Here is a 55,953-nt window from a genome sequence, read left to right as displayed (position 1 = left end):
CCTGGTTGGTGAAGAGTTCCAGCAGCACGGCGTGCTGCATCTTGCCGTCGATGATCACGACACCCTGCACGCCCTGTTCGAGCGCGTAGATGCAGGTCTCGACCTTCGGGATCATGCCGCCCGAAATCGTGCCGTCGGCGATCAGCTTGCGGGCGTCCTTGATCGACAGATCCGGAATCAGCTTCTTGGACTTGTCGAGCACGCCGGGCACGTCGGTCAGCAGCAGCAGGCGCTTTGCCTTCAGCGCGCCTGCGATCGCGCCGGCAAAGGTGTCGGCATTGACGTTCAGGGTCTGTCCGTCCTGCGAGGTCGCCAGCGGCGCCAGCACCGGGATCAGCTCGTAGCCGATCAGCTGGTTGAGCAAAGTGAGATCGACCTTCTCGGGATCGCCGACGAAGCCGAGGTCGATCGCCTTCTCGATGTTGGAATCCGGGTCGACCATGGTGCGCGTCGTCTTCGACGCCTTCACCATGTTGCCGTCCTTGCCGGAGAGGCCAACGGCCTTGCCGCCGGCCTCGTTGATGTAGCCGACCAGCTGCTTGTTGACCGAGCCCGCCAGCACCATCTCGACGATTTCGATCGTCGCGGCATCGGTGATGCGCAGGCCGGCCGCGAATTCCGACTGGATGCCGAGGCGCTTGAGCATGGTCGCGATCTGCGGCCCGCCGCCGTGCACGACCACCGGATTGATCGCGGTCTGCTCGAGCAGCACGATGTCGCGCGCGAACGCCTTCGCGGTGTCCTCGGCGCCCATGGCGTGGCCGCCATATTTGATGACGATGGTTTCTTCGTCATATTCCTGCATATGCGGCAGCGCCTCGGACAGGATACGGGCCTGATCGAGCGGGCTGATCTGCTGGTCGGTCATGGGGCGGGTCTCGTCATCAGCGGAGGGTCGGGCGGGGTTCTATCTGATTGCCGGGCAGGGCGCAAAGTGGGGCAGCTATACGTTGATATTCGTAGCCCGGATGGAGCGAAGCGCAATCCGGGTATCCTCCCTCGGGCTCTGGCCCCGGATTTCGCTTTCGCTCCATCCGGGCTACGGATCAGCGCCTCGGCCACACCGCAGCGATCGCCAACACGAGCCAGCTCAGGATCAGCAGCGTTCCGCCTGTCGGCGCGGCCATCGGGAACAGGCCATGCCCGGCATATTGGCGCAGGCTGAGATCGCCGGCGAACAATGATGCGGCGACGACAAATCCGACGGCGGCCGCAATGCCGATCCGCGCGTGCACCATGGCGCGGTCCGCGAGCGCAACGGTCGCGAGCACGGCGGTGGCGTGAAACAACAGCATAGAGGAGGCGGCTGACAGCCGCGACGCGTCCGCGAGGTGCGCGGCCGCCGCGGCCAGCATCACGCCGCAGGCGCCCATCAGCGCGGCAAGGCCGATCAGGAGGCGAGAGGGCCCGTTCATCAGCGGCGCTCTTCGATCAGGCGCACCATCGCGGCGCGCAGCTCGGGCATGCCGTCGCCGGTGCGCGACGAGGTGACCAGCACCTCGGGAAACGCCGCCGGGTGCTTTGCGAGCGCGGCCGTGGTGTCGGCGATCATGGTTTTGAGTGCCCCCGGCTTGACCTGATCCGCCTTGGTCAGCACCACCTGGTAGCTGACCGCGGATTTATCCAGCGTCTTCAGCACGTCGAGATCGACATCCTTGATGCCGTGGCGGGCGTCGATCAGCACATAGACCCGCGCCAGCGTGGCGCGGCCGAGCAGGAATTTGTGGATCAGCGTCGTCCACGACGCCACCTTGGCCTTCGGCGCGGAGGCGTAGCCGTAGCCGGGCATGTCGACGAGGCGGACGCCCGCCTTCTCCGGACCTTCGAAGAAGATCAGTTCCTGGGTGCGGCCCGGCGTGTGCGAGGTCCGCGCCAGATTGCCGCGGCCGGTCAGCGCGTTGATGAGGCTCGACTTGCCGACATTGGAGCGGCCGGCAAAGGCGACCTCAAGCCCGGCCATCGGCGGCAGCGTCTCGATCGAGGGCGAGGCCCAGATGAAGCGCCAGTCGCTGGCGAACAGCTTGCGTCCCTGCTCGATCAGCTCCGGATCGGGTTCGGTGTTCATGCGCGGCGGTGTCCCACGTTTTGCGGCTCGCTTGCCAGCCTCCGATACGTTCATGCCCGGCACAAGGCCGGGCATGACGAATGAGAGAGCTTGTCGCCGGAAGCGCTACGTCGCCTTTTTGGCGAACGTCGACTTCAGATTGTCGAACAATTCCACCTTCACGCCGTTGCGGCGCATGATGAAGCTCTGCTGCAGCACCGACAGCAAATTGTTCCAGGCCCAGTAGATCACGAGACCCGCCGGGAAGCCCGCCAGCATGAAGGTGAAGATCAGCGGCATCCAGTCGAAGATGATCTTCTGCGTCGGATCCGGCGGCGTCGGGTTGAGCTTCATCTGGAACCACATCGTGATGCCCATGATGATCGGCCAAACGCCGAGCCAGAGGTAATGACCGAACACCGGGATCGTCGTGGGATCGAACGGGATCACGCCGAACAGGTTGAACAGATTGGTCGGATCGGGCGCCGAGAGGTCCTTGATCCAGCCGAAGAACGGCGCATGCCGCATTTCGATAGTGACGAACAAGACCTTGTAGAGCGAGAAGAACACCGGGATCTGCAGCGCGACCGGAAGACAGCCCGCGATCGGGTTGATCTTCTCCTTCTTGTAGATCTCCATCATCTCCTGCTGCTGCTTCACCCGGTCGTCGGGATAGCGCTCCTTGAGCGCCTGAAGCTGCGGCTGCACCGACTTCATCTTCGCCATCGAGGCGTAGGACTTGTTGGCGAGCGGGAAGAACAGGAGCTTCACGATCACCGTCACGAGCAGGATCGAGACGCCGAAATTGCCGAACAGGCGGTAGAACCAGTCGAGCGCCAGGAACATCGGCTTGGTGATGAAGTAGAACCAGCCCCAGTCGATCAAAAGGTCGAAATGGTTGAGGCCGAGCTGCCGGTTGTAGCCGCCGAAGCCGACCAGCGGGAAGTTGATGCCGACGACGCTGGCTTCCTTGGCGCCGGCGAACAGCCGCGCATTGGCGCTGATCGTGCCGCCGATCGCGAGCGTCTGCGGCTCCTGCAGATAGTCGGTCTGGTAGTTGTGGGTGGTGCCGACCGCGTTCGACTGATAGCGCGCCGCAAGCTTGGCCGTGGTGTCGGGCAACAGCGCGGTCGCCCAATACTTGTCGGTCATGCCGAGCCAGCCATTGGTGACGTTGAAGCTCACCGACTTGGCGTCGTCGATCTTCTTGTAGGCGTATTCCTGCAGGCCCTGGTCGCCGAGATAGCCGATCAGGCCCTCATGCAGGATGTAGTAGCCGGACACCTGCGGGGTGCCGTGGCGCGAGATCAGCGCGAAAGGATAAAGCGTGACCGGCGCGGTACCGACATTGCTGACCTCGTCCTTGATGCTGAAGAGGTAGTGGTCGTCGATCGCGATGGTGCGGCGGAAGGTGAGGCCGTCGCCATTGTCGTATTTCAGCGTCACCGGGGTGGTCGGCGTCAGGCTGCCGGTGCCCTCCTGCTGCCACACCGTGGTCTGGTCGGGGATGCGCGCAGTCGAGCCGGTCGCCGGCACCCAGCCGAATTCGGCGTAGTAGGGGGCAGCGGTCTGCGACGGCGAGAACAGCACGATTGGCGGCGAGGCCGGCTCGACCGTCTCGCGATACTGCACCAGCGCGAGGTCGTCGATGCGGGCACCCCTAAGCGAGATCGAGCCCGAGAGCCGTGGCGTATCGATTTTGATGCGCGGGGTGGCCGATATCGCGGCGTCGCGGCTGACGATCGGTCCCGCGGCGGCCGGCTGGGTGGCTGCGGGGGTGGTGCCGGCGGACGGGGCGGGCGTCGTGGTGGTCTGGCCCGGGGTCGCCTGCGGGGTCGGCTTCTGCAGCTCGGCCTGCCGCTGCTGCTCGGCGCGCTGCTTCTCCATCTGCGGGACGTTGTAGAAATATTGCCAGGCGATCAGGACGAGGCCGGACAGAATGACGGCGAGGATGGTGTTGCGGTTGTCGGACATCTCTTAGGGTCTCGTCATTCCATTCGGATTACGCGCATTCGGCGCCGCCCGGTCGAGGCGGCGCAGCGCCGAGCGCAGATCGTCAAGCATGGTCGCAAAGTCACGGGTCAGCGCGTCACGACGGCCGACTAGCACATAATCATGGTCCGGTCGCATCGATATGACGTCGATTCGCTTCACCAGCTCGCGAAGCCGGCGGCGGATGCGGTTCCGCTCGGTCGCGGTGCCGTTCTTCTTGGTAACGGTGAAGCCGATGCGGATCGGGCCGTCATCGTCGCGTCGGCGTCCCTGCAGCACAAACGCTGCGCTGTTCGCCCGCGCACCATTGGCAACGGCGAGGAAGTCCGCCCGCTGCCTTAGCCGATCCATAAAAGCCTCCGGGAGGAGACGTGTCCGGGCTCAGGCGCTCAGGCGCTTGCGGCCACGCGCGCGGCGCGCGGCGAGGACCTTGCGGCCGCCGGCCGTGGCGAGACGGGCGCGGAAGCCGTGACGGCGCTTGCGCACCAGTTTGCTGGGTTGATAAGTCCGCTTCACGGGTAAGTCTCCGCTGACCGGGCAATTTGCCTGGATTAAGATGAAGTCCGTTGAGATGAAGTCCGGTGATGCTGGCCGGCTCACAATGAGCCGCGCGCGGCCCAAATGAGCCGCCCCCGGTCAAGAACCGGGCCATCGCGGACAATTGGCGCGGCTTATACGGGAGCGCCCCGTTTTCGTCAATGTCACAGGGGGCCGCAACCGGCTTCTTTGAAAGGTCGCAATTGGGGCGAATATATCTGTTTTCGCGGGGTTTTTGACGATGAGGGGGGTGCCTTGCGGCGGCCCGCGGGAACCTCCGACATTAGCGATCCGTAATTTGACCGGCCGGGGGGCCGGACCGCATCTTCCAGCCCCTTGAGCCAAACAAGGCCTTTCTTGTGGCTGAGACCGACGATCAGGCTGATCTGCAGAAGCCACGGCCCAAGCCGTCCGTTCGGCTGGGGCTGTCCGGCAAGCTTCTGCTGCTGACAATCCCCCTGGCGATGATCGCCGGGATGCTGATCTACGTGCCCGCGATCGCCAACTTCCGCGTCAACCGCCTGAACGATCGGTTGGCCGCGGCCAACACCGCTGCGCTGGTGCTGGATGCGGCGCCCTCGGGCATGGTGCCGGAATCGCTGTCGCGGCAGATCCTGACCAGCATCGGGGCGCGCGCGGTCGCCATCAAGCTCGGCCAGCAGCGCCGCCTGCTCGCCAGCGCCGACCTGCCGGCCGCGATCGACCATGACGTCGACATGCGGACCATGACGGTGTGGTCGGCGATCGTCGATGCGTTCGAGATCATGCTGGAGAGCGGCGACCAGACCATCCGCGTGGTCGGTGCAGCGCCCGGCCAGGCGCAATTCATCGAGGTGGTGATCGACGAAAAGCCGCTGCGGCGGGCGATGTACCGCTTCTCGCGCAACGTGCTGGTGGTCGCGCTCCTGATCGCGGGCATCACCTCGCTCCTGGTCTATCTCGCTTTGCATTATCTGTTCGTGCGGCCGATGCGGCGGCTGACCGCGAACCTGGTCGGCTTCCACGAAAACCCGGAAAGTGCCGCGCGAATCATCGTGCCGAGCCAGCGCGGCGACGAGATCGGTGTCGCCGAGCGCGAGCTGTCGGACATGCAGCGCGATCTCGTCTCGATGCTGCATCAGAAGAGCCGCCTCGCCGCGCTCGGGCTTGCCGTCTCCAAGATCAACCATGATCTGCGCAACCTGTTGGCGTCCTCGCAGCTATTGTCGGACCAGCTCGCCAGCGTGCCCGATCCGCGGGTGCAGCGCTTTGCGCCAAAGCTGTTGCGTTCGCTCGAGCGCGCCATCGACTTCTGCCAGTCGACGCTGTCCTACGGCCGCGCGCAGGAGGCTGCGCCTGAGCGGCGCATGATCCTGGTCGAGCCGGCGGTGGCGGAGGTGCGCGAGTCCGCCGGCCTTGCCGCGGATGCCACCATCACCTGGATCAGCGCGATCGAGCGCGGGCTGACCATCGATGCCGATCCCGATCAGTTGTTCCGCGTGCTTCTCAACCTCGTGCGCAACGCGTCGCAGGCGCTCGAGACCCACCCGTCGCCGGACGCCTCCAGCATGCAGATCCGCATCACCGGCCGCCGCGAGGGGACGGTTGCGATCATCGAGGTCTCCGATACCGGCCCGGGCGTCCCGGCGAAGGCGCGCGAGCACCTGTTCCAGGCGTTCCAGACCTCGGGCCGCCCCGGCGGCAGCGGGCTGGGGCTTGCCATCGCCGCCGAGCTGATCCGCGCCCATGGCGGTGCCATCCACCTCGTAGAGGGCACCATCGGCGCCACCTTCCGGATCTCGATCCCGGACCGTCCGGTGGAATTGCAGTCGATTCGCAACGAGCGGGCGCGGGCGTAAGGGGCTGCTGTCATTCCGGAGCGGCGTACGCGCCGAACCCGGAACCCTGAGCTTGTGGCGCGAGATTCCGAGCTGGCGCGTGCCAATGACCTAAAATCGGTCGCTTCGGACGCAATTTTCGTTCTTTCCGGTCAAAATCGCCGGTCAGAACCCGCGTCGCGGACCTTGCCAACCGGACCCGGACCCTGTAGCTAGAGCGCTCTTTCGCGATGTTTCCGAGCCTTCTCGGATGCACTCCGGGCTTAAGCCCTGCCGCGAAGATGCGCCCGTAGCTCAGCTGGATAGAGCATCAGACTACGAATCTGAGGGTCGGACGTTCGAATCGTTCCGGGCGCGCCATTAAGATCAATGGCTTAGCGAAAATCTCCTAGCGAACAAAAGCTTGATAGCTACCATCTAGCTACCACGGCGTGGCTAGTGCTTGCCTGGGTCGTCGGGCTCCGGCTCCCCAAAGCAATTTTTCCACCATGCCATAACACATTCGTCGCATATCGGCTCTTCCCTTAGCGGCAAGGTATCGAGCATTTCCCGCAGCGCCCAGCGGTCGCGCTCAGGCCACTTGCCGCAGATGACGCAATCGTTGGACATTGGTCGCGCTCTACTTGTTCGCGTAAGGATGCCGTTAGCAATCAGGAGGGGGCAAGTGAGTAGCGAACTATATTTGGCTACGCTCGCCGGAAACGAAAACGGCGAGGCCCGCCAGATTGGCCGATAACCAGTCAGCGGCGGGATTGCTGTTTGATAATGTAGTAGGTGATTTCCGCGCGCATTAGGCGCTCGCAAGCCTCATCCACCAGTCGCCTAAACTGATCATCGTTCGGCAACGGCAACTTGACGAGGGTTTCGGTCTCATCGGCAATCGTGAAGAGTAGCTCTTTGCCGAGCCGGAGCATATCCACGCAGGTCGCAACATCCGTGGGTCCGTAGAACTTCTTGATTACGGAGGTGTCGCCATCCAACGGAGACGCGATCACGCTGAATTTCTCCTCTCTGGACTGATCGATGGCGGCCAAGCTCATCACGAAATCTGCATCGTGGGGTAAGAAAAATGGCTGAAGAAGAAAACTCAGCTTTCGATCGAATCGTATGCCGCTCCCTTCGTCATCAGGGTCGCCGATAAGGCCATGGCTCGTCAATTTGAACACTACGCTCAGCACCGCTGAAGGCTGCGAGGGGGCAAGGCCAGTGACCGTGATAGTCTGACGCAGTTCTTCGCTCGGCCGTTTTCCTTCGCCGATGTTCTCACGCGTGATCTTCCAGCCGCTGACCACCGCGCTTCCGCGGCGGCGTCGCGAAACCTCGTCGGTGGACGTGCGGCTCGGTTCTCGTTCCACCGGTTTCTGTGGCCGATCGCGAAATATTTCCAGTGCCGTCAGGCGTCCTGAAATCCAATTCTTCCAACTATTTTCGGCGGCACTTTGTGCCGAAAATGCCCTTACACGACAGAGCATCATCTGGCGAACAAACTGGTTTGCGTCCTTTGCGTTTGCACCTCCGACAAGGGCAAGCGGTTGGCCGTCCCGCCAAAACGCCCAAAAATTCATGCTGCTCCCTTGATCAGCTAGATCGCGAAACCAATTGCGGGCGTATCTTTCCTCTCGAAAGACCTTCACATATCCGATGATCTTCCCCTCCCGCATCAAATACCACATTGGGTCTTGAGCTGGACCGGGACTCACTCCGGCGTTTCGTAAGGTTTGGGATACCCATTGGTGAGCCCGATCGGGGTCCCGTGGACCAAGCCTCGCTTCGCCGTAGAACTCTGTTTCGAATATGCTGATGACCACGAAGTGCTGAAGCATTCCCGGCTGCCCTGCGAAATCGCTTGACCCATACAACTAACGGATGAAACTACCTGAGCAGGGATGCGGCGCAAGGGCGGCGACCGAGTTTAGAGCAAATGTCTTTCAGGAGACACAATGCCAGTTGACGATGAACAGCACCTTGCTCAGCGTGGTCGCGAAAAGGCCGAAGCCGTGGCGGCGATCGAAGCTGCACTAGCGGTAACCGCGAGCGGGCCAGATGGATGGGAGCGCCTTTGTTTGGCACAAGCCATCAGTTGGCTTTATCGTGGCGCCTACCTAGCAGCCAGGGCAAACGCCGCCCTCGCCCTGACACCAGCGAACGAACGCGCCCCCCAAGCGAGGGGGACCGATCCCGTGACAGAGAGCTTCACGACGGAAGCGTTGCGAAGAGCCCTTGCTGAAGCGGTCGCGCAACCCGTGAGCCGCTTTCCGATTTTGGGGCCGATCATCTTCACCGGTTGACGCGATCCCGAACACGCTGCGCACGGCATGTGGGCAGGAAGCTACGTTGCGCCTTGGCTGTATCGTGCTTGCATTAGTTAGGGCGGGAAGCCGGGGGGCTGTTCGGACGATGCGAATGCGCATCCTTGAGAGACCGCCGGTTCGCCACTATCCTGCGCAATCAAGAGGAATGGCTGGGGGGAACGGTGGCTGATCCATTCACAATTCGCATTTTCGTTCCGGACGGCAATCCAGAGGGTCTGCGCATCATCGACCGGATGAACTGGACCGGACTCGGCATCGCGTTCCCACGCGAAGATTGGCCGAAGATCAAAACCCGTGCCGACTTCTCGCGCTCCGGAGTTTACATCCTGATTGGTCGCGTCACGGACGACGATTTGCCGACCATTTACATCGGTCAGGGTGATGTAGTTCGCAACCGAATTGACAGCCATTTCGTCAGCAAGGACTTCTGGGGTTCGGCAGCGGTCTTCGTGTCCAACGCAACTGGCGGCCTAAACCGCGCTCATGCGACATGGCTGGAATATGCGCTGATCCAGCGTGCCCAACAGATTGGCCAGAGCCATCTAGAAAATGGCGTTGAACCGCAGGCACCTCAGCTTTCCGAAGCGGAGCGGGCCGATACGCAAGCATTCTTGCGGGAAATGCTGCAAATCCTGCCTTTGATCGGATTAACTTGCTTCGAACAGCCGAAGGCCGTCGCGCTTCCGAAGGCGCATGTTGAAAATGCCACCGCATCAACTTTTCCCAATGAACCAGATACAGTTATCGTTCCAGCTCAACAGGAAGGCTTTGAAAGGGTCTTCATAGGCCAAAATGCCTGGCATGCAATTCGCATCTCCGGAGGGATGCTGCAAAAGATCAAGTACATTGCTGCTTATCAAACGCAGCCAATATCAGCCATCACGCATATTGCGCCTGTTGAGCGTATCGAGCCCTACGGCGAAAATGGAAAGTACAGGCTCGTATTTTCCGAACCCGCAAAGCCAATTGGACCGATTCCTTTCGGGAGTGCGCCATCCGGAACGATGCAGGGGCCGCGCTATACGACGAAGGCAAAACTGCTTTCCGCGAAGTCAATCAGCGATCTTCTAGTGAAGGAGTAGAGCGGAAGCGAGCTTACTTCCGTTCCTGGCGGGTTAGCCCTAGGCGGCGCAAGAGGGATCATCCAAGATAATTGTTACCCTTGTCGGTTCAAAGGAGCTGACCACGCCGTGAGAAAGTCAAAGCATTCCCGACGCGAGTTGCTTCCGCCAGTAGAGCTTCCGCAAACACTGGAAGGAGCCATCAAGGACTATGAGGATTGGTCTAATAGGTACTTTCGCAACGTCGAGAGCCGGAGCAAGATAGCAGAACCACTATTTCATTATACTGATCTGCGAGGCTTCGAGGGCATCCTTAAGAGCGGACAGATTTGGTTCACGGATTACCGGCATCTAAACGATGAGACTGAATTGATGCACGGGATTGGCCTTGCAAAGGCGATGCTGGCGAGGCGAGCTAAGAAAGGGGGATTTCACGCTTTTCTCTTCCTCTGGATCGATGATTTGCTCACGAAGCGAAACTTCGGGCGAGCCCTCGCATTCTTCATCGCGTCTTTTAGTAAGAATCGGGATGATCTACACCAATGGAGAGCGTATGCCGACGATGGACGCGGCGTTGCGATCGGATTTTCATCGAAGCTTTTTCAACCAAACGAAAAGAAGCACGGAGACCCACGAAGAAACACGTTTGCCGGTCCGGTGCGATATGTCGACGCGCAGACGCGTGCCCGGCATGCGAAGGGGTTCAATAAGGCAAGCTCAATTCTTGACGCCGCCTTGCGGTACGCCCGGCGCCACCTTCGATACAAAGAAATCGGAATGGAGTTCCTAAATCAGCTTGCGCGGTCCGTGATCGCCTCGCCCCTGATCTGGAACGCACTGACGTGCAAGCACCACGGCTATAAGCATGAGGCTGAGGTGCGCCTTGTGATTCTGGGGCAAGTTAGCAAGTTCAGAGGTAAGCTATCGAAACGACAGAGAAACGGCAAAAAGGTTCCGTACATTCCCTATGATGTGCCGCTTCAAGACTCCGGCACGATTGCTGAGATCGCTATAGGGCCAGCCGCTCCCAATGGCACGGAGGCAAAGATCAGGCGGATACTGAAATCGGCGAGGGTCAGCTATCCAGTCCGTATCCGCCGCTCAAGAATACCCTATAGGTCGTTCAAGGTACCTTGACGATGTGAACCCGCACCAAGTGGATTGCCGGTCTTGGTGAGAGATCGATCCTGCTTCGCTGGTGACGGTGAGTGCAGAGGCCGACGCCAAAAGTCAGCGGCGCTTCCGGCTTGGCGGCAGAATTAGTTCGTACGGCTCGACCTTGAGTGCCTTTGCAAGCTTCTCAAGTATCTTCAGGCTAGCGTAGAACGCTCCCTTTTCAAGCTGGCTCAGATAGCTGCGGCTGACTTCAGCCTCATAAGCGAGATCGTCCTGCGCAAGCCCCTTTTCATTGCGCAGGCGGCGGAGATTGGCGGCCAAGACGTCTCGCAGGTCCATCCCCAGAATGGACCCCGATTGCCCAAAATACTCACCTCGATATATTAGACAAAGTGACTGGGAACGGTGCTTTCAGCCCAAGGGCCTCAGATGAAGCAGATCGGTTTGATTCTCTTTCTCATCCTAGATTTCGGATGGCCGCTGCGTTGGGGTCTCATGGGTCTCGATGTGGTCGCGGCTCTGCTTTGGTCAATTAGTATGGCCGCTATCACGGTTGGTTGGGGCTGGAGAGTCTCCCAAGGGAGGAGTGGTGGGGTCCCTCTTGCTTGGGACTTCCATCGCCGCCGCAGCCAACGTCACGGTCTACTTCCTGGGTTATGGATTGAGTAAATTTCATTCGGACTTCATAAGCGAGCCACTTAAGATTCTTCCGATCTACGCGACCATCGCGATGGGGGCCTTTATCGTTTTCTCAATCGCGAAGTTGTCGCTCGCGATTGCTTTGCGAAAGCTTGCCGGGCGTAAACCTAATCCCTTCGATTCGAAGATCCGACAGGCACCGAAATACAAATGGAAAAAGACAACCGAAGTACCGCACGATGGGACAGAGGCGCCGTTTACGAAACGTAGTGTACGCTTCATCCGCGGGAAGGAAGAGGCGGTGCTTTGGCACAAAGACGCAAAGATAACCCTCGTGAGATTGAATGTGCCTTTTGAATTCGAGGACTTTGTGGAGCTAGAAGAGTTTATAGCCACGCATCCGAGAGAAGATGATCTCGACAATACGACGGGGGAGACGAGATACTCACGCGAGATGGAATTGTTTTTTGTCAGGCATCGATGTTCAGATGACATGATGCATATTCAAGCTACGGATTACGAGTTTCTTGTCGCTTTCGCCAAACTCCGCAAGGCAGCATACGCGGCTGGAGAGGCCAGCGTTGTGGTCGCCGGATACGTGCTCTACGCCGTCGTTCAATTCTACAATAAGGATCGAAAGCGCGCCATCAGGTGGTTGACCAGTCAAGCAGATGATTACGTTCGCGGGAGCGCTTCAGAAATTTGAGCGCTGCTCGGTAACATCGTTACCTCTGAGAGAAACGCTGATGACGCAAGCCGTGTGTTTCAACTGCGGGGCTATTAAGTGGGGTGCGTTCTCCAACTGTGAAAACTGCGGATCGCGCCCAAAGTCAGATGACGAACTAATGGTGTCGCTGGCCCTTACGGATCATTACTTTGATCTCGCAAAGCTGCACCAAATGGGCCGTGACGTCGCGGATGGAAAAGCCCCACAGCTCGACCCCGCGACCAAAGAAGGGCTACGTCCCGCGATAGAGCAGGCGAAAATCATGCTCGGCATTAATCACGGTGTTCGGCCGCGAAAGGGGCTGGGTGTGGAACCTCCCAATGCGGAGATCATCGCAAACCGGGGGTTGGTAGTCGCGCGAAAGAATTTCCGATTGTACCTAATATTGGGAGCCCCCGTCTGGCTGTGTGCGCTTGCACTGGTGGCCATTGAGCAGCCGGGCAGTGTGCACTATGGGCCTTTATTGGTTTTTTGCTTGATACTGCCGCTCTTACCGACTGTCGTGTGGTTGATAGTCAGAGACCATGCGGTATCTAGCTGGAGAGCATTGCCGGTAAACATCCGAAAGGGGCTCACCCGGGCATATCTGACGATTGCGGTGCCGTGGATCGCGTGGTTCGGATATCAAATCGCACTTTACGCGGACCGAGCAAGTTACTCGACCAATGCAAGGCAACATCTCGCATTCTCTATTGTGCTCTTTCTACTCGTCCCTTTGGGAGCACCCGTCCTCCTGAAATTGTTGATTTGGATCGTTCAAGGATTTCTTTCCCCTAAGGTGAACGGCGGTAAGGCCGCAAATCCGACCGATGAACGTCCATCCATTCAAAGCGACATAGACCATCTTCGTCTGAGGGTGGCCGAAGACCTAGCTTGTCGCCCCGACTTTGTCGTCAACAAGTATCTGAGGACCGGATGGCTATTTGGGAAGCACCATAGCGGGTGGCCGCGACTAGACGAGACGAAGCTAAGTGCCGAACAAAAAGCTAAGTTGCCGCCTTCCTACTACGAGAAAGGGGGAATCGACCCAAGCCTGCTGGGAAGTACGGTCGGATATGCCTCTGGCGACGCGATGATCGATAGGTTGATTAAACTCCAAGACGACGTTCGCGCGAGTGGCAGCTTAGAGAACCTCGTTGATAACCTTGTCGACGACGAGATCACTAGACGCTTGAAGCGCGAACATCAGCGCGGCGGATGACAGGAGCGGATTTCTCACAATTTGCGCGGGGCACTACAGGGCCGGTTCACGCCGACGATTTTTGGCCCCGGGGTACCCCAACGCATGTTGCCTGACCGTCCGCCGCCTGCGTGCGAAAGTTAGGACTTCTGCACGATCTCGTTGAGGTTGATTCGTCAGTGGGTTACACTGTGCGTAAGTCTTGCACGAAAGTGGAGCGCAGCGATGACGGTGTACGGCTATGCCAGGGTGAGTACTGAGGGGCAGACGCTCGCGGGCCAGGAAGCCCAGCTGGTGGCGGCTGGTGCGGCCAAGGTGTTCTCCGAAAAGATCAGCGGGGCCAGTGCGGGCAATCGGAAGGCGCTGACGCGGGCACTCGCGGCCCTTAAGGCAGGCGACGTTCTGCTAGTCACTAGGCTGGACCGGTTAGCGCGATCGACGCGGGACCTGCTCAACGTGCTCGATGCGATCGGGAAGGCCGGTGCGGGATTCAAGAGCTTGGCTGATACCTGGGCTGACACGACCACGGCGCATGGGCGGCTGATGCTGACCGTGCTGGGCGGGCTTGCTGAGTTCGAACGAGAGCTGATCAAGGCCCGCACTGGTGAGGGGCGCGAGCGAGCGAAGGCGCGCGGGGTGCACATGGGGCGACCTGCGGCGCTTAATCGGGATCAACAGCGTGAGGCGCTAGCGCGGCGGGAGGCTGGTGAGGCATTGACGGATATTGCGCGGACGTTCGGGGTTAGTCACACCACTATAAGTAGGCTTCGGCCGTGATGATCGCTCGCCCGAGGAGACGATCCCTACGAGCTCACAGAGCTTTAAGCCGGTCTCGCTGGGATAGATTGCCGCCCGGCCTATTCCTGAAATCATTAGTGGAGTGGCACAAGCTCGAAAACCGCACCCAGCAATTGCTGATTGAGTTGGCCCGCGAACAGAAATTCCAATGCTATTTTTGCAGCCGACGAACAGGCTTGGTTTTTGATCACGAACATCACCCAGGAGTTCGATCGAAACAGACGATATACAATATTCGAGGGCTGCTTTGCCAAACCTGCAATTCACATATCTCGTACTTAGAGCAGGAGAATCTGCGGGGCTATAAGAACTTTGAGAATGCCGAAAGCCGAATTTCTCCTACAGCGTTTGAAGAATATAAGTATCAATTCGAGCTACGAGTTCTTGCATTAGGGGAGACAGAATTAGAGCGGGAATTGGGCCAGTTGAGATATTCGCGGCGCCGGCTCTTTCTGGGAATGATTGAAGATTGGAAAGAATTTAAAGGCCGGCGTCAGTCGCACTATTTCAGATGGGCGAAGCTCAAGCGTCGCTTACGTCCGATTAGTTGAGCGATCTCGATCCGGGAGGCATCAGGATCAATCTGGCTCTTTCAAAACCTCCACTTTTTGAAAGTTCGGCTTTGCGTCGATCACTGGCGACATGCCCCGGGCACGCTGTGCGGCTTCCATCTGCGCTGCGAAGTCGCGGACGTTGGCGATCACCGCCAGCTTTGGCCGTTCGAATGGCAGCGCGGCGATTGCCGCTCGCATTCGGGTTGATAACGGCAAGCCTTCGTCACGATAGACCGCTTGCAAAAAATCCAGCGACGTTGCGTCGGAGGCAAGCTCGATTTCCGACGCGGCTCTCGAAAGATCAGGCAACAGGTTCATGGTTTACCCTTGGTCCGCATGTGGTCCGCATATCCGGTCCGCATGAAGTTCGCTAAGACCCCCCATCTGCATCGGTTCTCCCCCTCCATTTCCCTCTTGGTCCTCATGGTCCGCATGGTCCTCATGAAAATCTATCCTCAGTTTTAACTAAGCCACCGGAGCGCACTAGATTTGCATGCGGACCATGCGGGACCACGGACTTTTATGCGGACCACGTCCGGACCGTGCGGACCACGCTTCGAGCATCACTTGAGCACGCGAAGCTGGCGAATGCGGATGCCCGCGAACATACGCTTGCGGCCCTCGTTGCCTGTGCGCGGTCGGATCGTTTCGATTTGCCCGTGGAATGCCGAGCGGAGCTTGCCGGAGAATTGATTGATCGGCAGCCGATCCGACCAGCCGCCGCCGTTGCTCTGGCACCATTCCCGATAGCTGGAATAAATGGTGTCAACGGCTGCTGAGTAGTCCGCGCCAAGCTCGCAGCGCTCCGCGACAAAGGCTTTGATGGAGCTGGCCATCCCGGCGAGTTCGTCATTGAGTTCGCCATTGCCCGGCGGCTTGAACTTGCCCCGGGAGGCGAGGCGTTGCCAGCCCGCGATGGCCCAATTGAGGATGCCGCTCAGCTCTGCGCTGAGCTTGTCCTCCAAGCCGGGGTCCTCCCGACCAAGGAAGCTCACTTGCGTTTGCAGGATGATGAACCGGGTCGCGATCACGCCCGTATCGTCTTTGAAGTCGGGGAGTTCGTTCGACAGGATCATGATCCGGGTGCGGAGTACCCCGCTCCAAAAGTCCTTGTTCTTGCGATTGATGTCCTGGGGGTCCTCGCCGATGATGCTGAGCAGTTTCTCGGTGATGACGCTGCGATTGGCCCGGTTGTCGAGCCGTGCGTCGGGCACAACCGCGAGCTTCTTGCCGATGAAGCTTTGCAAGCCGAATTCCCGGGCCATTTGATTGAGGCTCGGGCCGCAGTAGTTCTTGCTGCCGAGCAAATTGCGAAGCACCCGCGCAATGGTGCCTTTGCCGCTTCGTGCGGGGCCAACGAGGATGAAGCCTTTTTGGAATCGGGTTTCATCGGTCAGCACCAAGCCGAAGAACTCTTGCAACGCATCGCGGGTGACTTCGTCGTCGGTCCAAAGCTCGTCAAGGAAGCTTTGCCATCTGGTCGCCTGCGCTTCGGGCAGGTACTCAGTTTCGATCGCGTTGAGCACAAACAGCTTTGGATCGTGGGGCCATAGCTTTCCGTCGCTGAGCCGAACCACGCCATTCCTGCAACAGATGAATGCGCCATCGCCCCACGGCGCAGCGTCGTCGCCGAGCCAAGTGCCCACCTCAATTTCTTCGTTGAGTAACACCCGGGCCTTGATCGCATCGATCAATTCGTTCACGTGCTTTGGTTTGGGATCGAATTTCCCTCCGTTGATCGTCGCGAGGAAATCGTAAAGCTCGGTGCGGAGTGCGGCGTCCTCCATCTCTGCATAGTGAGTGCCGGTCCATTTGCGCCAATCGCCATGCCAGCAGCGTAGCGTGGGGACGCTGCCGATGGAATATCGGCTGAGTAAGAAGCGCCGCGCGACTTCGTAGGGCGCGCCTACGTCAACTAGTATCTGAGCCTCGCCGGGGGCCGCGCTCGGTGGTGGCTCAGCCTTCGGCGGTTCGGGCTCAGGCTGCGGCGCGGGCTTCGCCGCTTCGGGCTCGATGAGCTTGGGGGCAGCCGCGCCAACTCGCCGCTGAAATCTTGCGACGAGGCCCTTTGCAACTTCATCACTCATCACGCGCCTCGATCCGCTGCGGGTCGCTGCTTCGCCTCTTTCATCTTGCGGGCCTCAGCCCAACAATCTTTGATCGGTTCGATTTGGTCGAGCAGGCCGAAGCCGATGGCGCGGCCGATGTTGGCGAGCTCCATATCGCGCTCGCGGCCATCGAGGAACGCCGCGATGTTGCGTTCGACCAACTTCCAGAGGAAGTCATGCGACGAGAAGATTTGCGCGGTCATCCGCCGAACTCCTTCTTGCGGTCCGCACGCCACTTCGCATCGTGCGCGTCCATCATCTGATCCATGATGGCCTGCCCAGGCGGTCGCCAGTCATCCACCGCAGGCGGCTCCACCCATCCCCTTCCCGGGGAATGCGACGGCGCATCACGCACCACGGGAGCGCCCTCGACGCGGACCTTTGCTGCGCCCCCCATCGCGGGCAGCGATGCGGGACCGTTGCGGAAGTCCCGCACGATGTCGGCCATGAGATCGTCTCCGACGCCGCCGAGAATCATATCAATCTGCCACTCTGGTACTCCGAGCTTCGTCAGCGTTTCGCGGCGTTGTGCTTGCTTCAATGCTGTGCTCATTTCGGTTTCCTTTGCTGGTTTTGGGGATCAGGTGCGGATAGAGGCACTCAGCGATTGTCTTCGGTGGTGCCTGCGGAGCGGGCTTCTGCGGCTGCGGCTGAGTGCGCACCAAGCCCATCTTGGCGAGGTATGCGTCGGCGCTCATCGCTTGCCCCTCGGGCTGCTCTCGGGTCCGAACTCTGAAAGGATGTCCCTCGGCTGCGGCGTCTCGCCATACTTCACGGGGCCATGCGTTCCCTGTGATCCGCTGCGACCGTGAACGGTGCGCCCCGCGCCGGGTCCGCCCTTGCCGATATTCGTCCCGACTGCGTTACCCATCGGCACGGGGGCCTTTGCCGATTGGTACAATGGCACGTTGGGGCGCTGGACTGTTTTGCCCCCAGCCTCGCTGATGTGGTTGCCGATCGATCGGCCGATATTCGAGACTGCGTCAGCGGAGACCTTACGAGTGTTCGCGGAGCCGCCGACCGGACGGACTTGGCGTTCGGTCTTGCCGCCGCCGCTGTGGGATTTGGATTTGCTCATTGCGTTCTTCCTTTCGGTTTGATGCTGGGTTCGTATTGGAGAAGATGCAGGAACTCATCGCCGTACCAACGGACCATCTGATCGTAGGCTTCTTGATCGAGGGCCTTCGCGTTGAGAGGGAGAGGGAGCGGGAGAGGGATGCCGACGAATGAATTGCTCTCTGCGTTGTCCCACGCTGTGGTGGGGACTGGCACCACGTAGGCGGATGTGGCCCGATCCGCAGCGGCTCGGGCTGCTGACTTGATTAGGTCGGATTGCGGGAGCGAGTCGAACTTGGACAAATCAGCTTCGTCAGCCGGAGTTCGGCTGACTTCAATCTCGGTGCCGGCGGGGATCAGCCACTGTCCTACGGGCCACGGGCTGAGTAAGCGAAATCTCATTGGTGGTCCTCCTCGCGTCGCCGACCCGTCAGCACATGCACGCCATGTCGGTGCAGGTGAGCGTTCACCAGTCCGTTGATGCGCTCTGCGGCCGCATCCAACTGCCGAAGCCCTGCGGCCCACGTCTCCCGCGATTGCGGATCGGGTGCTCGGCGAGCCCAGAACCGAAACCAATCCCATGCGTTCCGGAACAGGAGCCAATGCTGTTCGAACGTCAGTACCCGACCGCTCTTGTAGATTTCATCGGTGGTGCGAGTGTCGGCAATGAATTCTTGCTGAGCCTTCTGCAGATTGACCTCTGCATTCGGCGGCGGCACCTCGTTGAGGCAAGTGAAGTCGTCGTTGTCGAACACGCAGAGCTTGGGCTGATCGAACCGAAAGGGCGGTCCCTGTTCGTCAAGCGGTAGCGGATCAAGCCCAGCGTTAGATTGAGCAGCTATCCGTGCCATGCGATCAATCTCCGTGATTGAAATCCCAAACCGCTTCGAGAGCCCCTTCAACAGCTTCAACACTTCATCGTTGGTCATCGTCAGCGCTCCACTACAGTCATGTCGGGCAGCCAATTCACGTCTTCGTTGAGCGGAGGCTCATCGGGCATCGAGGCCATGGCGCGGGACCAGTCGGGCGCAGTGAGTGGTACAGACGGCTCCGCTCTGGTCACGTGCAACGGCGCAGCGTTTGCGAAGCGTCCGCCGGGCGCAGCGTCGGCTTGTGCATGTTCGAAGTAGGTCGAGGCTTCGCGTTCCTGCCGGAGGCGTGCGACGGCTTCCCGGCGTTCCTCCGCATAGAACCCGATCCGACAGTCGTCCGAACAAAACTTGTGCTTGGCTTCTCGCGGGATGACGGGGTTGCCGCAGTAAGTGCATTTGCGTTCGATCATGGTGCGCATCCTTTGATTGTATCATACCAGTATACACGTATTACGAGATAAAGTCAAGCGTTGTCAATGGGTTACGGGATCGAACGGCACGCCCGGGCCATAAAAACGGCACGCCCGGGCCATAAAAAAAGCCTCGGAAGCGCGGTGGCATCCGAGGCCGGGGATCGCGATCAAAAAGAAGGGGCGGATAAATGATCCGCCCCTAAAGAAATGCTCGATCAGAAAGTTACTTGATGGTCACGCTGAACATTCTCTGATGAACTTGGTTTTGTTCTCGTCCGAGAGTTTGTTCCAGACAGCTTTGAATTTGCTGTACTCCTTTTCGGTCTCGGTCTTCTCGTTCTTGTATCTTTCAACGGTGACGTGGCTGACGCTGAGCTTCCGGGCGATTTCGCGACTTGAAGCGTCAGGATACTGCGCGATGTAGGCCTTGATCCGTTCTGCCTTCTGCTCAGCGGTAAGGTGACGACGCGCACCATTCTTTGCGTTCGAATAGGCTTCGGCCTCCACTTCGTTGCCCGTAAACAGCAGGAAGTTCTCCTTAGTGAACTTGTGCCCCACGGCAATCCCGGCCTTGAGGCGATTGCGTCCATCAAGGACCATTGACGGATTACCGAACAGCACGATTTGCTCATTGGGGAGGAAGCCGCGATCCGTCATCGAGGTCTTCAGGTTCTCGAAGTCATTATCACTCGCCATGGGAAAGTCCGCCGCGATCGGATGATGCCTGAGCTTGGCAATATCAGGCATGACCGGTACGGGGATCAGTTGAGCCTTGTCGTTCATCGCGCCGCCTCCTCGCTGGTGCTGCTAACGATATGAGTGGTGATCCAAGTGTCGAGATCGGCAGGCCGGTACAGCACCCGGCGGCCCGCTTTGACGAATGGTGGGCCGTCGCCGCTGACGCGCCAGCGTTCTAGGGTACGTTCTGAGAGGCGTAGTAGCGCAGCCGCCTCACGCTGCATAAGCAATGCAGGCATGATCGTTCTCCAACGATGTTTGAGGAAGCGGCGAGCCCGAAGGCTATTCTGGTGCGACGGCTGTTGAGCCTGAAAGCTCTTTCAGCTTGCCGAGAGCCTACGCTTATTGCGTAGGTCATTACCCCGATCCGGATGCCGTTGATTGTCTATAGCAGACGTGAGCCGTCGAAATACTAAATTGTATCTGAACGCCCACGAATTTTTGCGGCGGGCTGTAAATTGCAACTCGCATCGCCGACAAGCGCCGCCACATGTTCGCCCCAGCGCTCCAGCGCATCGCGCATCTCGGCCGAATAGAGTGCCCGATTGTAGACTCCGGCCACGCCCGCCCGGTGGCCGGACACATGATTCAGCACAGCTTCCACGATATGCGGCAGCACGCCCAGCCGATCCGCCATCACGGTTGCGGCTGTACGTCGAAGATCGTGCAGGCGCCAATCGGGCAGGGGCTTCACTTCGTCCACGTCCTCGCCTGCATCCTTTGCGGCCTTCTGCCGAGCCTCAAGAATGCGGGTATCAAGCGCGGCCTTCGATTTCGACCAGCCGGAGAAGCCGCGTTGCGGATCGCCATCCCGACGCGGCCCGTCGCCGAAGATGAAATCGCGATCATTGCGCCGGGGCTGCGCCTCAATCAGCGCCAGCGGAGCAGGGGCCAGCAGCAGCGAATGCTCACGATGATTTTTCGTCCTGGCTCCGGGGATAGTCCACGTCGCCCCGGCCACTTCGGGCCATCGCATGCCGCCGACTTCGTCGCGACGCTGAGCGGTCAACGTCAACAGCCGGACAATGCGACCATAGTCATCATCGCGACATGCGCGCCAAATCTCGGATAGCTCGGCGTCGGCAAGGACCCGGTCACGCGCCTTGGGCTCCACCAGGGCGGTTAGTGCCGATCACGGGATTAGCCGCGATGTCGAGCCCTTCGCGGATTGCCCAATTGAACATGGCCGACAAAGCCGCTCGGGCCCGGCCCGCAGCAACTGCCCCTTGGGTCTCGGCTATCTCGGCAAGTCGAGCGGCGATGTCGCGTCGGCGGATATTGAATACCGAGACTGAATGCAGCGGTTTCCAATCGATCAGCAAATGCCGTTCCGTTTCGGCATAGCTTCGCGGCTTCTGCTTCTTTCGCGCATGCTTAAGATACTCGTCAGCAATTCTCCGCAAAGTGTCGGCCGCCTGAAGCGCCGCTTGGGCCTTTTCGTCCGCAGGGTCTTCGCCATCCGCGACAAGCCCCAGCAGCCGCTTGGCTTCGCGCCGGGCCTTCTCGGGCGTCCACCGCGAGCCATGGGGGCCAATGGTGTAGAACCGTTGCCGACCGTGCGCCCGGTACTTGATGACGTAGGCCACTGCGTCACGCTGCCGACGAGCACCAAAGCCCCGCACCGCTTCTTTGTGGTCCGCGTCCCAAATGCTTTCGCCCGGAGCGAGCGCTTGTACGGCGCGGACCGTGACGCTCTTGAGTGCCATCTGAGGGTCCCCGTAGCTACCACGTAGCTACCACCGTAACGCAAAACGCCGCGTGACCCAAGGTAGCCTTGTCGGCAATGGGCTTTGAATTCATTTAGCTTTTGTGGCTACTGACGGCTGCCTCGCAGCCCCGTCGGCCCCGGCGATCAGACTACGAATCTGAGGGTCGGACGTTCGAATCGTTCCGGGCGCGCCATTCTCCCCTTTGCTTGCGATGCCGCTGATCAATCGTCGGCATCGCTGCGCTTCCCCGCCCCAGCACTGCGCCTTGCGGTTTCAGATCGCTGCTTCGCACACCCTCAGGCCTTGACCAGGTCCCCGAGCAGGTTCGCTGCAACCGTCAGCTTGGCGAGAGTCAGGCCGCTGGCGGCGATCTCCTCGACCGAGCGGCGGATGCGCGTCGCTTCGGGGTGAGCCGCGAGCCAGGTCTCGACGGCCTGCTGGCCGGACTGGCCGGTTGCCAGCATATCCGCGGCCAATCTTCTTTCGGCGGCAGCGATCTGCTCGACGGCGCGATCGATCGCGATCCGCTCGAAATAGTCGTTGGCCGGCACGCTGCGCGCGGCGGCGATGATGCGGTCGAGACGGAAATTGGCTTCCGCGGCGAAGAAGGTCGCAGCCGCCTCGCCGATCGGGCGGGCGGTGCGCTCGGCAACCGTCACGATATCGGGTGCCGAGACCAGCGCGTCGAGATCGGCGAGCTCGCCGGCGAGGCCGGGCGGGACGCCCGCGTCGGTGAGTTCCTGCCGCCGCTTGCCGCGCGCGGCCTGCAGGTCCGGCGGCAGGGTGGTGTCGAGCCCGGCGACGATCTGGCGGATCGCCGGGCCGAAGCGCGCGACGACGGCTTCCAGCCCATCCTTGAAATCGACATTGCGCACGTACCAGACCATGCGCGAGAGCAGGAGGTCCTGCACGGAAGCGTAGAGCGACAGCTGCACCTGCCCGTCGATGCAGGTATCGAGCGCGTCGATCGCGTCATTGAGCCACTTCAGCCCGTAGCATTCGTCGACCGCCACATAGGCCATGACGATGATCGGGATATCGGCGTCCGTCTCGTCGATCAGGCGCACGACACAGGCCGGGCCGCCGCGGTTGATCACCGCATTGGCGAGGCTGGTCGCGATGATCTCCCGCCGCAGGCGGTGGAATTCGACCGCGGTCGGGAATTTGTCCTGAACCTCGCGTGGAAAATACTGCGATAGTTCGCGGGCGAGATAGGGATCATCAGGCACGCTGGTGACCAGCAGGTCATCGTAGAGGGTCAGCTTGGCGTAGGCGAGCAACACGGCAAGCTCGGGCCGCGTCAGGGACTGGCCGCGCCGTGTGCGCTCGGCGAGCGCTGCGTCGTCGGGCAAGAACTCCACCGCGCGGCTGAGCAGGTTGCGCCGCTCGAGCGACTGCATCAGGCGGGTGAGGAAGCCGGTCTCGGCCACGCCCTTGCGCTCGGCCAGCGAGAGCGCAAGCGTCTGCAGATAGTTGTTGCGCAGCACCAGCGTGCCGACCTCGTCGGTCATCGCGGCAAGCAGGCTGTTGCGATCAGCCGGGCTGAGGCGTCCCTCGCGCTCGAGGCGCGCCAGCGCGATCTTGATGTTGACCTCGACGTCGGACGTGTTCACGCCGGCCGAATTGTCGATCGCGTCGGTGTTGAGCCTGACGCCCTTCTGCGCCGCTTCAATGCGGCCGCGCTGGGTGACGCCGAGATTGGCGCCTTCGCCGATCACCCGGGCGCGCACGTCGCCGCCCGTGATGCGGATCGGATCGTTGGCGCGGTCGCCGACCTGATCGTCGCCTTCGGAGGAGGAGCGGACATAGGTGCCGATGCCGCCGAACCACAACAGGTCCGCGCGCGCCTTCAGGATCGCCGTCATCACCTCGAAGGGCGTGGCTTGCGGCTTGTCGAGATCGAGCAGGGCGCGCACCTCCGGCGCGAGTGGGATCGCCTTGAGGTGGCGCGAGAACACGCCGCCGCCCGGCGAGATCAGCGACTTGTTGTAGTCCTGCCAGCTCGATCGCGGCAGGTCGAACAGGCGCTTGCGCTCGGCGAAGCTGATCGAAGGATCCGGCGAAGGATCGATGAAGATGTCGCGATGATCGAAGGCCGCCACAAGCCTTGTCGCCGGCGAGAGCAGCATGCCGTTGCCGAAGACGTCGCCAGACATATCGCCGACGCCGACCGCGGTGAAGGGCATGGTCTGAATGTCGGTGCCGAGCTCGCGGAAGTGGCGCTTGACCGCCTCCCAAGCGCCGCGCGCCGTGATCCCCATCTTCTTGTGGTCGTAGCCCTGGCTGCCGCCGGAAGCGAAGGCATCACCGAGCCAATGGTTCTTCTCGATCGAGATCGCGTTGGCGACGTCGGAGAAGGTGGCGGTGCCCTTGTCGGCAGCGACGACGAGGTAGGGGTCGTCGCCGTCGTGGCGCACAGTGGAGTCGGGCGGTACGACGATGTCGCCGTCGAGATTGTCGGTGAGTTCGAGCAGCGAGCGAACGAAGATGCGATAGGCTTCGGTGCCTTCCGTGAGCCAGGCGTCGCGATTGGAAGGCGGCGGCAGGCGCTTGGGCACGAAGCCGCCCTTGGCGCCGACCGGCACGATCACGGCGTTCTTGACCTGCTGCGCCTTCACCAGGCCGAGGATCTCGGTGCGGAAATCCTGCGGCCGGTCGGACCAGCGCAAGCCACCGCGCGCAACCTTGCCAAACCGCAGATGGATGCCTTCGACACGTGGTGAATAGACGAAGATCTCGTAGAGAGGTCGTGGCGCGGGCAGATCGTCGATCCGGTGCGCGTCGAACTTGAAGGAGATCACCGGACGCGGATGTCCGTCGTGGCCGATCTGCCACAGATTGGTGCGGATGGTAGCCTGCACCAGATTGGTGAAGCGGCGCAGGATGCGGTCTTCATCGAGCGAGGCGACCGATTTGAGCTGCTCCTCGACCTCGGCAAGCAGGGCCGTCTCGCGTGCCGAGCGCTCGGCGTCCGTGGAGGCGAGGCGCGGATCGAGGCGGGTCTGGAACAGCGCGACGAGGGTGGCCGTGATCGCAGCGTTCTTGCGCAAGGTCTGCCACATGTAGTCCTGGGTAAACGGAGCGCGAATCTGGTGCAGGTAGCGCGACAGCGCCCGGATGGTCGAGACTTCGCGCCAGCCCAGGGCGGTGCGTAGGATCAAGGCGTTATATCCGTCGGATTCGGCGCGATCGCCGACCACCGCCATGATCGAGGCTTCCAGCCGATGGCTGAAGTCCGGATTGATCTCGATCGGCTGGCCATCGCTGGTCTCGATCGTCATGTCGTGCAGCCAGACCGGCTCCGGCCTGTTGCCGGGCACGATCTGATAGGTGCGCTCGTTGACCACGCGCAGGCCGTGATTTTCGATCACCGGCACGCGATAGGACAGCGATAACGGTGCGGCGTCGGAGAACACCTTCAGGCCGAAGCGTTTGGGATCGTCCTCGCCCTCGTCGCGGTGAACCGAAATCGTCACCGGGCGGGCCGGGGTCAGCCGTTCGATGGTCGCGATATCGGCGATCGCCTGCTCAGCAGTGAAAATCTCGCTATAGCCGCCGCTAAAGGATTGGGCATAACGGTTGGCGAGCATGCGCGCCCGCATGCCGTCGGTCGATGCGGCGAGCGCGGCCTTCAGCTTGTCGGCCCAGGTCGCGGCGATGGCGCTGATCCCGGCTTCGAGCGTGGCGCGCTCGACGACGGGCGTTTTGCCCTCATAGCGCCCGACGATGTAGTGGACGCGCGCAAGCGCGCCTTCAGGGAATGATACGTAGGAGGCGGACAGGGTCCCCTTGTAGACCTGCGACAGGAAGGCACCGACGCGCGTGCGGACATCGGTGTCGTATTTGTCGCGCGGAATGAAGGTGAGGATGGAGACGAAGCGATCGAACTTGTCGACCCGCGCCAGCGCCCGGACGCGCGGGCGCTCGTAGAGGATCAGGATCTCGATGACAAAGTTATAGAGTGTGTCGACATCGATCTGGAACAGCTCGTCACGCGGATATTCTTCGAGGATATGCATGAGCGCCTTGCCGGAATGGCCAGCCGGATCGAAGCCGGCGCGCTGGAGCACCCGCGCAACCTTGTGGCGGACATAGGGGATCTGCCGTACCGAGCGGGTATAGGCGCCTGAGGTGAACAAGCCGACGACGCGCAATTCGCCCTCGAGCCGGCCGTCGGGCGTATAGAGCTTGATGCCCACATAATCCATCCGGATGCGGCGATGGACGCGGCTGGAGACATTGGCCTTGATGACGATCAAGAGCGTCGGCTCGTGCATGAACTCGCGGATTTCCGACGTCATGACAACCATGTCGTTGCCGCGGCGCAGGACCTTCACGTCAGGATCGCGCAAGATGCCGAGGCCTTCGCCGGTGGTGATGTCGTCGGGCGCATCGCTGTCGGGCGAGAAGCGATATTCGCGCACGCCGAGGAAAGTGAAATTGTCCGCGCAGAGCCATTGCAGGAACTGGTTGGCTTCGGCGACCTCGTCGATCGGCAACGGCGGCGGATTAGACGAGAACGTCTTGATCGCTTCCTCGACACGGTCGCGCATGGCGCGCCAGTCGGTGACGCAGGAGCGGACGTCGTTCAACGTCCTGGTCAGGCCGTCGATCAGTTTCTGGCGATCGGCATCGGCATCCAGGCGGGAGATGTGGAGATGAATCAGGCTTTCGCGCGCCCCCTTGGCTCCCTCCGGGAGGGTCTCGCCGTAGAAGCGCACGAGCTTGCCCTGGTCATCGCGCTCTACGGCGATGATCGGGTGAGCGACGAGGGTGACTTCGATGCCCTGCTCGGCGAGCTCCGCCATGGTGGAGTCGTACAGGAAAGGCATGTTGTCGTTGAGAATCTCGAGCACGGAAATCTCGCGCCCGTTCGGCAACGTCGGATTGACGACGCGGATATCGGCGCGGCCTGCCGTGCGCCGCTGCACGTGCTCCCAGGCTTGCTCCGCCAGGAGGGCAAGCGAGGCGGCGTCATAATTGGCGAGATCCTCGATATTGGTGTAGCCGAACAAGGGTTCGGCAAAGGCCCGGGGGCTCTTGCCCGGCGTCACGCTGCCCGCGGCATCGCGGATCAGGGTTGCCCGGGCCTTGTCGTCACGCCACGCCATAATGTCCTCCATTTGCCGCGCCGTCCGACCGCTGCCACGGTCATCAGCTTGATTCTGGAGTGCATCTCTTCAAGCGCCGCGATCGCATGCGTACGCGACATCCTCGGTCTCGAAGCTTCGACAGCTCCCGACGACAATACTACGATGCCGGAGCGAAAGGCGCACGCTGTCCTGTCGTGAGGCTGGCCGAGATTCCATGCGGCGGTGCGTCAGGCCGAGGCCGCACCAACCGCCGTCGAACCACGGCGGTAGAAAAACTGCAAGCAATTTCAATTGCGTACGAGTCCAAGGGGCGTCTCGAACCTGACAGAGGATTTGCCACGTTTGCATTCCGGGAGGATAATCCTGCGGCCGATCAGCTCTGGTTTGCGACTAAGATCATCAGCTGAGTGGCGCGCAATCAGCCGTGCTCCGGAGAGTTCATGCGCCTGAAGGTCAACGGAACGACGCACGAGGTGAATGTCGAAGACGACATGCCTCTCCTCTGGGTGCTGCGAGACGAGTTGGGTATCAGCGGCCCGAAATATGGCTGCGGGATTGCGATGTGCGGTGCATGCACGGTGCATGTCGACGGCGCGGCCGTGCGGTCCTGCTCTCTCCAGGTCGGCGATGTCAGTGGCGAGATTACCACCATCGAGGGGCTCGGATCGCCGCAAGCGATGCACCCGGTTCAAGCCGCATGGGTTGAGCACCAGGTGGCTCAATGCGGATATTGTCAGTCCGGGCAGATCATGGCGGCAGCTTCGCTGTTGAACGTCAATGCCGAGCCAAGCGATGAGGATATCGACCGTGCGATGTCGGCGAACCTCTGCCGTTGCGGGACCTATGCTCGCATCCGGACAGCGGTAAAGGCAGCCGCCGCCAAACTGCGCGAGAAAAAGCCATGAGCCGCGCTGGAAAGATTGCCCGACGCAGCTTTCTCGCCGGCTCGGCTGCGGTGGCGGGCGGCGTTGTGTTCGGGATCTACGCCTACAAGCGGACGCCGGCCAATCCTCTGCTCGAGGATCTCGAAGACGGGCAGGTCGCGCTGACGCCTTACGTGCGGATTGATCGCAGCGGCGTAACGATCATCACCCCGCGCGCCGACGTCGGGCAGGGAGTGTACTCCGTGCAGGCGGCACTGGTCGCCGAGGAGCTGGATCTCGCGTGGGAGCAGATCAAGGTCGACCCGGGGCCGCCGAGCGCGGCCTACTACAACGGCAAGGTCCTGGCGGAGGGCCTGCCGTTTGCGGCGACCGACGGCAGCTTCCTCGCGCGCGAGGCGCGCGCGTTCGGCGACGTCCTTGGCAAGCTCCTGGGCGTGCAGGTGACTGGCGGCTCATCGACGGTTGCCGACGCTTACGAGAAGATGCGCATGGCTGGTGCCGTCGCCCGCGAGGTGCTGCTGCTGGCGGCCGCGAAGCAAACCGGCATAGGCAAAGCCGATCTCAAGACAAGAGATGGCGCCGTTGTCACGCCGGACGGCAGGTCGCTGAGCTATGCTTCTCTTGCGGCAACGGCGGCGACCATCGCCGTGCCAACGAGCGTGAAGCTCAAACCCGAGTCGGAGTGGCGTTACCTCGGAAAGGTGATGCCGCGGATCGATATGGTGGCGAAGTGCACGGGCACGGCCGCCTACGGCATCGACCTCAGAATTCCGGGCATGGTCTATGCCACCGTCCGCACCAATCCGCGTCTGGGTGGTGGCGTCAAGAGCTATGACAGCGGCGAGGCCGCCAAGGCGAAGGGCGTCATCAAGATCGTCCCGATCACAGGTGGCGTCGGCGTCATCGCCGACAACACCTGGCGCGCCTTCAAGGCCGTAAACCTCATCAAATTCGACTGGGGGCCAGCGCCTTATCCTGCGAGTAGCGAGGCGATGTTCGAGACGGTGGCGGCGTCCTTCATCCCGGCGCGCCGCGACAGTCGCCTCAAGGACGAAGGCAATGTCGAGGCCGCGCTCACGAGTACAAGCGTGATCGAAGCCGAATACAGAGTGCCTTACCTCGCCCACGCGCCGCTCGAACCCATGAACGTCGTCGTCCAGCTCAAGGACGGCCGCCTCGACATTTGGACCGGAACACAGATCCCGATCTTCCTGGTGCACGGGGCGGCGTCCGTGTCCGGACTTGGCGCCGAAGACGTTCATCTTCACGCGCAGATGTCCGGTGGCAGCTTCGGCCGGCGTCTGGAGGACGACTATGTCCGCCAGGCGATCGAGCTGGCGAAGGCGTATCCGGGGCGGCCAATCAAGATGACGTGGACGCGGGAGGAAGATATGACCCACGACTTTCCGCGTCCGCTCGCCGTGGCACGCATGCGCGGCGGCGTGAAGGATGGCAAGGTTGACGCCTATGATCTCGGGATCGCTTGCCCATCCGTGAACGCGTCACAGTTGGGTCGGCAGAACCTGTCGATCCCGGGTCCTGACGTTGCCATCGTCGCCGGCGCCTGGGACCAGCCGTTCAAAATTCCGAACTATCGCGTGACGGGTTATCGGGTGCCGGAGCTTGTGCCGATCAGCTCCTGGCGCTCGGTCGGGGCGTCTGGAAATGGCTTCCTGCACGACTGCTTCCTCGATGAACTGATCCATCTCGCCGGCGCGGACCCGCTGAAGGAGCGGCTGCGGCTGTGCTGGCACGAGCCCTCGCGCAAGGTGCTCGAGGCGGTAGGCGAAATGGCCAATTGGGGAAGCGACCTCGGCAAGGATCGCGGGCGCGGGATTGCCTTCACGCTGTCGTTTGGCGTGCCGGTCGCGGAAGTGGTCGAGGTCACCAACACCTCGCACGGCATCCGGATCGACAAGGTCTTTGTCGCGGCAGAGGTCGGCAAGGTCCTGGACCCTGAGAATTTTGCGAACCAGGTTCAAGGCGGTGTCATCTGGGGGCTGGGCCACGCCATGAACGCCGAGTTGACATATGCGGACGGGATTGCGCAGCAGACGAATTACCACGCCTATGAAGGCATGCGACTTTACCAGGCGCCTCGGATCGAGATTCGCGCGCTCGCGAACACCAGCGAGATCCGCGGCATCGGAGAGCCAAGCGTGCCGCCCGCCGCTGCTGCGCTCGCCAACGCCATCTTTGCCGCGACCGGGAAGCGCATTCGCGAGTTGCCGCTGAACAAGCATGTCGCGTTCGTCTGAGGGCCTCGGCAAATGATCCGTTATGTGCTTGCCATCCTGCTGATATCCACTCCTGCCGTGGCCCAGGATCAGGGGCTGCAGGTCTGGAGCAAGATTTACGAGGTCTTCTCGCACCCCCGTTGCGCCAATTGCCACGTCGGTCCCGAGAACGTGCCGATATGGTCGGGTTCAAGTTACGGACCCACGCCGCGCCCCCACGGCATGAATATCAATGCGGGCATGAGCCGCATTGGCGCCGAGTCCATCGCCTGCAGCGCATGTCATGGTTTGCACAACTCGCAAGTCACGCATGGTCCGCCCGGCGCTCCGGAGTGGCTGCTTCCGCCACCGGACATGCAATGGTTCAGCAAATCGAGCGCCGAGATTTGCGCCCAGATCAAGGACCCCGCGCGCAACGGCAACCGAACCATCGACAAGATCGCCGGACACATCGCGCAGAGTGAGCTTGTCCATTGGGGTTGGGCACCGGGCCCGGGACGGGAGTCCGCTCCCTACTCCGCGGCTCAATTGGTCGAATATGTGAGGCAATGGGGCGCGGCAGGCGCTCCTTGTCCGACGAAATAGACCGGACGCGAATCAAGCACGCTCGAGTCGGACCCTGCCTACGGGGCAGCAAGGTGGGTGGCGGCACGTCTTTGACCGTGGGGCAGCGCAACGGGCTTTGCCGGTGCATGCCTAGAGCCCCGTTCCGCTAGAACCGGAACGGGGCTCTAGATTTTTGTTTTGACGCGGTTTTCTTCACGCGAACCGGTGTCCACTTCGCTTGAAAACGCTCTAGCGGGCCTTCGCAGATCGGCGCCGGGTCGCCTTCTCGAGCAGCTTGACGTCGCCGGCCGCCATGGTCGGGCGCTCTCTCGCGCCGTCCATCATCCGCGACAGAACCCGTCGCGCATTGGCGGCACAGTCGATGTCGTCCGGCTTTGCCTCGATATCCTTGATGAGTGCGACGAGTTGCGCCTTGCTCTGCGCCAATCGCGCCTCCAGCGCCTCGATATCCGCCACCTTGCGGCGGAGCGTTCCAATCAGCGCGCCATGCTCCCATTGCTCCAGGTCGGAGGGCAGCAATGTGCGAATCTCGTCAAGGCTGAAGCCGGCCTGCTGCGCGGTGGCAATCAAGTCGAGCATGAGCACCGTCTCCGGCGGATAGGTCCGGTAGCCATTCGGCCGGCGTTCGACCGTCTTCAACAGGCCGATGCTCTCGTAAAAGCGGATGCGCGAATGGGTGAGGCCGCTGCGTTTCGCCAGTTCCCCGATCTTCATGTTCGGCGCTCCTCAGCAATAATAAACGCTTGACCCTCAACTTAACTTAAACGTTAGGGTGGCGCAAAATCTTTCTTTGGAGACCGCCGATGTCGTTGTTTTCCCCACTGACGGTGCCCAGCGGCGCCGTGATCCCGAACCGCATTGCCAAGGCCGCGATGGAAGAGAACATGGCCGACGCCGACCATGCGCCCTCTGAAGAGCTGCTGCGTCTCTATCGCGCCTGGGCCGACGGCGAAGCCGGGTTGATCATCACCGGGAACGTGATGGTCGACGCCCGCGCCATGACCGGCCCCGGCGGCGTGGTGCTGGAAAACGACCGTCATCTCGACCGCTTCAAGGCGTGGGCCGAGGCCGGGCGCGCGCGCGGTGCGCAGATATGGATGCAGATCAATCATCCCGGGCGGCAGATGCCGGCGGCACTCGGCCAGGAGACGCTGGCGCCGTCGGCGGTCGCGCTGGACCTCGGGGCACTGTCGAAGCAATTTCCGATGCCGAGGGAGATGACGGCGGCCGACATCGCGGAGGTCGAACGCCGCTTCGTCACCACCGCGCGTCTCGCGGAACGCGCGGGATTCACCGGCGTCGAGATCCATGCCGCGCATGGTTATCTGCTCAGCCAGTTTCTCTCGCCGCTGTCGAATCGTCGGCAGGACCGCTGGGGCGGAAGTCTCGAGAACCGGGCGCGCCTGCTGCTCGACATCGTGCGCGGCGTGCGCGCTGTGGTCGCGCCCGGTTTCGCGGTTGCCGTCAAGCTCAACTCGGCCGATTTCCAGCGCGGCGGCTTCACGCCGCAGGACGCCCAGGCCGTGGTCGCGATGCTCGCGCCGCTCTGCGTCGATCTCGTCGAGCTTTCCGGCGGCAGCTACGAGGCGCCGGCGATGATGGGGTCGGCGCGCGACGAGCGCACGCTGGCGCGCGAGGCATACTTTCTCGAGTTCGCGCGCGACATCGCCAAGGTCGCGACGATGCCCCTCATGGTCACCGGCGGCATCCGTCGGCGTGAGGTTGCGGAGCAGGTGATCGACAGCGGTGTCGCCATGGCAGGGATCGCCACTGCGCTCGCGATCGAGCCGGATCTGCCGCGCAACTGGCGGCTCGGCCGAACCAACGTCCCGACCCTCAAGCCGATCACCTGGAAGAACAAGCCGCTCGCCTCGTCAGCGCATATGGCTGCCGTCAAATACCAGTTGACCCGCCTCAGTCGCCGCCGGCGGACGGCACCCGGCGTTTCGCCGGTTTGGGCGCTGGTCGTCTCGCAGGCGGCCGCAAGGCGCCGAGCCAAGCAATATCGCCGCTGGATGGAGGCGCGAAAGGCCGCGGCCTGACGATAAGCGGGTGCCTCGATGCTTGACCTTGAAGTTCGGTTTAACCTTACGATCGGGCCGCTGGCCGTCGATCGGCTCGCTCCCGGGGAGCTTCCTGTCGGGCCAGTTGTCGAGAGAGGCTGTCGCGTATGAGTAGGCAGTTCGCAGAGGTCGAGTTCGGGGGGCACAAGGTCGATGTGCCCGAAGGAGGATACTACGACCGATTTCGGATGAACCCGGATCTCGATGCCGTGGCGCGAGACCCCGCCGCAGGTAATATCGACTACTTCCGCCGAATACCCAAGCAGCTGGTCGCCTCGAGAGTCGGCCCCACATGGGCTCCGAACTTCTACTACCGCAGCAGCAATATCCAGCTGCTCTTTCTGGCGCCGATATCCCGCCTGCGGGCGATGCTGCCGATGCCTCTCGAGCCTCTGCGGGCATTTCCAGGAACCGGATTGGTGGCGCTGACTTTCTTTTCGTACGCGGTCTGCGACAACGATCCCTACAACGAAGTTTCCATTGCCGTGGTGATCCGTCGGCCTGGCGCGCGCGGATCGCATGCGCTGGAACTGCTCAGATCCGTACGGCGGCGAAGCTTCTTCGCGCATGTGTTGGCGCTCCCCGTCACGACGGAAATCGCGCGCTTGCGCGGGGTGTATGGCTATCAGTTGCCCAAGTGGCGCGCTGAGATCGACGTGAACATCGGCACTGACGCGACGGCCTGCATAGCTACCGCCGACGGCACCCCGGATTTGTCCCTCAGTGCGCCGCGTCCGACATTATGCAATGTCGCGCCCCAATCGCACATGGGGACAAACACCATGATCAGCCTGATCGATGGGGAATGGCATCAGACCTCCGTTCAGTCGAACACGCTCTCGTTTGCGGAACGCCTGTTTCCGCGAAACGTTAAGCTGTTGCGCAGTGGCGGGCCAATGAGCCAGCTACTCGACGGTCTGGGGGCGTCTACCATCCTCCGCCTCGACGTGGTCAAGGACGCGCAACTGGTTCTGAATATGCCAACGCGGTTGAACATGTTCGATCATGCCGAAAGGTGAGAAGCCCCTTCGCGAGAGTAAGGAGACGAGGCCATGACATTCGTGACAACCAAGGACGGGACAAGCATCTTCTACAAGGATTGGGGACCAAAGAACGCGCAGCCAATCGTCTTCCATCACGGCTGGCCCCTCAGCTCGGACGATTGGGATGCGCAGATGCTGTTCTTCCTGGCCCAGGGCTATCGAGTGGTCGCCCACGACCGTCGCGGTCACGGCCGCTCAAGCCAGGTCAGCGACGGTCACGACATGGACCACTACGCCGCTGACGCCTCGGCAGTGGCCGAGCATCTCGACCTGAAGAACGCCGTCCATATCGGCCATTCCACCGGCGGCGGCCAAGTTGCGCGATATGTCGCCAAACACGGCCAGCCGCAAGGTCGGGTTGCCAAGGCGGTCTTGGTCAGCGCCGTTCCGCCGCTGATGGTCAAGACCGAAAGCAATCCCGGCGGCACCCCGATCGAGGTGTTCGATGGTTTTCGCGCCGCCCTGGCTGCCAACCGCGCGCAATTCTACCTTGATGTGCCCTCCGGACCTTTCTACGGGTTCAATCGCGCGGGCACGAAGGTCTCACAGGGGATCGTCCAGAACTGGTGGCGCCAAGGCATGATGGGGAGCGCCAAGGCCCAGTACGAAGGCATCAAGGCCTTCTCGGAAACGGACCAGACCGAGGATCTGAAGACGATCACAGTGCCAACGCTCGTCCTGCAAGGCGACGATGACCAAGTCGTTCCCTATAAGAATGCAGCACTCCTGCAGGACAAGTTGCTCAGGAACAGCACGCTCAAGATATATCCGGGCTATTCGCACGGCATGCATACGGCGAACGCCGACGTGATCAACGCCGATCTTCTCGCATTCATACGCGGATGAAGTTCGACCGCCGGGCCGCGCCGTTCCGCGGCCCGCTCACTTCATCACCCGCACGCCCTTGGTGGTGAATCGCTGCGTCCGATCGCCCTGGCGCACGGGCCGTCGTGTGCCGGCGGCCTTGCCGGTGCCGGGAGGTTGGTGGGCGGGCACGAGCTGATCGGGCCGGGAGCCGATCAGGTCAGAGCGGCCCATCTGTCTCAGCGCTTCGCGCAGCACCGGCCAGTTGTCGGGGTCGTGATAGCGCAGAAAGGCCTTGTGCAGCCGGCGCTGCTTGAGCCCCTTAATCGCCTCGACCTTGTCGCTTCCTCCATGCCGCACGCCGCGCAGCGGATTGACGCCGGTGTGGTACATGGCCGTGGCGGTCGCCATCGGCGACGGCAGGAACGTCTGCACCTGATCGGCGCGGTAGCGGTTCCTCTTGAGCCAAAGCGCGAGGTTCATCATGTCCTCGTCGGTCGTGCCCGGATGCGCCGCGATGAAATAGGGGATCAGGTAGTATTTCTTGCCGGCCTGCTCCGCGGCGGCATCGAACATCTTCTTGAAGCGGTTGTAGGTGCCGATCCCCGGCTTCATCATCTTGTCGAGCGGACCGCGCTCGGTGTGCTCGGGCGCGATCTTCAAGTAGCCGCCGACGTGATGGGTGACGAGCTCCTTGATGTATGCGGGGCTCTCCACCGCGAGGTCGTAGCGCACGCCGGAGGCGACCATCACCCTCTTGACGCCCTTCACCTCGCGCACCTTGCGATAGAGCCGGATCAGGTCGTCGTGCGAGGTGTTGAGGTTCGGGCAGATCTCGGGGAAGACGCAGGACGGTCGCCGGCACGCGGCCTCGATCTTCGGATCCTTACACGCCATCCGATACATGTTGGCGGTCGGCCCGCCGATGTCGGAGATCACGCCGGTGAAGCCCGGCGTCTTGTCACGAATGCGCTCGATCTCGCGCAGGATCGAGCCCTCGGAGCGGTTCTGGATGATGCGGCCCTCGTGCTCGGTGATCGAGCAGAACGTGCAGCCGCCGAAGCAGCCGCGCATGATCGTGACCGAGAACTTGATCATCTCCCAGGCAGGAATCCTGGCATCGCCGTAGGACGGATGCGGCGCGCGGGCGTAGGGCAGATCGTAGACCGCGTCCATCTCGGTCGTGGTCAGCGGGATCGGCGGCGGGTTCAGCCACAGGTCACGGTCGCCATGGCGCTGGACGAGCGGTCGCGCGTTGCCGGGATTGCTCTCCCGGTGCAGCACGCGCGAGGCGCGGGCATAGGCCTCGCGGTCCTGCTCGACCTGCTCGCACGCCGGTAGCCGGATCACGGTGTCGCCGGGATGGCGCGATGCGCCCTCATCCGCGGAGTCGAGATCGTCGGCATGCAGCTCCGTGTAGTTGTCTGGCACGCGGCGGAAGAGCGCGACGCCCCTGATGGAGTCGAGATCGCGCGGCGCTTCGCCCGCGGCGAGCCGGTGCGCCACCTCGACGACCGCGCGCTCGGCATTCCCGTAGAGCAGGAGATCGGCCTTGGCGTCGGCCAGCACCGAGCGGCGCACCTTGTCTGACCAATAATCGAAATGCGCGATGCGGCGCAGCGACGCCTCGATGCCGCCAAGCACGATCGGCACGTCCTTGAACGCCTCGCGACAGCGCTGGGCGTAGACGATGGTGCAGCGGTCCGGCCGCTTGCCGCCTTCGCCGCCGGGAGTATAGGCGTCGTCATGGCGCAGCCTGCGGTCCGCCGTGTAGCGGTTGACCATCGAGTCCATGTTGCCGCCGGTGACGCCGAAGAACACCCTTGGCTTGCCCAGCGCCTTGAATGGTTCGGCCGAATGCCAGTCGGGTTGCGCGATGATGCCGACCCTGAAGCCTTGGGCTTCGAGCAGCCGGCCGATGATCGCCATGCCGAAGCTCGGATGATCGACATAGGCGTCGCCCGTCACCAGCACGATGTCGCAGGCATCCCAGCCGAGCGCCGTCATCTCGGCGCGGTTCATCGGCAGGAACGGTGCCGCCTTGCCGGGGTGCGCCCGGTGGCGAGGCCAGGAAGTCAAGAACTGTTCGGCGTGGGCAAGGCTGTTCATAGGGGCCACGCATAAGACCCCGGCGCCGCGAATTCAACCGGCCGTCGAATGGCAGATCGGGTTCCCGGGCCTTCCGGACACTGCCGAGGGACGTGGTCGGACGCCGCCCGCAACTTACGGGGATTGGAGATCGAGAACACGCGGACGGTTTGAGGCTTTCAACTTTCGGGCCCGGCGAAGCGATCGAGAGACCTCGCTTCTTGCGCCGCCGGTGATGCACTGATCTGCCCTGTCGGGATGAAGTAACGATGCAGCTGAAGCCGAGAGCCTGCTGTCAGGCGGGTCATGACGGACATCAGCCCTTTAATCAGCGGTTTGCGGACCGGCATTTCTACGAAGCGCCAGACGAGGAATGAGGCGATGAGCATTCCGGCCAGAACGAGCATGAACGCGGCATACTTGCCGATGTGCGGTGCAAGCGCATTGAGCAGGATGTAGCCGATGAATTGGTGCAACAGATAGAGCGGGTAGGTCAGGCCGCCCAGCATCAGTATCGTCGGCGACGGACGCACGACGGATCGGAGCAGGATTGCGCCGGCAAAGATCGCGTGCACTGCGACATTCGCGGCGACGAGGTGAAGGTAGGACGGCGCGACTCCAAGATGCGCGATCATCCAGTTCTGCGAGAAGGTGATGGTCTTGCACGACAGCAGGAACGACGCTGCGAGAAGCGCCAGCACTTGCGGCGAGCGGCCTCTTGAAACCAGGTGATAGGCCAGGATTCCGCTGGCAAAGAACGGCGCATAGGCCGTCACCAACAGGATGCGCAGCGCGCCGCTACCGAGGAGGGTCTCGTTCAGCGCGGAAACTGCCAGCCAGACGGCGACAATGGTGAGCTTTCGGCGTGGATAGACGCCGGCGAAGATCAGCGCGGCGAACCAGCCGTAAAACACGATCTCCAGCATGATCGACCAATAGACGCCGTCCATCGCAAGCCGGCCAAAGGCGGGCGCGAACATCGAAAGATTGGCGGCATAGGTCAGAAGATCGGTCGGGAAACGCGGATCGCGGGCAATCGCGAGCACGACGAACGTGGCCGTCATGCAGACGAGAAATCCGGGATAGAGTCGAACGAAGCGCGCGACGGAAAACTCCTGCCAGTTTCGCCCCTCGGCCGACCAGGAGATCACGAAGCCGCTGATCAGAAAGAACAGGTTGACGCCGAGATAGCCGTAGATGGCGAACGGCGCCGCCGCGGCGTACCCGCTGTCGAGATCGCCTGCGATCTTGCCGCGAAAGCAATAGTGGAAGAAGACAACAGCCAGCGCTGCCAGCAGTCTCAACAGATCCAGCGACGCCATACGCGACGAATTTGCAGCGCTTGCTGTTTGGTTCATGATGCGTCCTCGACCGTCACGCTAGCGTAAGCGTCGGGCGGCCGCGTCCTTCAAACGCACGAAGAGGCGCGCGAGAACCTTGTCCCGTTGGACACAGATCGGTTCGGGGTGGCTCTGCCGCGCCGGCGCCGGGCGGATGTTCGATCCGCTGACGGAAAACAGCGCTGTCGGACGGGATTCTCCGTTCCCTCAGGCGTGGACGCTGAATGCCGGCTAAGGCGATGGTTTAAAAATCTAACAATATTTCAATTGTTTATTGGAGTGGGGCGGCGGTATTTTCCGTCCGCCGTAACTCCCAGAACCTGTTGGCGCCGATCGACGACAAACCCGGCATTGGAACAATGTGACCGCCCCGCGCGCGGTCCCGGGAGAATGAAATGATGTCGGACAGGGCCATCCTCGCCTGCATCGTCTGCAGTGCCATCGTGCTGGGGTCGCTCGGCGCGTCCGTGCGCGCGGAGACGCCGGCAAGCTGCAGGGAGCCGCAGGCAGGCAGCAAGGGTGTCCCGATGTTTTCGCCGCCGCTCGCAAGCGCCGTGACCGGCACCGGGCGGCTGCAGTTCTATTCGGCGCCGAACCTGCACTGTCCGATCAGCGGCGTGTTCGTCATCCCGGATGACGAGCTCGTCACCTACGCCCGAACCCATGATGGCTGGTCGTCGGTGATGTACACAAATCCCAGAACCGGCAGCAACGTCTCGGGCTGGGTGAGATCGGCAAGGCTCAGGGAAACCGGGACCGTCGGCCCGAAGCAATAGGGCCGCGTCGGATCGCGGCCGGTGTCATGACTCCTGCGCGGGCACGCAAGCGCCGCGTCTCGCCGAATGGTCACGCCCGGTTCAGGCACTCACTCAAGAACTCGATGAAACGCTGCGTTTTTGCTGGTAGCAGACGCGTCTCGGTGACGGCGTGCACGGCGACCGGCGTCGCCTGCCATTTCGGCAGCACGCGACGCAACCGCCCGTCCGCCAGATCCTCGGCGACGATGGCGTCCGCCAGCATGGCGATGCCCAGGTCCAGCAGGGCCATGCGCCGGATCATGCCGATGCTGTTGAGCCGGAAACGGCCGCCCACGGTCACATCCACCGATTGCACCCCGTCACGCAACGTCCAGGCGCCGCCCCTCGGGAAGTCGAGACATTCATGCTTGTCCAGGTCGGCGGGGCGGCTCGGTTCGCCTGACAGCGCGAGATAGCGCGGCGAGGCGAAGAGATAGCGCGGAATCTCGGCGAGCTTGCGCGCGATCAGGGTCGAATCCGGCAGCTCGCCCATGCGGATCGCCACGTCGAACGGCTCGGCGACCAGATCGACTCGCCGTGGCGTCAGGTCGAATTCGAAGCTGATCCCGGGATAGCGTCGGGTGAATTCCGCCAATTGAGGCGCAAGAAAAGTCATGGCGAAATCCACCGGCAGGGACACGCGCAAGACGCCGCTTGGCTGGGCAAGCATCTCACCGAGTTGCTCGTGGGCTAACCGCGCCTCGTCGACGATGCGCCTGCAACGCTCGAAGTAGAGCTGGCCTGCTTCGGTCAGTTCGATCTTGCGCGTCGTGCGGTGCAGAAGCCGCAACCCGATCGCCTTCTCGAGGCCGCTGATCCGTCGCGACAAGGTGGAGTTGGGCACGCCGATCGTATGCGCCGCCCGGCGGAAACTCCGGGCTTTCACGACCTCGACGAACAGCGCCATGTCGTTGAGCAGTTCCATGATTGCTCCATTAATGGATCAATCATTTCAGTATTAGCAGATTTATCCCGCAGATGGAGAGCCCATCTTTCCCTTCATCGTCTCTGACAGGGAATTCATTCCATGAACCGATTGTTCTCGTCTGTTCGCGTTGGCCGCACCACGCTGTCTAACCGCCTCGTCATGGCGCCGATGACCCGCTCCAGGGCGGACTACGCAGGCGTGCCGGGCGACCTCGCCGCCCGCTATTACGCCGAGCGCGCCAGCGTCGGCCTGATCGTCACCGAGGGCACCCAGCCGTCGGACGATGGGCAGGGCTATCTCGCGACGCCGGGCATCTACACCGACGCGCATGTCGGTGGCTGGAAGAAGGTCACGTCGGCCGTGCATGATGCGGGCGGCCATGTCTTCATCCAGCTGATGCACGCCGGGCGCATGTCGCATCCCGACAACACGCCACATCATCGTCAAGGCGTTGCGCCGTCCGCGATCGCGCCGGGAGCGCCGATGTTCACCGCGAAGGGCATGCAGGACATCCCCGCGCCGCGCGCCCTGACCACCGCGGAAGTGCGGCAGACCGTTCAGGATTTCCGCACCTCGGCGCGCCGCGCCATCGAGGCTGGTGCCGATGGTGTCGAGATCCACGGCGCAAACGGCTATCTGGTTCATCAGTTCTTCGCTCCGAGCGCCAACGCGCGCACCGATGAATATGGCGGGTCGATCGAAAACCGCGCGCGTTTCGCCATCGAGGTGACGTCAGCCGTTGCCGATGAGATCGGCGCGGACCGGACGGCGATCCGCCTGTCTCCCGGCACGGCGATGTGGGGCATCGACGAAGGCGCTGAAGGGCCGGATCTCTGCCGCTATCTGGGCGCCGAACTCGACAAGCTTGGTCTCGCCTATCTGCATATCTTGCATCACGGCAACGAGCCGCTTCTGACCGACATCCGCAAGCTCTGGAAGCAGCCGCTGATCCTGAACCGGCCGGGCCGCTCGCGCGACCAGATCGGCGCCGACGTGGCATCGGGGCTGGCCGATCTGGAAGCCTACGGCCAGATGGTCCTCGCCAATCCGGATTTCGTCGCGCGGCTGAAGGCGAATGCGCCGATGAATGATGCAGACCGTAACACCTTCTTTGGCGGCGCCGCGCAGGGCTACGTCGATTATCCCGCCTTGAGCGCCTGAGGATCAGCCGGTTCGTTTCGTTACCGCCCAAGGATTGGCGGCGGATGGTCTTGCCATAGCATGCATGTCGGCGGAAGGTCTGCGGCGCTCACGCTCCGCAGACGATCACACCGCACCAGCCCAGCCATCGATAAGGCTCGTAGCCGGGGGCGTGCGGAAGACCAGCGCGCGAGCGATGCTCGGCTGGTGCCGGATCGTGTTAGCTACAGCCGTCCCCTTGCACTGTCAGGCACCTGGCTTGATCTCAAGAGAACCAGGGCGTTAGACCACGGCAATTTCGTCGCGCGAGCTTCCTTGAGCTCGTGACGAAGGGATTGTATGTTGCCGCTGCTTTGCTTGGTGGGAATTTTATTCCAGTCGGCCCCGCATGACCGGTTCTGACGATTGCGATTTGCACTTTCAGTGATGAGCAGGATCGTTTCCGCAACCATCCAACTCCCGCAAAACTCGACGACGGGACGCGCTCCCGGCGCGGTTCGGACCTTGATCGCGCGCGCACGCGGATTCGACGAAATCTCTTGCGTCAACCGCTGCTTCGGATTGTCGCCGACCGCCGATCGTCGCAACAGCCCGCGAACGGCCTGAGCGGGATCGGCCTCAAAGCTGCATGAAGCGCATTGCATTTTCGTCAGACGATCTGCCGGCGGCGCTCGACGATCGTGCCCGCTTTTCGCAGTGGCGCGATATCTACAACGACGTTATCCGTCCGACGGACGTGGCTCGATTTTCGGACCGGCCATTTTCGGCCTGTTATGAAGTTCTGCCGCTCGCGTCTGCGGTGATTACGCAATTTCGCGGAGCTGCTTCCTCGCTGAGGGGTTTGTCAGCGCGTGTCACCGACAATCGCGGCTTATTCCTCAGTTTCGATCTGGGTGGAGGGGGACGCAGACTGAGCCAGTGCGGAAAGGATATCATTACAACCGGCGATGGTGCCTTTTTGGCATCGCTCGCCGATCTGGGGACGGTCGAGCTGCTGCCTGGGACAGGTGCGCTGAGTGTGCTGTTGCCCTCCGATCAACTATTATCCGCAGTGCCGGATGTCGAAGATCTCGTCGCGACGAGGCTGAATGCCGGCCACCCCAGCATGGTCTACCTCCGGAGGTACCTGCAGTTTCTCATGCAAGACGATGGCATCGGCGATGATCCGGCGCTCGTCAAACACATCGACACGACGCTGGTGGATCTCGCGGTATTGGCGCTCGGCGCGCAACGCGACGCGGCCGAGGTCGCGAGTGGTCGCGGGTTGCGGGCCGCGCGATTGAGAGAAGTACTCCTCGCCATCAAGAACGGCTTCGACGATCCAGCCTTCTCGTCCGGGCAGGTTGCGCGCGCTCACGGGGTGACGTCGCGCTACGTCAATGACCTGCTTTACGAAACCGGCAAGACGCTCGCCGAGCGAGTGCTGGACCTTCGACTGGAAAAGGCGCACGCCATGCTGTCAAACCGCGGGCACGATCACCTCAAGATCGGTGAGATCGCGCTCTCGTGCGGTTTCAATGAAGTATCCTATTTCAACCGCTGCTTCCGCCGCCGCTATGGCCTGTCACCGACGGCCTGTCGCGGCGGCGCGTGATGCGTGCTTGCGCTCCGGGCTGCGACGCGGCCGATTTGTGATTATTTCACCACAAGTGCGAATTCTATCACGGACTTCCTGGCAGTCCTGATCCGCTGCCCGTCAGTGCAAGACGCGAAACCCGCAATTCCGTAGTCCTTTCATCGTGTTCGACAGATGCTGCCGATTCCTTCCGGCGGCCCTTCGTCTATGAAAGGCAACAGTTGTGATGTTCGTTTGCATGCCCAATCGGTCGCATGTCGCTCGCTATGTGATGGCCCTATTGGGCATCACAGCGTTGGTTGGCGCCACAAGCATGTCGCGGGCGCTTGCGGTAGACAACTGGACAGGCGCGACGTCGAGCGACTGGCAGACCGGCACCAACTGGAACAACGGCGTGCCGATCACGACGACGGACTGGATGGTCATCGACGGCAAGACGCCGAATTCGCCGGTGCTGTCGGGCACGTCGACCACAACGACCGGCGCCTTGTTCGTTGGCGCGGCCAGCAACGGTTCATTCACCATCAGTTCCAACGCCGGGTTGGCAACGTCTTACGGCTATATCGGCTTTCAATCAGGGGCCAATGGAACGGTCACGGCGACCGGTGCAGGCGCAGTCTGGGTAACGACCGGAGGCTCGGCTTGGGGCGGCCTGGGAACGCCCCTTGATGCGTCGCTGTCCGTCGGCAATTTCGGCAAGGGGACGGTGAATGTGTCCTCCGGCGCCATCGTGAGCGGCGGGACGGTGGTCATTGGCCAGCAGGCGGGGTCGTCCGGACTAGTCACTGTCGACGGGGCGGGGGCGCAGTTCTACGGGATAGGGTCACAGGGCACCATCCTGGTTGGCTACTCCGGTGCGGGCACGCTGAACATCAGCAATGGTGGCGCTGCCTCCGCAACCGGGTTGGCCTTCGGCGTGGGCACCGGGTCGACCGGCACCGTCACCGTCGATGGCGTGAAATCCGTACTGTACTCCGTAAACGCCACCACCGTCGGCTGGGCCGGCACCGGCTCGGTCTCGGTCTCCAACGGCGGAGCGCTGGTCGCGAACAACGGGCTATTCCTCGGCCTGGCCAACGGCGGAAACGGAACGGTCTCCGTCAGCGGTGCCAGCTCAAACCTCGTGGTCGGCACGGGAGCCGGCACGGCGATGCTCGTCGTCGGCTGGAACGGCACCGGGACCCTGAACCTGGCGTCCGGTGCGCACGGAACGGTGAATGGCGACGTGATCTTGGGCAACGCCGCCAATTCCAGTGGCACGCTCAATCTTTCCGGCAGCGGCACGTCACTGAACGCGTCCGGCCGCGTCTATGCCGGCTTCGGCGGCAGCGGCGCCATCAATGTCAGCAACGCCGCGGCGTTGACCGCGGATCAGATCTTCGTCGGCACCTATCCGGCCAAGGACACGCTCACTGTCCAGTCCGGCGGCACCGTGACGGCCAATACCAGCCTCTCGATCGCGACCGCCGCGAACAGTACTGGTACGGTGAGCGTGACCGGCGCGGGGGCCAGCCTGACCGTCGGCAGCGGCTTCAGCGGGTCGCTCCAGGTCGGCTATGGCGGCACCGGCACGCTCAACGTCGCAGCCGGCGGCAGCGTCACCGTCAACGGTTTCACCAGCATCGGCCTGAACGCCGGCAGCCAGGGTATTGTGACGGTCGATGGCGCGGGCTCGCTGCTGACGCTCAACGGCGGCACCGACGTCGGCCATATGGGCACCGGCGCGCTGACGATCTCGCACGGCGGCCAGGTCAACGTCGCCAACGGCCTGACCACCGGGTTCAATGGCAATGGCACGACGACGGTCACTGGCGCGGGTTCGAAGCTCGTCGTGAGCAGCGGCTTCTTCAACGTCGGCTTCAACAACGGGAGCGGGACCGTCGCGGTCACGAATGGTGGTGCGATCGTCGCCGGCAATAGCAATATGAGCTTTGGAAATGGTGCGGGTGCGGGCATGGGCACGGTCGACGGCGCCGGATCGACAATGCAGGTCCGGAGCCTCACTGTTGGATCGAGCGGCGCGGGCTCGCGCCTTGATGTGACCAACGGCGGCGCCGTCACCGCCGTCACCGGACTGGTTGGCGCCAATGCCGCCGACATCGGCACCGTCAATGTCAGCGGTTCCGGCTCGACCTTCACCACCACCGGCCGCACCGGAGTCCCCAACAGCCTGACCATCGGCTCCTACGGCACCGGCGTGGTCGACGTCAGCAACGGCGGCAACGTGGTGGCTGGCAGCCCGATCATGATTGCCGAGAACGCCGGCGCGAACGGCTTCCTGGTGATCGGGTCGCAGATCGGCTCCGCGGCATCTGCGTCCGGTACGGTGACGGCGCCCTCGATTGTGTTCGGCGCGGGCGCCGGTGGGCTGGTGTTCAACCACACCGACGCCAATTACAGCTTCGCGACCCCGATGTTCGGAAGCGGTCATCTCTACCAGCTGGCAGGCCATACCATCCTGACCGGGGATTCCAGTGGCTTCACCGGCACCGCGCTCGTCATCGGGGGCCTTCTCTCCGTCAACGGTTCGCTCGCCAATGCGCAAGCCACCGTCTCGGCCGGTGCGCTCGGCGGCAATGGCGTCGTCGGCAAGCTGACGGTCCTGAGCGGCGGCACGGTCGCGCCCGGCAATTCGATCGGTACGCTGAACGTCGCCGGCAACGCCACCTTCAATGCCGGCTCGTTCTATCAGGTGCAGCTGGACGCCAAGGGCAATTCGGACAAACTGGCCGTTGCCGGAACGACCACCCTCAACGGCGGCACGGTCGCGGCGCAGCCGCTTCCCGGCGTCTATACCGGCAGCAACAAATACACGATCCTGACCTCTGCCGGGGGCGTCACCGGCAGCTTCGCAGGCGCCACGTCGGATGCCGCCTTCCTGACGCCATCGCTGAGCTACGACGCCAACGACGTCTATCTCACCATGACGCGCAACGCCGCGAGCTTCGCCAGCGTCGGCGTGACGCGCAACCAGATCGCGACCGGAGGCGGCGTTGATCAGCTCGGCTACGGCAACCCGCTCTGGAATGCCGTGGTGACGCTGAACGCCGCGCAGGCCCGCGCAGCCTTCGACCAGGTGTCCGGCGATATCCATCCCTCGACCGCCGGTGCACTGGTCGAGGACAGCCGCTTCCTGCGCGCTGCCGCGATCGACCGCCTGCGCGAGGCGTTCCGTAGCGTCGGCACCGGCGGCAGGTCGGCGATGGCCTATGCGGCCGATCCTGCAACCGTGCAGCCCGACGCCGCGTTTGCTGCGTGGGGGCGCGTCATCGGATCCTGGGGCGAGAGCAAAAGCGATGGTAACGCCGCCGCGCTGTCGCACAACACCGGTGGCTTCTTCTCCGGTCTCGACGCGCGCGTCGCCGAGGACTGGCGCGTCGGCGTGCTCAGCGGCTACACCCATTCGAATTTGGGCGGGCCGACCGCAAGCGCGTCGGTCGACAGCTACCATGTGGGCGGTTTTGCCGGTGCCCAGTGGGGCGCACTCGGCTTCCGCAGCGGCGCGGCCTATAGCTGGCGACCGCGTCGACAGCAGCCGCACGGTGGCGATCCCCAGCTTCACCGACGCGCTGGCGGCAGGCTATGGCGCCAACACGGCCCAGGTGTTCGGCGAGGTCGGTTATCGCATCGACCTGACGAGACGGGCTGCGCTCGAACCGTTCGCAGTGCTGGCCTATGTCAATGTGCAGGGCCATGGCTTTGCCGAGCGGGGCGGCGCCGCCGCGCTCACGGTTGCGTCCACCAACACCGGTGTCGGCTTCTCGACACTCGGTCTGCGTGGCGCGTTCGGGCTGGAGGTCGCCGGTCTCGACGCGACCTTGAAGGGCATGCTCGGCTGGCGCCACGGCTATGGCGACGTGACGCCGACGACGGCGATGACGCTTGCCGGCAGCAACGTCTTCACGGTGGCCGGCCTGCCGATCGCGCGCGATGCGGCCGCGATCGATGCGGGGTTCGATCTCAACCTCGCCCGCAACGTTACCTTCGGCGTCGCCTATACCGGCCAGATCGCCAGGCGCGTTCAGGACAACGGCGTCAAGGCCGATCTCAGCTGGAAGTTCTAAAGCGCGATGAGATTAGGTTGAATCGTCATCGCGCTTTAGCTTCTTGTTTGAGCATGATCTTTTCGGAAAACCGCTTCACACTTTTCCGGATCATGCTCTAGCCGGTCGGGAGACGGCCGATCCGCCTCCCGTGCGTCAGCTCACGGGAGACGATCGGACGGCAGCCGGTGGCGCCAGTCCTCGCCGGCAAGAACCTTGCGCTGGCGCTGCGCCACCTGTTGCCATTCGGCACGAACCACGCTCAGGACTGCCGCATCGGCGGACGCGCAAGTGTCGGCGGCGAAATAGGCGCGGAGCCGGCCCTCGCAGCGGAAGCCGAGGCTCGTGTAGAGATCGAGCATGTTCCTGAGGCGCCAATCGAGATGCGCTTCGCACCGCTCGACTGCGAGCACCTCGAACGCATACCGCGTCATCAAATGGAGGACATGGCTTGCGAGTGCGAGGTCGTCCCATCCAGCGATGGTCCAGATCGGCGCGAGGGTGACCCGCTTCTCGTCCGCTTCGATCGCAGAGAATCCGGTGAGACCGAGCAGGTCGCCGGTGCCCGCGGCCTCGAGCGCGAACGTGACTGTCGCACGCAGCCGTTCCAGCGTGGCCGCGAACCGCGCGGCATTCGGTCGATCGCTGCCGCCCCGGTCGAGGGGCCGCAGCAGGCCCGCTTCGCTGAGGGCCGCGATGTGCGACGGCTCCGGACCGGTCATCCTGCGCAGCAGGACGCGGTCGGTGGCGAGGCTTGCCTGGCTGTTCGGCGAATGCATGCCCTATTGACGCATCGAACCTCCATGCCGTCAAATGACCGCATAAGCAGTTCATATGCAATTTGGTCATGTCGCTGAATCCGAGACACATCGATCTGTTTCGCGAGGTGGTGCGCCACAACGGGATCACGCGGGCCGCCCTCAGTCTTCGCGTCGGGCAACCCTTCGTCAGCCGCGCCATCGCGCGGCTCGAGCGCGAGATCGGCTTTGCATTGTTCGAGCGTGGGCGCGGCGGCGTCACGTTGACGCCGGAGGGAGCGATCTTCCTGCAGGAGGTCGAACGCAATCAGGTCGGCCTCGAATATCTGGCGCGCACCGCGCGAAGCATTCGCGAGCGCGGCAGCGGAACGCTCCGGATCGCGTGCCTACCGGCCTTCACCTATTCACTGATGCCGCGGATCGTCAGCGTGTTCTCGAAGAAGAATCCGGGCATCGTCGTTTCCGTGGCCGTGCACAGCCCGGAAAGCGTCTGGAGCCTCGTCGCCGCCGGCCAGTGCGACGTCGGGTTGGCGCGGCCGATCGCGGGGTTTACTGCTGTTGACGACGAGCTCCTGATGACGACGGATGCGGTCTGCGTCCTGCCCCGCCAGCATCGGCTGAGGTCCAGGCGATCGATCGCGCCGCAAGACCTGCGCGGAGAAGCGATGATCGCACCACCCCGGGGCGCACCCCAGCGCGCTCGCCTCGAACGCATCTTCGACGACGCGAAGGTCGAGGTCAGGACCATCGCGGAAATCCAGTACAGCATGCAGCGCTGCGGCCTTGTCGCGCAGGGGCTCGGATTCTCGATCGTCGACCCGATCGTGGCGCGGGACTTCTCCAGCTCCAGGATCGTGCTCAAGCCGTTCGTGCCGCGGCTCGAGATCACCACGGTGCTGTTGTCGCCCTCGCAACGTCCGCAGAGCCGTCTCGCGCTTCAGTTCTGCGACCTGCTTCGCACCGAGACCGCCGAATACAGGAAGTCGAGCCGCGCTACGGCGTGACGACGCGGTCGCTTGGCCTGGCTTCCGGTTTGACGAGCGCGTCGAGCAGCGCGCCGGACAGCCAGGCTTCGTATTGGTCTGATGACCAGCCGCCTTCGGTCACCAGCAACCGGTAGACGTCGCGACTGGTGTACATCCACATGATGCGCTGTGCGTCCCCGAGGCTGAGGCCGTCACGTGCCTTGCCTTGCCCGAACAGCAGTCTGATCCGCTCGGCCTGCATCTCGAGGCGCAGGCTCTCGAATTTCGCTTCGACGTCGCGCAGCATCGACGAGAAGGCGGACGCCCCGCGAATGACCTCGAGCTCGGCCGCTTCGGACTCGTAGATCGCCCGCGACACGCCTCTCTTCCCGATCACGAGGCAATGATCAGCTATGCCGACGAAAAATCTACCTGCCGACCGCCGTCCGGGTCATTGCCGGCGGCAGGTCATGCAGTCGGTTCCAGGCCCGCCTGAGCTGTCGCGCCGACGCGAAGCCGGCTCGTTCTGCGACCGTCTCGATATCAAGTCGCGATTCGGTCACCAGCTCATGCGCCACCGCGATGCGCATACGGTTCACGAATGCCGTGACACTCATGCCGGCGTGATCGTTGAACAGGCGAGACAGGTTCCGCGGGCTGGTAGAGGCGACCTTTGCAAGCGCGCCGACCGACCAGTGGCGTGCGGGATCGGCGGCGATGGCATCCTGCAGGCGATGAACCGCCGGATGGATGTGGTTGCGCCCTTCAAGCCACGGCGAAAGCTGCGGATCCGCGCCGGTCCGTCGCAAATAGACCACGAGATATCGGGCCACGGCCAAGGCGCAGGCATGTCCGGCTATCTCCGCGACGACATGGAGCATCAGGTCGATGCCGGCGGTGATCCCGGCGCTGGTAAGGCGATCGCGGTCCTCGACGTAGAGGCGGTTGTCCAGAATGCGGGCGCGGGGGGCTAGGCGAGCCAGCTCCTCGATCGTTCCGTGGTGCGTTGTGCATTCATAGCCGTCCAGCAGACTTGCGCGAGCCGCCAGCAGGGCGCCCGAACAGATGCAGATGAGCCGAACGTCCGGACCGATCGCGCGCCGCAGCCAGGCTACAATCTTCTCTTCGAGCAGCGGGACGTCCTTGCTCACGCCGTTGTTTGGAAGAAATCCGAGCGGCTTGTCGGTACTGCCGCAGATGACCACCAATGCGCCGGCCTCAAGATGCTCTGGCAACGGTTCGATGCCGCCGAGCGGGAGACCGACCGAGCTGTCGCTGACCGGTGCGGGCCCGACATAGTTGACGACGAAGCGGACCGTTGTCTGTTCCAGGTTGGCCCGGCGCAGCACCTCCATCGGTCCCGCGACATCGAGTAGTAGCGCCTGCGGCGGGATGATGACAGTGACAGAGACGTCCCTGCGTCCTCGTGAAGGATCGGTCATGCTGCGATCGGCGATCGTTCCGGAGCGAGGGCTTGCTCGACGGTGACGATGCGCGCGAAACGCCCGGCAAGCACCAGTTCGGTGCGGGCCCTGATCTCGGCGGCGCTGATGGTTCGGCCCAAGCTGTCGGTCATCGGAAAGGTCAAGGTGGCTTCCGTGACGTAGTCGACGGTGTAGCCAAGATCGGAGCCGTGGCGGGTCGTGGTCTCGCAGCATTGCTCGGTTCTGATTCCCGAGATGATCAGGCGGCGGATGCCGTTTGCGGTCAGCCAGACGGCGAGACCGCTTCCGACAAATGCACTATGCCTGCGCTTGCGGAAAACGGCGTTCGGCTCGATCTGCAGCGGTGCAAGGGTGGACACGTGTCCCGAACGTTCGGAGAACGGTCCCTCGTCGGCGACATGGAAGATCTGGACGATCGGTATCCCTTGGGACCTCGCGCCGTCGACCAGCGCCTGAAGCCGTTCGACGAAGTGCGGCAGATCATCGTTGCGGAAGAAGGGCCGATGCCGAAACGACTCCTGCGCGTCAATGACGATCAATGCGGTTTGGTTGTGGGACATTTCCGTCGCAGCTCCTCCGACCGATGTGGTGGCATGCTAGCCCTTGGTAATGGCCCACGAAATGCCTGTTCGGGACGAGTAGGGGACAATTCGCGCCAAGGATGCGGTGGTAATCGTCTCGATCGCGCACCCGGACGTGTGATCACCGGTTGGTGAGGGGCGGCGCCTCGGGGCGCCCGGCTGTCACCCGCGCCCGCTCTCGTCGGCGATGAACACGTCCTGGCGCGGCAGCTTTTGCATCAGCGCGAGGGCTTGCCCGAAATTGGTGGCGAGCACGTCGGGCGGGTTGCCGGCGATCCATTGCGTGAGGTCGATGGTTTCGTAGATGCCGGCGTTGAATCCGATCAGGATGCGCGCCGGCTTGTCACCGGTGTTCTCGATCGAGTGCCCATAGCCCTGCGGGATACAGCCGACGTCGCCTTGTTCAAGCTGCTCGGTGCGGAAGCGCCCATGCGAGCCGAACAAAGTGACGCTGACATTGCCGGCGAGGACATATTGCCACTCGTCGGCGTTCGGGTGCCAATGCAGCGTACGCAGCGCGCCGGGATCGAGGTCGAGCACGACGCCGGTGATCGTCTTCGAAATCGGGAAGCGGCTGGAATCCACCCGCCACTCGCGGCCGCCGGGATAGGTCGCGTGCGGTGGCTGCGCCAGCATGCGGTATCTGTGCGTCTCCGGCGGCAGCCTCCATCCTTGCAGCGGCACCGACGGCTCGGCCGGCGGCAGCGCGCCGCGTGCGAAATACACTTCCTCCTTCGGGAAGCTCGCAAACGCTGATTCCGGAAGGCCGAAGTTCTTTGCCAGCAGCGGCGCCGATGCGTGTCCGATCCAGTCGGTGATCGAGAAGGTGCCGAACTCGGAGAAGTAGCCGTTGTCGAAGATCAGGATGAAATGGCAGGGCTTGTCGCCGAGGCATTGCAGCATGTGCCCGTGCCCGCGCGGAAAGTACCAGACATCGCCGGGATCGAAGTCGTTGGTCTCGGCAAGGCCTTGAGGATCGATCACCGTGGTGCGGACGCGGCCTTCGATCACGAAGGCCCATTCGGCCGCGGTGGCGTGCCAGTGCAGCTCGCGCATCGCGCCGGGCTCGAGCCGCATCGAAACGCCGGCGATGCCCTTGGAGATCGGCAGTTGCGCAACCGTCGCCTCCTTGCCGAAGCTATTGCCGATCACCTTGCCGGTCGATTTCTCCAGCGCGAACTTGAAGGTCGGGAGCTCCTTGCCCGACAGGTCGGGATCCGGGACATTGTTCATGAAGCTCGGATCGCCGGCGACCGCCGGCTGCGATCCGCTCAGCGCGGCCAATGAGGCGATGGCAGCGGTCACGGCAAGAAATTCCCGGCGTTGCGGATCGGACATGACGGTCTCCTCCCGGAAGGCGAATTCATCACGCCACCGCCATCGGCGCGGGCGGCACTGTCGGGAGAACCTAACGCACAACGTGCGGTGGCACCATCATGTTATCGGGTGGCTCAAGCCGGGCGCGCGGCGGCGGACGCATCGGCGCCATCACGTGGACGTGCGGCGAGATAGTCGCGCAGCGCGTCGATCGAGGCGAATTCCAGCTTCCGGTCGGGCAGTGAACGAGCATGCATCCTCGCTTTCTGCCGCCCGCATCCGTCGCGCGGCGCAACGCTGAAGGACGTCAGGCGCCGTCGTCGCGCGCGGCGCCCTCGCTCATCTGCCCGCGGCGCGGAGCGCGGCGCTTGGCCTCCAGCCGCTCCACCTGCTCAGCGGCGTCACCGGCTTCCGTGTCCGAGTAGATTTCACGTGCCCGCGCCGTTGCAGCCGCGTAGCGCATCGTCGCGCTGAAGCTCAGCAGGCCGGCACGCGCGAGCGAAAGCACGGCGCGCCGCGAATGGAACGGGCCCGTTTTGCTTGCGGCATATCCGCGCGGGTAGAACTGCAGGCGGCCGGCCAGCGCTGCGACCAGCGCCGCCTTCTGCGCCGCGCTCAGCGGACGGCGCTTGCGAGGACCTGCTGTGCCATTGCGTGGCGCCATGCGCGACAATTTCTGCAGCGCGTCCTTCATCCGTCAGCTCGCACTCCGCTCGGGCGGCCCTGCCGTGTTGCGGCGGCCCCGCGGCGTATGGCACGCCACGGCTTGCCCGATTTCGTTCGTTCGTGAACCAGAAACCGCATTTCGCGCGCCGGCGGCACCTGACGAAGGTCAGGATCGATCATGACGAAAGTCATATTCGTTTGCGGACGTCGCGGCCTTACTCCAGAGTGACCGAACATGATCCGCGGCAAGTGGACGGCGGTTTTCCCTCGCGGCAAACGCGAGGCGCTTGCGCGGAGATCATGCTCAAATAGTAGCTGGGGCGCGATGACGGTTCGAGGAATGGTCGTCACGCTCCGGGCCTTGCTTGAAATTGGCCTCGCTTGGAATTGGTTGAAGGCGCATGATCGACCTCAGCGCGGAGTTGCTTCCGGCCGCGGAAGCCGATGTCATCGGATTGGCCGTCATCGGCGCCGATCGCGCGATGCTGCGGAAGATCGGACGCCTGGTCGAATGGCTTCCTCCCGTTGGCACGGATTGCTGCGACTGCATGCTGCTGGTCGGCATGGAGTCCGAGCTTGCGGGCCTTGCCGCAGGACAGCGCGACGTGATCGCACTCGCCGGCGTGCGCGGCGCGTCGCCCGCGCTCAGCCAGCCGGTGACGGCGGTCGTTCTGTGGAATGCCGCGCAGTCGCATTACCTCGTGATCGCGATGCCCGACTTCGCCGCGCGCCAGGTCGAGCTGCTGCTCGGAAGCGAGCGGCGGGCCCGGCGGCTGATGGAGCAGCAGCTCGAGGCGGCGAGCTCGGAGGTGCGCTTCGCCTCGCTGGCGCGAACCCGGCTTCGCCTGGCGCGCGACCTTCACGACACGCTCGTGCATTCGATCGTGGCGCTTTTGACCCAGATCCGGTTGATCAGGCATTATCTGTCGGCCGACCCCGCGCGCGTCGCGGACGGTCTGGCGACGGCAGAGGAGGCTGCGGTCAGCGGCCTGGCACGGGCGCGTGAGGCCATTGGCCGCCTGCGCATGCCCGACGACCTCGAGCTCAATCCTGATGTCGAAGGCCTATTGACCGACTTCGCGGAGCGCATCGGCGTCGAGATGTCGATCGAGATCGACGATCGTGCCCGCGACGGATTGCGCGAATGTGGAATGACGGTTCAGCGCATCATCAGCGAGGCGCTGCGCAACATCCAGGCGCACGCCAAGGCACGGCACGTCCGGTTCCACGCGGTCGAGCAGCCCGCCGCGGTCGGCAGGCGGCTGGTGGTCGAGCTGCGCGACGATGGAAGCGGTTTCGACCCGGCGGTGCCGAAGCCGGGACATTTCGGATTGATCGGAATGGTCGAATTTGCTGAACTCGTCGGTGGAGACTGCACGGTCGAGAGCGCGCCGGGAAAGGGTACGCTGGTCCGGATATCGCTGCCCGTTGCGGCGCCGCCGGCGGCGCGGTCGTCAGGCACGCTGGCTGATTGACCGCTGCCGTCTCGCGTTGGATGACAGGGTCTTCGAAACGATGGTGGAACCACCCGTGAGCAGGAACGAGAGGGTGCGGGTGCTGATCGCCGAGGACCAGGCGTTGATCCGGGACGGTATCGCTACACTCCTTGCACAGCAAAACGACGACTTCGAGATCGTGCCGGGCGCTGCCGACGGCGAGCAGGCCATCGAATTCGCGCGCCGCTACCGGCCCGACATCATCCTGATGGATCTGCAGATGCCGCGCGTCGACGGCATTGCGGCGACCCAGCGGATCCTCCGCGAACTTCCGCAGACCAACATCGTCGTCCTGACGACGTTCGAGACCAACGACCTGATCTTCGAATCCATCAGCGCCGGCGCGAAGGCGTATTTGTTGAAGGATGCCAGGATCGAGGAGATCGCAACGACGATCCGCGCTGTCATGAACGGGCAGTCGGGGTTGTCGCCCGGCGTGGCTGCGCGCATCCTCGACGAGTTCAAGCGGCTGCGCGGTCCGCGCGCGTCGGCGAAGCTTCCCGTCCGCGATGGCCTGACGGCGCGAGAGAATGAAATTCTCACGCTGATCGTCGAAGGCAAGAGCAACACCGAGATCGGTGAGCAGCTGCACCTCGCCGAAGGCACCGTGAAAAATTATGTCAGCACCATCCTGGAGAAGTGCCAGGTCAAGAACCGTACGGAACTCGCAATAAAGGCAATAACTTACTAGAAATAATTGCGAGTGCCCCGCGTTGCTGCCGGCGCCTCCCACCGCCGATTGGTTGTCCTCCTCTGTCTTGCAATGACGAAACCGGCTATAGGTTGTCAGGAATTTGCGCGTTGCATCGCGACGGGTTTGCGTAAGCTTTAGATAACTTAAGGAACGGGCATGAAGGGCATCGAGCGCCAGAGCAAGGGTACGGATGGATTAGCTGGTAGCGCGGCCTCGGCAAATGGGGGCGACGCGCCCGCGGTGCATGACGCGGCGGCGATCGATCAGGTCCGTGACCTCTTGTTCGGCGGCGCGCAGCGCTCGATCGAAAGCAATCTCGCCGGCCTGCGCGACGAGATGCAGGCGTCGCTGAAGCAGATGCAGGTGGACTTCGCCAACGAGATCGCCGCCGTTCAGGCGAAGGTCGCGGAGCTCGAGCGGGACACCGAGCAGCGGCGGCTGACGTCGCTGAAGGATATCGGCGCGGCCATCTCGGAGCTCGGTGCAGCCATCAGCGGACTGGGATCGGGCCGCACGGGAAGATAGCATGGCGGCTGCCGTCGGCCAGAACCGCGAGATCGAGCAACTCAAGACACTGCTGTTTCAGTCCGAGGCGACGCGGCTGCAGTCGCTGGAAAGCGACCTTGGGTCGCTGCAGCAATATGTCGGTAATGCCGAACGCCTGGAAACTGCAACCGCGGACATCCTGGTCGCCGCGCTCGAGCGGGCCGAGGTCGATCGGCCGCGCGAGCTCGCCAATGCCATCGCGCCGACCGTCGTGACCGCGATCAGGAGCGAGATCAGGAACTCGCGTGAGCAGATGGTCGAGGCGCTGTTTCCGATCGTCGGCCGGCTGGTCAGCGCCGCGGTGGCGAATTCCTTCAAGGAGATGGTCGCGTATCTCGAGCAGCGCATCAACGCGCTGACATCCGCCGAGCTGTGGGTCGGACGCATCAAGTCGCTGGTCACCGGACGTCCGATCAGCGAATTCGTGCTCGCGGACAACCCGCCGCGCGTGAACCGTCTCCTGATAATCGAACGCGGCGCCGGGCGGCTGATCGCGGACTGGAAGCGCGACGAAACCCCCGACGAGCGCGCCGACCTGCTCAGCGCCATGGTCGCGGCGATCCACGAATTCTCCATTCAGGCGCTTGCCGGCGAAGGCGATTTGCAGACGCTCGACTTCGGCGGGCGGGAGATCGCGCTGCGCGCCTCGCCCCGGTTCATCCTTGCAGCCGAGTGTAAGGGCCCGCTGCGCCCCGCCGACAATGCCAGGATCAATGCGCTGTTCTTCGATGCGATCGAGAGCATCGACCGCGGCGCCAATTGCGACAAGGCGATGCTCGCCGCATTGGCGACGTCGATCAAGTCCGACGCCTCCCCGCGCAGGAAGACGAGCCGGCGCGGCAAGGTCATCCTGTTCAGCCTCTGCGCCGTCGCTGCCGTGGCGCTAGTCTGGTTCGCCACGGTCTCGGTGACGCGAAGCCTACTGGAGCGGCGGACCAACGCGACGCTGGAGCAACTCGTCGCCGGCCATCCGCTGTTGGCATCGTTTCCGCTGCGGCTCGATTTCGACCATCGCAACCGGAGCGTCGCGGTATCAGGCATTGCGCCGGGCCAGCTCGAGACGGCGCCGCTGCTCAGCGCGCTGGGCGCGGCCGCGGCGCCGTACCGGATCGTCGACCGGATCGGCATCGTGTCCGGACCGGAGCAGCTCGCGGCGTCGCAGACCGCGCTGCAGCAGTCGCTGGCGCGTCTGCAGGCGAGCGTCGACCA

At 62.8% G+C, this 55,953-nt stretch carries 54 protein-coding genes, 2 tRNA genes and 1 pseudogene (2 of these 57 running past the window's edge); 26 read left to right on the top strand and 31 right to left on the bottom strand.

Annotated elements, in window-relative coordinates:
• The 6 genes from argB to rpmH form a co-directional block, all read right to left on the bottom strand.
• A protein-coding gene (gene argB, locus ACFFWD_RS06645) for an acetylglutamate kinase (protein WP_376962682.1) crosses the window boundary here: on the bottom strand, positions 1-868 show its 5' portion. It extends 26 nt beyond the left edge of the window; only the first 868 of its 894 coding nucleotides appear in the window; it begins with the start codon at positions 866-868; its stop codon lies beyond the left edge, outside the window.
• 178 nt (positions 869-1,046) lie between these two features.
• Positions 1,047-1,415, bottom strand: a complete 369-nt coding sequence (locus ACFFWD_RS06640; protein ID WP_376962680.1) for a DUF423 domain-containing protein — start codon at positions 1,413-1,415, stop codon at positions 1,047-1,049.
• Positions 1,415-2,065: a ribosome biogenesis GTP-binding protein YihA/YsxC gene (gene yihA, locus ACFFWD_RS06635; protein WP_376962678.1), complete on the bottom strand. Its 651-nt coding sequence runs from the start codon at positions 2,063-2,065 to the stop codon at positions 1,415-1,417. Before yihA ends, ACFFWD_RS06640 begins: the two co-directional genes overlap by 1 nt.
• A 105-nt stretch (positions 2,066-2,170) precedes the next feature.
• On the bottom strand, positions 2,171-4,018 hold the full coding sequence (gene yidC, locus ACFFWD_RS06630) for a membrane protein insertase YidC (protein ID WP_376962676.1): 1,848 nt from the start codon (positions 4,016-4,018) through the stop codon (positions 2,171-2,173).
• A gap of 3 nt (positions 4,019-4,021) precedes the next feature.
• Positions 4,022-4,387: a ribonuclease P protein component gene (rnpA, locus tag ACFFWD_RS06625; protein ID WP_376962674.1), complete on the bottom strand. Its 366-nt coding sequence runs from the start codon at positions 4,385-4,387 to the stop codon at positions 4,022-4,024.
• 30 nt (positions 4,388-4,417) lie between these two features.
• Positions 4,418-4,552, bottom strand: a complete 135-nt coding sequence (gene rpmH, locus ACFFWD_RS06620) for a 50S ribosomal protein L34 (protein ID WP_008542748.1) — start codon at positions 4,550-4,552, stop codon at positions 4,418-4,420.
• A gap of 380 nt (positions 4,553-4,932) precedes the next feature.
• On the opposite strand from rpmH, the gene ACFFWD_RS06615 reads away from it, so the two are divergent.
• Complete coding sequence (locus tag ACFFWD_RS06615) at positions 4,933-6,411, top strand: sensor histidine kinase (RefSeq protein WP_376962673.1); 1,479 nt, start codon at positions 4,933-4,935, stop codon at positions 6,409-6,411.
• Between the two features lie 262 nt (positions 6,412-6,673).
• Positions 6,674-6,750 (top strand) — tRNA-Arg (locus tag ACFFWD_RS06610).
• 380 nt (positions 6,751-7,130) lie between these two features.
• Here the strand turns inward: ACFFWD_RS06610 and ACFFWD_RS06605 are convergent.
• Positions 7,131-8,063: a hypothetical protein gene (locus ACFFWD_RS06605; RefSeq protein WP_376962672.1), complete on the bottom strand. Its 933-nt coding sequence runs from the start codon at positions 8,061-8,063 to the stop codon at positions 7,131-7,133.
• A 267-nt stretch (positions 8,064-8,330) separates the two neighbouring features.
• Here ACFFWD_RS06605 and ACFFWD_RS06600 point away from each other — a divergent pair, with 267 nt between their 5' ends.
• From ACFFWD_RS06600 to ACFFWD_RS06590, 3 genes are all read left to right on the top strand, one after another.
• Positions 8,331-8,678: a hypothetical protein gene (locus tag ACFFWD_RS06600; protein ID WP_376962671.1), complete on the top strand. Its 348-nt coding sequence runs from the start codon at positions 8,331-8,333 to the stop codon at positions 8,676-8,678.
• Between the two features lie 185 nt (positions 8,679-8,863).
• The gene (locus ACFFWD_RS06595) at positions 8,864-9,784 is read left to right on the top strand and encodes a GIY-YIG nuclease family protein (protein ID WP_376962670.1); all 921 of its coding nucleotides are present in this window, start codon (positions 8,864-8,866) and stop codon (positions 9,782-9,784) included.
• 108 nt (positions 9,785-9,892) lie between these two features.
• Positions 9,893-10,900 (top strand): DUF2971 domain-containing protein, encoded by a 1,008-nt coding sequence (locus tag ACFFWD_RS06590; RefSeq protein ID WP_376962669.1) that lies wholly within the window; start codon positions 9,893-9,895, stop codon positions 10,898-10,900.
• Positions 10,901-10,993: 93 nt separating this feature from the next.
• On the opposite strand, the gene ACFFWD_RS06585 is transcribed toward ACFFWD_RS06590, so the two are convergent.
• On the bottom strand, positions 10,994-11,200 hold the full coding sequence (locus tag ACFFWD_RS06585) for a helix-turn-helix domain-containing protein (RefSeq protein WP_376962668.1): 207 nt from the start codon (positions 11,198-11,200) through the stop codon (positions 10,994-10,996).
• 280 nt (positions 11,201-11,480) lie between these two features.
• Between ACFFWD_RS06585 and ACFFWD_RS06580 the strand changes: the two genes are divergently transcribed.
• The 4 genes from ACFFWD_RS06580 to ACFFWD_RS06565 all read left to right on the top strand — a co-directional run bounded on the left by ACFFWD_RS06580 (position 11,481) and on the right by ACFFWD_RS06565 (position 14,774).
• A complete protein-coding gene (locus ACFFWD_RS06580) occupies positions 11,481-12,224 on the top strand; it encodes a hypothetical protein (protein WP_376962666.1) in 744 nt (247 codons plus the stop codon).
• A 40-nt stretch (positions 12,225-12,264) separates the two neighbouring features.
• Positions 12,265-13,446, top strand: a complete 1,182-nt coding sequence (locus ACFFWD_RS06575; RefSeq protein WP_376962664.1) for a hypothetical protein — start codon at positions 12,265-12,267, stop codon at positions 13,444-13,446.
• A gap of 204 nt (positions 13,447-13,650) precedes the next feature.
• Positions 13,651-14,202 (top strand): recombinase family protein, encoded by a 552-nt coding sequence (locus ACFFWD_RS06570; RefSeq protein WP_376962662.1) that lies wholly within the window; start codon positions 13,651-13,653, stop codon positions 14,200-14,202.
• A 98-nt stretch (positions 14,203-14,300) separates the two neighbouring features.
• A complete protein-coding gene (locus tag ACFFWD_RS06565; RefSeq protein WP_376962660.1) occupies positions 14,301-14,774 on the top strand; it encodes an endonuclease domain-containing protein in 474 nt (157 codons plus the stop codon).
• Between the two features lie 27 nt (positions 14,775-14,801).
• Here the strand turns inward: ACFFWD_RS06565 and ACFFWD_RS06560 are convergent, their stop codons facing one another.
• From ACFFWD_RS06560 to ACFFWD_RS06510, 11 genes are all read right to left on the bottom strand, one after another.
• Complete coding sequence (locus tag ACFFWD_RS06560; protein ID WP_376962658.1) at positions 14,802-15,095, bottom strand: hypothetical protein; 294 nt, start codon at positions 15,093-15,095, stop codon at positions 14,802-14,804.
• A 245-nt stretch (positions 15,096-15,340) separates the two neighbouring features.
• Positions 15,341-16,864, bottom strand: coding sequence for a DNA primase family protein (locus ACFFWD_RS06555; protein ID WP_376962656.1), 1,524 nt, complete (start codon positions 16,862-16,864; stop codon positions 15,341-15,343).
• Positions 16,864-17,088, bottom strand: a complete 225-nt coding sequence (locus ACFFWD_RS06550; protein ID WP_376962654.1) for a hypothetical protein — start codon at positions 17,086-17,088, stop codon at positions 16,864-16,866. The genes ACFFWD_RS06555 and ACFFWD_RS06550 overlap by 1 nt, the downstream gene beginning before the upstream one ends.
• A complete protein-coding gene (locus ACFFWD_RS06545; RefSeq protein ID WP_376962652.1) occupies positions 17,085-17,438 on the bottom strand; it encodes a hypothetical protein in 354 nt (117 codons plus the stop codon). The genes ACFFWD_RS06550 and ACFFWD_RS06545 overlap by 4 nt, the downstream gene beginning before the upstream one ends.
• A gap of 521 nt (positions 17,439-17,959) precedes the next feature.
• The gene (locus ACFFWD_RS06540; protein ID WP_376962650.1) at positions 17,960-18,343 is read right to left on the bottom strand and encodes a hypothetical protein; all 384 of its coding nucleotides are present in this window, start codon (positions 18,341-18,343) and stop codon (positions 17,960-17,962) included.
• Positions 18,340-18,870, bottom strand: coding sequence for a hypothetical protein (locus ACFFWD_RS06535; RefSeq protein ID WP_376962648.1), 531 nt, complete (start codon positions 18,868-18,870; stop codon positions 18,340-18,342). Before ACFFWD_RS06535 ends, ACFFWD_RS06540 begins: the two co-directional genes overlap by 4 nt.
• 2 nt (positions 18,871-18,872) lie before the next feature.
• On the bottom strand, positions 18,873-19,223 hold the full coding sequence (locus ACFFWD_RS06530) for a hypothetical protein (RefSeq protein WP_376962646.1): 351 nt from the start codon (positions 19,221-19,223) through the stop codon (positions 18,873-18,875).
• A gap of 237 nt (positions 19,224-19,460) precedes the next feature.
• A complete protein-coding gene (locus ACFFWD_RS06525; RefSeq protein ID WP_376962644.1) occupies positions 19,461-20,009 on the bottom strand; it encodes a helix-turn-helix domain-containing protein in 549 nt (182 codons plus the stop codon).
• Positions 20,006-20,203, bottom strand: coding sequence for a helix-turn-helix transcriptional regulator (locus ACFFWD_RS06520; RefSeq protein ID WP_376962642.1), 198 nt, complete (start codon positions 20,201-20,203; stop codon positions 20,006-20,008). The genes ACFFWD_RS06525 and ACFFWD_RS06520 overlap by 4 nt, the downstream gene beginning before the upstream one ends.
• A gap of 173 nt (positions 20,204-20,376) precedes the next feature.
• On the bottom strand, positions 20,377-21,078 hold the full coding sequence (locus ACFFWD_RS06515; RefSeq protein WP_376962640.1) for a tyrosine-type recombinase/integrase: 702 nt from the start codon (positions 21,076-21,078) through the stop codon (positions 20,377-20,379).
• Positions 21,059-21,670, bottom strand: coding sequence for an integrase arm-type DNA-binding domain-containing protein (locus ACFFWD_RS06510; RefSeq protein ID WP_376962638.1), 612 nt, complete (start codon positions 21,668-21,670; stop codon positions 21,059-21,061). The genes ACFFWD_RS06515 and ACFFWD_RS06510 overlap by 20 nt, the downstream gene beginning before the upstream one ends.
• Positions 21,671-21,794: 124 nt before the next feature.
• On the opposite strand from ACFFWD_RS06510, the gene ACFFWD_RS06505 reads away from it, so the two are divergent.
• Positions 21,795-21,866: transfer RNA gene (locus ACFFWD_RS06505), tRNA-OTHER, on the top strand.
• A 103-nt stretch (positions 21,867-21,969) separates the two neighbouring features.
• On the opposite strand, the gene ACFFWD_RS06500 is transcribed toward ACFFWD_RS06505, so the two are convergent.
• On the bottom strand, positions 21,970-26,796 hold the full coding sequence (locus ACFFWD_RS06500) for an NAD-glutamate dehydrogenase (protein WP_376962636.1): 4,827 nt from the start codon (positions 26,794-26,796) through the stop codon (positions 21,970-21,972).
• A gap of 410 nt (positions 26,797-27,206) precedes the next feature.
• Here ACFFWD_RS06500 and ACFFWD_RS06495 point away from each other — a divergent pair, with 410 nt between their 5' ends.
• Genes ACFFWD_RS06495 through ACFFWD_RS06485 form a run of 3 tightly spaced genes read left to right on the top strand, consistent with a single transcriptional unit; the run spans position 27,207 to position 30,472 of the window.
• Entirely contained in the window at positions 27,207-27,671 is a 465-nt protein-coding gene (locus tag ACFFWD_RS06495; RefSeq protein WP_376962634.1) for a (2Fe-2S)-binding protein, read from the top strand.
• Positions 27,668-29,908, top strand: coding sequence for a xanthine dehydrogenase family protein molybdopterin-binding subunit (locus tag ACFFWD_RS06490; RefSeq protein ID WP_376962632.1), 2,241 nt, complete (start codon positions 27,668-27,670; stop codon positions 29,906-29,908). Before ACFFWD_RS06495 ends, ACFFWD_RS06490 begins: the two co-directional genes overlap by 4 nt.
• Before the next feature lie 12 nt (positions 29,909-29,920).
• The gene (locus ACFFWD_RS06485) at positions 29,921-30,472 is read left to right on the top strand and encodes a hypothetical protein (RefSeq protein WP_376962630.1); all 552 of its coding nucleotides are present in this window, start codon (positions 29,921-29,923) and stop codon (positions 30,470-30,472) included.
• 210 nt (positions 30,473-30,682) lie between these two features.
• Here the strand turns inward: ACFFWD_RS06485 and ACFFWD_RS06480 are convergent, their stop codons facing one another.
• Complete coding sequence (locus ACFFWD_RS06480; RefSeq protein ID WP_376962628.1) at positions 30,683-31,168, bottom strand: MerR family transcriptional regulator; 486 nt, start codon at positions 31,166-31,168, stop codon at positions 30,683-30,685.
• An 89-nt stretch (positions 31,169-31,257) separates the two neighbouring features.
• On the opposite strand from ACFFWD_RS06480, the gene ACFFWD_RS06475 reads away from it, so the two are divergent.
• From ACFFWD_RS06475 to ACFFWD_RS06465, 3 genes are all read left to right on the top strand, one after another.
• Positions 31,258-32,496, top strand: coding sequence for an NADH:flavin oxidoreductase/NADH oxidase family protein (locus ACFFWD_RS06475; RefSeq protein WP_376962627.1), 1,239 nt, complete (start codon positions 31,258-31,260; stop codon positions 32,494-32,496).
• A gap of 128 nt (positions 32,497-32,624) precedes the next feature.
• Positions 32,625-33,536, top strand: coding sequence for an acetoacetate decarboxylase (locus ACFFWD_RS06470; protein ID WP_376962625.1), 912 nt, complete (start codon positions 32,625-32,627; stop codon positions 33,534-33,536).
• Positions 33,537-33,569: 33 nt separating this feature from the next.
• Positions 33,570-34,406: an alpha/beta fold hydrolase gene (locus tag ACFFWD_RS06465; RefSeq protein ID WP_376962623.1), complete on the top strand. Its 837-nt coding sequence runs from the start codon at positions 33,570-33,572 to the stop codon at positions 34,404-34,406.
• A 36-nt stretch (positions 34,407-34,442) separates the two neighbouring features.
• Here ACFFWD_RS06465 and ACFFWD_RS06460 read toward each other — a convergent pair whose 3' ends face one another.
• Together ACFFWD_RS06460 and ACFFWD_RS06455 are read right to left on the bottom strand one after the other, a co-directional pair.
• The gene (locus tag ACFFWD_RS06460) at positions 34,443-36,473 is read right to left on the bottom strand and encodes a YgiQ family radical SAM protein (RefSeq protein WP_376962621.1); all 2,031 of its coding nucleotides are present in this window, start codon (positions 36,471-36,473) and stop codon (positions 34,443-34,445) included.
• A 158-nt stretch (positions 36,474-36,631) separates the two neighbouring features.
• Positions 36,632-37,810, bottom strand: a complete 1,179-nt coding sequence (locus ACFFWD_RS06455; protein WP_376962619.1) for an acyltransferase family protein — start codon at positions 37,808-37,810, stop codon at positions 36,632-36,634.
• Between the two features lie 377 nt (positions 37,811-38,187).
• Here ACFFWD_RS06455 and ACFFWD_RS06450 point away from each other — a divergent pair, with 377 nt between their 5' ends.
• A complete protein-coding gene (locus tag ACFFWD_RS06450) occupies positions 38,188-38,568 on the top strand; it encodes a hypothetical protein (protein WP_376962617.1) in 381 nt (126 codons plus the stop codon).
• Positions 38,569-38,638: 70 nt separating this feature from the next.
• On the opposite strand, the gene ACFFWD_RS06445 is transcribed toward ACFFWD_RS06450, so the two are convergent.
• Complete coding sequence (locus ACFFWD_RS06445) at positions 38,639-39,514, bottom strand: LysR family transcriptional regulator (protein WP_376962615.1); 876 nt, start codon at positions 39,512-39,514, stop codon at positions 38,639-38,641.
• A gap of 102 nt (positions 39,515-39,616) precedes the next feature.
• Between ACFFWD_RS06445 and ACFFWD_RS06440 the strand changes: the two genes are divergently transcribed.
• From ACFFWD_RS06440 to ACFFWD_RS06425, 4 genes and pseudogenes are all read left to right on the top strand, one after another.
• Positions 39,617-40,678, top strand: a complete 1,062-nt coding sequence (locus tag ACFFWD_RS06440) for an alkene reductase (protein WP_376962613.1) — start codon at positions 39,617-39,619, stop codon at positions 40,676-40,678.
• Positions 40,679-41,285: 607 nt separating this feature from the next.
• Positions 41,286-42,251, top strand: a complete 966-nt coding sequence (locus ACFFWD_RS06435; protein WP_376962611.1) for an AraC family transcriptional regulator — start codon at positions 41,286-41,288, stop codon at positions 42,249-42,251.
• A 208-nt stretch (positions 42,252-42,459) separates the two neighbouring features.
• Positions 42,460-45,744 (top strand): annotated as a pseudogene (locus ACFFWD_RS06430) (autotransporter outer membrane beta-barrel domain-containing protein); the annotation flags it as partial.
• Entirely contained in the window at positions 45,683-46,297 is a 615-nt protein-coding gene (locus ACFFWD_RS06425) for an autotransporter outer membrane beta-barrel domain-containing protein (protein ID WP_376962769.1), read from the top strand. The pseudogene ACFFWD_RS06430 and the gene ACFFWD_RS06425, both read left to right, overlap by 62 nt.
• Positions 46,298-46,437: 140 nt before the next feature.
• Here ACFFWD_RS06425 and ACFFWD_RS06420 read toward each other — a convergent pair whose 3' ends face one another.
• A complete protein-coding gene (locus ACFFWD_RS06420) occupies positions 46,438-47,055 on the bottom strand; it encodes a GNAT family N-acetyltransferase (protein WP_376962609.1) in 618 nt (205 codons plus the stop codon).
• Positions 47,056-47,123: 68 nt separating this feature from the next.
• Between ACFFWD_RS06420 and ACFFWD_RS06415 the strand changes: the two genes are divergently transcribed.
• Complete coding sequence (locus ACFFWD_RS06415) at positions 47,124-48,038, top strand: LysR substrate-binding domain-containing protein (RefSeq protein WP_376962607.1); 915 nt, start codon at positions 47,124-47,126, stop codon at positions 48,036-48,038.
• On the opposite strand, the gene ACFFWD_RS06410 is transcribed toward ACFFWD_RS06415, so the two are convergent.
• From ACFFWD_RS06410 to ACFFWD_RS06385, 6 genes are all read right to left on the bottom strand, one after another.
• The gene (locus ACFFWD_RS06410; protein WP_376962605.1) at positions 48,028-48,378 is read right to left on the bottom strand and encodes a hypothetical protein; all 351 of its coding nucleotides are present in this window, start codon (positions 48,376-48,378) and stop codon (positions 48,028-48,030) included. The two genes, ACFFWD_RS06415 and ACFFWD_RS06410, sit on opposite strands and share 11 nt — an antisense overlap.
• 49 nt (positions 48,379-48,427) lie before the next feature.
• Positions 48,428-49,441 carry a GlxA family transcriptional regulator gene (locus ACFFWD_RS06405; RefSeq protein WP_376962603.1) on the bottom strand — a complete coding sequence of 338 codons (1,014 nt, stop codon included), beginning with the start codon at positions 49,439-49,441 and terminating at the stop codon, positions 48,428-48,430.
• Positions 49,438-50,004 (bottom strand): cysteine hydrolase family protein, encoded by a 567-nt coding sequence (locus ACFFWD_RS06400; protein WP_376962601.1) that lies wholly within the window; start codon positions 50,002-50,004, stop codon positions 49,438-49,440. Before ACFFWD_RS06400 ends, ACFFWD_RS06405 begins: the two co-directional genes overlap by 4 nt.
• A gap of 183 nt (positions 50,005-50,187) precedes the next feature.
• On the bottom strand, positions 50,188-51,363 hold the full coding sequence (locus ACFFWD_RS06395) for a cupin domain-containing protein (RefSeq protein WP_376962599.1): 1,176 nt from the start codon (positions 51,361-51,363) through the stop codon (positions 50,188-50,190).
• A 113-nt stretch (positions 51,364-51,476) separates the two neighbouring features.
• Positions 51,477-51,599 carry a hypothetical protein gene (locus ACFFWD_RS06390; protein ID WP_376962597.1) on the bottom strand — a complete coding sequence of 41 codons (123 nt, stop codon included), beginning with the start codon at positions 51,597-51,599 and terminating at the stop codon, positions 51,477-51,479.
• Positions 51,600-51,649: 50 nt separating this feature from the next.
• Positions 51,650-52,036: a hypothetical protein gene (locus ACFFWD_RS06385; RefSeq protein WP_376962595.1), complete on the bottom strand. Its 387-nt coding sequence runs from the start codon at positions 52,034-52,036 to the stop codon at positions 51,650-51,652.
• A 373-nt stretch (positions 52,037-52,409) separates the two neighbouring features.
• Between ACFFWD_RS06385 and ACFFWD_RS06380 the strand changes: the two genes are divergently transcribed.
• The 4 genes from ACFFWD_RS06380 to ACFFWD_RS06365 all read left to right on the top strand — a co-directional run.
• Positions 52,410-53,483: a sensor histidine kinase gene (locus tag ACFFWD_RS06380; RefSeq protein WP_376962593.1), complete on the top strand. Its 1,074-nt coding sequence runs from the start codon at positions 52,410-52,412 to the stop codon at positions 53,481-53,483.
• A gap of 55 nt (positions 53,484-53,538) precedes the next feature.
• The gene (locus tag ACFFWD_RS06375; protein ID WP_376962591.1) at positions 53,539-54,195 is read left to right on the top strand and encodes a response regulator transcription factor; all 657 of its coding nucleotides are present in this window, start codon (positions 53,539-53,541) and stop codon (positions 54,193-54,195) included.
• Positions 54,196-54,354: 159 nt separating this feature from the next.
• Positions 54,355-54,723 (top strand): hypothetical protein, encoded by a 369-nt coding sequence (locus tag ACFFWD_RS06370; protein ID WP_376962589.1) that lies wholly within the window; start codon positions 54,355-54,357, stop codon positions 54,721-54,723.
• Between the two features lies 1 nt (position 54,724).
• On the top strand, positions 54,725-55,953 hold the 5' portion of the coding sequence (locus tag ACFFWD_RS06365) for an OmpA family protein (RefSeq protein ID WP_376962587.1). It continues 514 nt past the right edge of the window; 1,229 of the gene's 1,743 nt are visible here — the first part of the coding sequence; the start codon lies at positions 54,725-54,727; its stop codon lies off the right edge, out of view.

The organism is Bradyrhizobium erythrophlei (assembly GCF_042430365.1).
GTDB classification, from domain to species: Bacteria; Pseudomonadota; Alphaproteobacteria; order Rhizobiales; family Xanthobacteraceae; genus Bradyrhizobium; species Bradyrhizobium erythrophlei.
Note: the sequence above shows the minus strand (reverse complement) of the source record. Positions and strands in the feature narration are given on the sequence as shown.

Bases quoted from the DNA above. Each gene is read 5' to 3' on its own strand.
- ACFFWD_RS06370 (WP_376962589.1), top strand. From the start codon at position 54,355: ATGAAGGGCATCGAGCGCCAGAGCAAGGGTACGGATGGATTAGCTGGT.
- ACFFWD_RS06540 (WP_376962650.1), bottom strand. From the start codon at position 18,343: ATGAGATTTCGCTTACTCAGCCCGTGGCCCGTAGGACAGTGGCTGATC.
- ACFFWD_RS06500 (WP_376962636.1), bottom strand. From the start codon at position 26,796: ATGGAGGACATTATGGCGTGGCGTGACGACAAGGCCCGGGCAACCCTG.
- ACFFWD_RS06485 (WP_376962630.1), top strand. From the start codon at position 29,921: ATGATCCGTTATGTGCTTGCCATCCTGCTGATATCCACTCCTGCCGTG.
- ACFFWD_RS06480 (WP_376962628.1), bottom strand. From the start codon at position 31,168: ATGAAGATCGGGGAACTGGCGAAACGCAGCGGCCTCACCCATTCGCGC.
- ACFFWD_RS06460 (WP_376962621.1), bottom strand. From the start codon at position 36,473: ATGAACAGCCTTGCCCACGCCGAACAGTTCTTGACTTCCTGGCCTCGC.
- ACFFWD_RS06605 (WP_376962672.1), bottom strand. From the start codon at position 8,063: ATGTGGTATTTGATGCGGGAGGGGAAGATCATCGGATATGTGAAGGTC.
- ACFFWD_RS06435 (WP_376962611.1), top strand. From the start codon at position 41,286: ATGAAGCGCATTGCATTTTCGTCAGACGATCTGCCGGCGGCGCTCGAC.
- ACFFWD_RS06445 (WP_376962615.1), bottom strand. From the start codon at position 39,514: ATGGAACTGCTCAACGACATGGCGCTGTTCGTCGAGGTCGTGAAAGCC.
- ACFFWD_RS06440 (WP_376962613.1), top strand. From the start codon at position 39,617: ATGAACCGATTGTTCTCGTCTGTTCGCGTTGGCCGCACCACGCTGTCT.
- ACFFWD_RS06550 (WP_376962654.1), bottom strand. From the start codon at position 17,088: ATGACCGCGCAAATCTTCTCGTCGCATGACTTCCTCTGGAAGTTGGTC.
- ACFFWD_RS06425 (WP_376962769.1), top strand. From the start codon at position 45,683: ATGTGGGCGGTTTTGCCGGTGCCCAGTGGGGCGCACTCGGCTTCCGCA.
- ACFFWD_RS06380 (WP_376962593.1), top strand. From the start codon at position 52,410: ATGATCGACCTCAGCGCGGAGTTGCTTCCGGCCGCGGAAGCCGATGTC.
- ACFFWD_RS06560 (WP_376962658.1), bottom strand. From the start codon at position 15,095: ATGAACCTGTTGCCTGATCTTTCGAGAGCCGCGTCGGAAATCGAGCTT.
- ACFFWD_RS06455 (WP_376962619.1), bottom strand. From the start codon at position 37,810: ATGAACCAAACAGCAAGCGCTGCAAATTCGTCGCGTATGGCGTCGCTG.
- ACFFWD_RS06575 (WP_376962664.1), top strand. From the start codon at position 12,265: ATGACGCAAGCCGTGTGTTTCAACTGCGGGGCTATTAAGTGGGGTGCG.
- ACFFWD_RS06545 (WP_376962652.1), bottom strand. From the start codon at position 17,438: ATGAGCACAGCATTGAAGCAAGCACAACGCCGCGAAACGCTGACGAAG.
- rnpA (WP_376962674.1), bottom strand. From the start codon at position 4,387: ATGGATCGGCTAAGGCAGCGGGCGGACTTCCTCGCCGTTGCCAATGGT.
- ACFFWD_RS06470 (WP_376962625.1), top strand. From the start codon at position 32,625: ATGAGTAGGCAGTTCGCAGAGGTCGAGTTCGGGGGGCACAAGGTCGAT.
- yidC (WP_376962676.1), bottom strand. From the start codon at position 4,018: ATGTCCGACAACCGCAACACCATCCTCGCCGTCATTCTGTCCGGCCTC.
- ACFFWD_RS06420 (WP_376962609.1), bottom strand. From the start codon at position 47,055: ATGCATTCGCCGAACAGCCAGGCAAGCCTCGCCACCGACCGCGTCCTG.
- ACFFWD_RS06570 (WP_376962662.1), top strand. From the start codon at position 13,651: ATGACGGTGTACGGCTATGCCAGGGTGAGTACTGAGGGGCAGACGCTC.
- ACFFWD_RS06395 (WP_376962599.1), bottom strand. From the start codon at position 51,363: ATGTCCGATCCGCAACGCCGGGAATTTCTTGCCGTGACCGCTGCCATC.
- ACFFWD_RS06400 (WP_376962601.1), bottom strand. From the start codon at position 50,004: ATGTCCCACAACCAAACCGCATTGATCGTCATTGACGCGCAGGAGTCG.
- ACFFWD_RS06555 (WP_376962656.1), bottom strand. From the start codon at position 16,864: ATGAGTGATGAAGTTGCAAAGGGCCTCGTCGCAAGATTTCAGCGGCGA.
- ACFFWD_RS06465 (WP_376962623.1), top strand. From the start codon at position 33,570: ATGACATTCGTGACAACCAAGGACGGGACAAGCATCTTCTACAAGGAT.
- ACFFWD_RS06535 (WP_376962648.1), bottom strand. From the start codon at position 18,870: ATGACCAACGATGAAGTGTTGAAGCTGTTGAAGGGGCTCTCGAAGCGG.
- ACFFWD_RS06530 (WP_376962646.1), bottom strand. From the start codon at position 19,223: ATGATCGAACGCAAATGCACTTACTGCGGCAACCCCGTCATCCCGCGA.
- ACFFWD_RS06520 (WP_376962642.1), bottom strand. From the start codon at position 20,203: ATGCCTGCATTGCTTATGCAGCGTGAGGCGGCTGCGCTACTACGCCTC.
- ACFFWD_RS06640 (WP_376962680.1), bottom strand. From the start codon at position 1,415: ATGAACGGGCCCTCTCGCCTCCTGATCGGCCTTGCCGCGCTGATGGGC.
- ACFFWD_RS06495 (WP_376962634.1), top strand. From the start codon at position 27,207: ATGCGCCTGAAGGTCAACGGAACGACGCACGAGGTGAATGTCGAAGAC.
- ACFFWD_RS06385 (WP_376962595.1), bottom strand. From the start codon at position 52,036: ATGAAGGACGCGCTGCAGAAATTGTCGCGCATGGCGCCACGCAATGGC.
- ACFFWD_RS06450 (WP_376962617.1), top strand. From the start codon at position 38,188: ATGATGTCGGACAGGGCCATCCTCGCCTGCATCGTCTGCAGTGCCATC.
- yihA (WP_376962678.1), bottom strand. From the start codon at position 2,065: ATGAACACCGAACCCGATCCGGAGCTGATCGAGCAGGGACGCAAGCTG.
- ACFFWD_RS06600 (WP_376962671.1), top strand. From the start codon at position 8,331: ATGCCAGTTGACGATGAACAGCACCTTGCTCAGCGTGGTCGCGAAAAG.
- ACFFWD_RS06525 (WP_376962644.1), bottom strand. From the start codon at position 20,009: ATGAACGACAAGGCTCAACTGATCCCCGTACCGGTCATGCCTGATATT.
- ACFFWD_RS06490 (WP_376962632.1), top strand. From the start codon at position 27,668: ATGAGCCGCGCTGGAAAGATTGCCCGACGCAGCTTTCTCGCCGGCTCG.
- ACFFWD_RS06390 (WP_376962597.1), bottom strand. From the start codon at position 51,599: ATGCATGCTCGTTCACTGCCCGACCGGAAGCTGGAATTCGCCTCGATC.
- ACFFWD_RS06405 (WP_376962603.1), bottom strand. From the start codon at position 49,441: ATGACCGATCCTTCACGAGGACGCAGGGACGTCTCTGTCACTGTCATC.
- ACFFWD_RS06415 (WP_376962607.1), top strand. From the start codon at position 47,124: ATGTCGCTGAATCCGAGACACATCGATCTGTTTCGCGAGGTGGTGCGC.
- ACFFWD_RS06510 (WP_376962638.1), bottom strand. From the start codon at position 21,670: ATGGCACTCAAGAGCGTCACGGTCCGCGCCGTACAAGCGCTCGCTCCG.
- ACFFWD_RS06475 (WP_376962627.1), top strand. From the start codon at position 31,258: ATGTCGTTGTTTTCCCCACTGACGGTGCCCAGCGGCGCCGTGATCCCG.